Source organism: Pedobacter sp. ASV12, from assembly GCF_016429155.1.
Classification (GTDB): Bacteria; Bacteroidota; Bacteroidia; order Sphingobacteriales; family Sphingobacteriaceae; genus Pedobacter.
Map to the genome: position 1 here is coordinate 1 of NZ_JAELUC010000006.1, position 57,671 is coordinate 57,671.

Consider the following 57,671-nt stretch of genomic DNA (forward strand, 5'->3'; position numbering starts at 1 on the left):
TGAATAAGGACGGTCAGGTAAAACAATACAAGAAATCTTAATGGACATACAATTTATTGGAGAGAATCTCCTGCCTGGCAAAATCGGCCAATTTTTTATTGTGCTGGCGTTTGCCTCTTCGTTGCTCTCTGCAATTGCATATTTCTTTGCGGTTAAAAACAAGGACCTTCAGGACAAATCTTGGGCCAAAATAGGCCGTATTGCTTTCTTAACCAACTTGGTGAGCATAATCGGCATCGGTTCGATTTTATTCTACCTGATTTTAAATCATTACTACGAGTATAATTACGTTTATCAGCACTCTTCTAAAACCCTGCCGGTTTATTACATCATCTCGGCATTCTGGGAAGGACAGGAGGGCAGTTTCTGGCTTTGGGCTTTTTGGCAGTCTATTTTGGGTGCCATCCTGATTTGGAAGGCCAGAACCTGGGAAAATGGCGTAATGACCGTGGTGGCTTTTTCGCAGGCCTTATTAACATCTATGCTGTTGGGCGTAGAGGTTTTTGGACAACGCTTTGGCAGTTCGCCTTTTATCTTGCTGAGAGAGGCCAAAAACCTGAAGGAATTTGCGCCAATGGTTTTCAACGATCCAGAAAACTATAAAAACTATTTGAAGTTTATCACCGACGGCAACGGCTTAAATCCGTTGTTGCAGAACTATTGGATGGTGATCCACCCGCCAACCTTGTTCTTAGGCTTTGCCAGTATGGTGGTTCCTTTCGCCTATGGCATTGCTGCCCTTTGGCAAAGACGCTATAAAGAATGGGTTAAACCCGTATTGCCATGGACTTTGTTTGCCGTTATGATTTTGGGAACAGGTATCATTATGGGGTCATTCTGGGCTTATGAGGCACTCAATTTTGGTGGTTTTTGGGCTTGGGATCCGGTAGAAAATGCTTCTATCATTCCTTGGCTAACCTTGATTGCAGGCGTGCACGTACTCATTGCCTATAAAAATACCGGACATGCCTTTTTTACGGCCATGGTATTGATTTTGGTGAGTTTCTTGCTGGTGCTCTACGCCTCGTTCTTAACCCGTAGTGGCATTTTGGGCGATACTTCGGTACACTCGTTTACCGATCTGGGCATGTTTGGCCACCTGATTGCCTACAATGTCATTTTCTTGGTTATCGCAGTTTATTTTGTGGTTACCCGCTGGAAAGAATTGCCAATTACGCATAAAGACGAAGAAACCTATTCTCGCGAGTTTTGGATGTTCATCGGTGCATTGGTGCTTACCGTTGCCTGTTTGCAGATTATTTTTACCACCTCAGTACCTGTATTTAACAGGGCTTTCGGAACCAATTTTGCACCGCCTAAAGTTGGAGCTATCCAATATTATAATCAATGGCAGGCACCTTTTGCCGTATTGATTACCCTGATTTCGGGCTTTTCGCAGTTCTTAAAATACAAACGTACCGATCCCCGCAAATTTTACAGTAGTTTAATTTCATCATTTGTATTTTCTTTGGTCATTACCGGAGGCTTTGTGTGGCTAACCCATGTTTATACCAACTTGATGTATGTGTTGCTTACCTTTAGCTGTGTTTTTGCCGTGCTTTCCAATGCCAGGATTTTATCCGGCGCATTTGTAGGCAAAGGCAGCAAGCTTATCGGTTCGGCCATTGCGCATATTGGCTTTGCCATTTTGCTATTGGGTGCGTTGGTGGCCGCGGCTACCAGTAAGCCGATTTCGGTTAATGAAGCTAAGTTTATTCCGGTTAGGGATTTTGAAAAAAACCAGAAGCCAGGTGAAAACATCATGCTGTATAAGAACGAGCCTAAGAAAATGGGCGAATACACCGTTACTTACATCAGCGATACGACCATAGCGCCTAATACCTATTATAGAATTAACTTCAAAAAAATCGACGAAAAAACCGGAAAGGTTAAAGAAGATTTCGATTTGAACCCGAATATCCAAGAGAATGGCAAGATGGGAATGGTTGCTTCGCCAGATACCAAGCATTACCTGACCACCGACATTTATACGCACATTACCAGTGCCGCCGAGAAGAAATCAGAGCATGGCGAACACGAAGGCCATTCTGAAGACGAAAACTACAAGGCGCCCCGCATTGTAACCTTGGGCGTTAACGATACGCTACATATCAATGGTGCTATACTTACCGTAAAACCAATCAACAGTAATCCGGTAGTCAAAGACCTGACCATTGCCCCTGGCGATTTGGCTATTGGCCTGCCTTTAGAAATTAATGTAAGTGGCAAAGTGTATAAAACCGAGCCGTTGTTTATGGTGAAAGGCAACAATACGTTCGATTTTGCCAGAAAAGTAGACGAATTGGGCTTGAGGTTCAGGTTTACCAAAGTATTGCCAGACCAAGGCAAGTTCGAACTGATGGTTTACGAAAAACCGCAACAGGCCAAAGATTGGCTGGTATTCAAATCAATCGAATTCCCTTACATCAATTTGTACTGGGTAGGTACCATCGTCATGGTCATCGGCTTCCTGATTTCTATCTTTAGGAGAAAGAAGGAGCTGAAAGCCAACTAACAACCACCATCATGGGTTTGCAATTGTAGTCATCATGCAGCTCATGATACTTTTTAAAACGAGCTGCATGAAAATTGTAATTATAGGTTCCGGAAATGTTGCTACGCACCTGGCCATCGCTTTAAAAGAGGTCGGCCTGCATGTGGCTCAGGTTTGGTCTTATCATTACACCAATGCCGTTCAATTGGCCCATCTAGTAAATGCGCAACCCATTGCCAAGCTCGACGAAGTTGATCCACAAGCTGCGCTTTGCTTAATCGCTGTTAAAGACGATGCCGTAGCAGGCATTGCCGAGCAGCTGGCCGGTTTTAAGGGACTGGTTGCCCATACCTGCGGAGCGGTGCCGATGGACGTATTCGCCGGCAAATTTTCAAGCTACGGCGTATTTTATCCTTTACAGACCTTCTCAAAAAGCAAGACTTTAAATTTTGCCGATATTCCGTTATGTCTCGAAGCCAATAGCGAAGCTTCGATGCAACTGTTGAAGCAGGTAGCCGTTAAACTGAGCAAGCGTGTATTGGAGGTAGGCAGCGATAAGCGAAAAATCCTGCATTTGGCTGCCGTTTTTGCCTGCAATTTTACCAACCATCTTTATGCCTTGGGCGAACAGCTTTTGGAAGCCAACGGATTGGAGTTTGATATCCTGCGTCCGTTAATTAATGAAACAGCCGCCAAGGTGCAGCATGCTTCGCCTTTGGCCGTACAAACCGGGCCTGCCATCAGAAACGACGAACAGACCTTAAAAGCGCATCAGGAGCTCCTGGTGCAACATCCACATTTGTTAGCAATCTATAGAACATTAAGTGAGAGCATTAAAAAAACAAAATCATAGCGCGATTGCGGTTTCAGCTCCTTACTTTTGCAATTAAATTATGAGTATTTTTAAATTAAAGATAAATTTTGAAGAAGAAGGCAAAGAACCAGTTGAATTGCCTATCGCAACCGGAGAAGACGTTTTAGATGTTGTGCTCGACAATGGAATAGAGCTGCAGCATAACTGCGGCGGCGTTTGTGGCTGCAGCACCTGCCATATCTACGTAAACAAGGGCATGGACAACATCCAGGAAATTTCAGACAAGGAGGAAGACTTTATTGATAGGGCAGTTAGGCCAAAAATTACATCGAGATTGGCTTGCCAATGCGTGGTGATTGACGGCGATCTAGAAATTACCATCCCCGACCAATCAGGATTTTTGGGACACTAAGCGACTAATAATTACAGACTAACGATTGAAGATTTAAGCTTCCAACATTAATATTTACGACTATAACTATGAACAGCGATAAATTTGCATTGCCCATATACTGGAAAGACCACGAAGACATAGCCCAAGAGCTTTATGAGAAATTTGGCGATGAATTTGGCGAAGCCAGGATTTACCGTATCCGTTTTACCGAATTGATCGAATGGGTATTGGAATTGCCCAACTTTAAAGGAACCCGCGAAGAATGCAACGAAGGACATTTGGAGCAGATCCAGTCGGCCTGGGTTTACGAGTGGAGAGATAACCAGTAATTAAATGCTCAGTTACGAGTTTTCAGTTGCAGGTACTTTAAGATATGATGGCCCTTACAACTTATGACCCAAAACTCATAACCTATAACTCACAACCTACAACTCAAATGTTTCTAGAGAACCTTAAAAATATCACCACCTTTGTTTTTGATGTTGATGGCGTTTTGACCGATGGAACCGTAATTGCCACCGAATCGGGTGAGCTTTTGCGTTCTTTTAACATCAAAGATGGCTATGCGCTGCAATTGGCAGCTAAAAAAGGCTATAAGATCTGCATCATCTCTGGAGGCAAAGGTCTGGCTATGCAGCAACGTTTTGAAGGCTTGGGCGTAGCCGAAGTGTTTTTGGGGGTGGGCGACAAGGTAGAAGTATTCCAGAATTACTTAAAGCAGCATTGCATTAAACCCGAACAAGTGCTGTACATGGGCGATGACATGCCCGATCATGAAGTGATGCAGCTGGTGGGCATTGCTACCTGCCCCATAGATGCCGTAGACGAAATCAAACAAATCTCGCATTACATCTCTCCCAAAAAGGGAGGCGAAGCTGCCGTAAGGGATGTTATTGAAAAAGTGCTGAAAGTACAGCACAATTGGCATGGCCCCAAACCTTCGGCTTCCGATTCGAGCAAATAAAATTTTATTTCTTTGTGTTTTAAGGAGTTGAATTTGCAACAATTAAGTTACTGCATTGCGATTAAACTTTGTAATAGATTTATGTTCTAACAAAGCATAAACAACATATGGGCTGATCAATAGCCCCAAAACAATTAAAACAAAAACAAAAACATGAAAAAATTAGTAATGATTTGCGGGTTATTATTCAGTGTAGTAACTTTTGCTCAGGCACAACAAGGCGGAGGACAGGGTGGTCAAAGACGTATGATGGCTACCCCAGAAGACAGGGTAAAACAATTGGACGAGAAAGTTAAATTAACCGACGACCAAAAAACAAAAGCTACTGCTGTTTATACCGAAGCTTTAGAGGCTCAGAAAAAAATGCGCGAAGAAATGCAAGGTGGCGGCGACAGACAAGCCATGATGGAAAAAATGCAAAAAATGACTGCCGAAACCGATACCAAAATCAATGCATTCTTAACCGAAGATCAGAAAAAAGCTTACAAAGCTTGGCAAGACGAAGTTAAAGCAGCCAGAGAGAAAATGATGAAAGAAAGACAGCAAGGTGGTGGCGGTAAATAATTGAACCACAGTATTTACAACAACAAAAGCGGCATAATGGCCGCTTTTGTTGTTTAATGGCCATGTATTTTGCTATTTTAGCGCAAATTTACCGCAGATGTACAAACAGCAGCAAAAGATCATTCTGGCTTCCAAATCGCCACGCAGGCAAGAGCTGATGCACTTGATGGGCCTCGATTTTACCGTAGAACTTAAGGAGGTTGACGAAAGCTATCCAGCCGAGCTAAGTCCGGCCGAAATTGCTGTTTACATTGCTACACAAAAAGCCAATGCCTTTGGTGCGGTGCCCGGCCAGATCGTCGTAACAGCAGATACCATCGTAGCCATTAACGGCGAGATTTTGGGCAAGCCCAAGGATCGTGCACAGGCTCAGGAAATGTTGCAAAAACTGTCTGGTTCAAGACACGAGGTGTATACCGGTGTCAGCATCATCAGCGAAAAGGGCCTGCAGTCTTTTTACGACCTTACCGAAGTTTATTGCCGGCAAAGCACCAGCGAAGAAATCGATTTCTATATCGATAATTTTAAACCCTTCGACAAGGCCGGGAGCTATGGCATCCAAGATTGGTATGGCGTGGCTGTGGTACAACGAATTGAAGGATCATACACTAATGTAATGGGGTTGCCTACAGAGAAACTCTACCGGGAGTTAGCCAAATTGGGAGTTTAGGCAGTAGAGAAACCAGTATTGATCATAGGCAAAAAGCAATGCGATTAAAAAGCACGAGCCTATTAAGGCTATTGATTCGATAAGGAAGCTAAAACGCCCATTTTTAAATCATAGGTTGATAGCTTCAGATTCGCAATGCCTAGCTCGTCTATCACATAATTGGTCAATATACAGGCCATCACGATCATATCTACCCGCAAAGGGATCAGCCCTGGCATATCGGCTCTTTCTTGGTGCGTTGCTCCAATAAGCTGATTCGCAAGCTTACGGTAGGCTTCCAAAGAAATGGTTGCCGTTGCCGTTTGATCGATGTCAATTGCCGGATCGATCATGCCTGCGAAGGTTTCGAAGGCACCTGCCGAACCAATCAGGGTTTGGGGGTTGTGCGCTTGGCAAATGGCTTTCAGCTCCCCAAGTTTATCGGCTAAATGGACTAAAATAAGCTGCTTGTCGTGTTCGTTAATGGGATCTGATTTAAAGAAACGTTGCATGAGGCGGGCGGCGCCAATATTGTAGCTCTTTTTCCAGATGACCTCTTCATTATTGCAGAGGATGAATTCGGTACTGCCACCGCCAATATCCATAACCAACGATTTGCCTGCGATGGCTCCGCTCCACTTTACCCCTTCATAAATGTAGGCGGCTTCCTGTTCACCGTCAATGATTTCGATGTGGATGCCTGCCTTTATTCTGGCTTCGTTTACAAATTCGGCTCCGTTTTGGGCACTGCGGACGCCAGAAGTAGCCACGGCCTTGATCTGGCTTACCTCAAACTGATCGGCTATAGCCTTGAACTCTTTTAAACAGGCAATGCCCCTTTCAAAAGCGGCCGGAATAATCAGGTTGGCTTTGGTAATGTCTTCGCCTAATTTAACAGGCTTATTGGTTTTGAAAACAACTTCCGGTCGGTTGCCGTTGTTCTCGGCAATGATCAAATGGAAGGTGTTTGTACCCAGGTCGATAACGGCTATTTTCATCTACACAGCAATATTGGGCTAATTTAACAATATGTGCCGGCAATTTCGATGGCTAAAGGCATAAAAACAAAGAGCGCCGATTCTTTGAACCGGCGCTCTCTGCAAACCAAACGAATGGGCTTAGTTTCTATAGGTAAACCACTTGAACATTTCCTTAAAGGTGGTTTTTTTGCCATACATTAAAATACCTACGCGATAAATCCGGCTGGCTATCCAAACGGTGCCTATAAATCCTACCACCAAAATAGCCATCGACAGGATAAGCTCCCAATTCGATACGCCATAAGGCATGCGTACTACCATGGCAATAGGCGAGGTAAATGGAATCATCGAAAGCCAGAAAGCCACGTTGCCGTAGGGATCGTTGGTAACTACGCTCAGTGAAAGGGCGTAGCCCAAGAGCAGGGGCAGCATGACGGGCATCATAAACTGCTGGGTTTCGGTTTCGCTGTCTACAGCCGAGCCAATAGCGGCGTAGAGCGCGCTGTAAAACAGGTAGCCTCCCAAAAAGAAGAAAATGAATACCGATACAATCTTGCCAAAATCAAGTCCTGCCAGGCTTTTCTGTACGTCGGCCATTGGCCCTTGTGCGGCCGCCACGCTGGCGGCTTGCGTACCTGTAGAAATCTGGCTATTGCTTTGTGCAGAGGCTGCGATTTTTTTTACATCTTCCTTGTTTACAAAAACGCTTACGGCAATGGTACTGATGGTAAAAGTAAGTACGATCCATAAAACAAACTGCGTAAGGCCTACCAAGGCAATGCCGACAATCTTGCCCATCATGAGCTGAAAAGGCTTAACCGACGAAATCATGACTTCGATAATTCTGCTGGTTTTTTCTTCAATTACGCCACGCATTACCTGCACGCCATAAAGCATAATGAACATGAACATGAGCACGCCGGCAATAAAGGCAATAACCGTGCTCGCGCCGGCGCTTGATTCTTCTTCTTGGCCGGTTTCGGCGATTTTTTTGGTCGAAATATCAACAGAAGTTTTCAGCTGGTCTAAATCGCTTTGCGCAATGCCCGATTCTTTCAGTTTCTGGTTGCGTATCAATTCTTCGATATCGCCCGAAATGCGGTTGCTTAACGATAAACCCGCTTGCTTGGCGCCAAACAGTTCGATGTTCTTTGGCTCTTTTAAGCTAAATTCGGGCAGGTAGAGGATATAGTCGTAGTCTGAGTTTTTGAGCGATTTCTTCATCTGTTCCAGCGACTTGTTCTCGTACACATAGCTAATGTTTTTGTCGCTCGCCAGTTTCTCGGTCAGTGTTTTGTTTTGGCTGATAACGGCAACTTTATCATGTGTATCGCTGATGCCTTTATACGTAAAATAACCGATGAGGCCATAAATGCCTGCAATAAGCAGGGGAGTGAGAAAGGTCATGAGGATGAACGACTTTTTCTTTACCCTCGACAAATATTCTCTGCGTATGATGAGTAGAACCTTATTCATGTGCTTTTCCTTTCACTTTTTCAATAAAAATATCATTCATGGTTGGGATAACCTCATCCAGTCGACTAATGGAAACATGAGGCAACAGGGTAGCCAAAACCTCGTTGGCAGTCCTGTCTTTTTGCAACTGTACCTTGATCAGGGTTTTGTTTTTTACGGTTTCGGTTTGCAGTACCTCGAATATATTCTTGGCATTTGAGGCATCGTAATCGCCTTCGTATTCAACCCAATAAGTATTGTTGCGGTAGCTGCTCTTGATTTCGTCAACCGCGCCGTCCAATATTTTTTGCGAGCGGTGGATCAGTGCAATGTTGTCGCACAGTTCTTCTACGCTTTCCATGCGGTGCGTAGAGAAGATAAAGGTAGCGCCTTGTTTGTTCAGTTCGAGGATTTCGTTTTTGATGATGTCGGCATTTACCGGGTCGAAACCAGAGAAGGGCTCGTCGAGGATAATCAACTCGGGCTGGTGCAATACCGTTGCCACAAATTGCACCTTTTGTTGCATGCCCTTGCTCAAATCTTCCACTTTTTTGTTCCACCAGCTGGCCATATCCAGTTTTTCGAACCAAAATTTGATCCGCTTGGTGGCCTCGGCGGTGCTCAGGCCCTTTAATTTCGAGAGGTACAATACCTGCTCGCCAATCTCCATTTTTTTATAGAGGCCACGTTCTTCGGGCAAATAGCCGATCTGTGCAATATGGTCGGCATTTAAACGCTGGCCATTAAAAAGCACTTCGCCACTGTCTGGCGCGGTTATTTGGGTAATAATCCTGATGAGTGATGTTTTTCCTGCACCATTAGGGCCTAGCAGACCAAATATTTTGCCCCGTTCTATTTCAAGGCTTACATGGTCTAGGGCGCGGTGCGTGGCATATTGTTTAACAATATTTTTTACGCTTAGCATTTTCGATGTTTAGTTTTTAGTAAATATAAGATGAAGAATGCCAAGAAATGTTACGAGCTGAAGAAAATCAGCTAAGAAATAGCTAAAGTTGGCAATGAATGGGTTAGCTTTTGCAATTGCTTGGCATTGGTTAAGGCCCCGTTGCCCCAGGTATTGTTAAAATAGATAAATGCCCGTTCGGTTGTTGGCGGCATTTGTTCAACCAGCTTTTCGATTGCCGTTAGGGGATAGGTTGATTTGTATAATATGGGCTTGCCATGAAAACGGTAGTAAAGGATCGCATTGTTTTTGACCAGCTCTTCGGGAAGTTGGCTGGGGTAGCTCTGTCCGCTAAAAATAATCGATCTGCTGGCCAATTGCTCATACACGGTGGCTTGCCACCAAGAGGCATGCCTAAATTCGACTACGTTGGTAAAAGCGGGGTGCAGCAGCTCGAGCAAAAGCAACAAACGCTGTTCGGTAAAATCGAATTTTGGAGGAAATTGAAAAAGCACGCAACCCAGTTTTTCTTTTAGGCCTTGATGTACGGCTTCGTAAAAATCGTTTAATAGCGATTGGCAGTCGTTTAATTGTTTATAGTGCGTAATTAAGCGAGGCGCTTTAATGGTAAACAGGAAATCGGGTGGACTTTCAACATACCATTTGGCAAAGGCATGGGCGGTAGGCATTCTGTAAAAAGTAGAATTGATTTCTATGGTGTTGAAATGCCTACCATAAAAAGGAAACCAATTTTTTTGCGCCAAGCCTTTGGTGTAGAAAATTTCTTTCCACTCCTTGTAGTAAAAACCCGAACAGCCAATGCGCCAATCCATACCATTTAAACAGCTCACGGCGCAGAAAGTTCGGTTGGTGGCTTAGCTACTTTTTAGAATTTTGGTTTTTTCTTCGTCAAACTCGGCCTGCGACAAGATGCCGGCATCTAATAATTCCTTCAAATTAAGCAAAGCTTGTTTCTTTGCCCCCATCGTGGCCAGATCGGCAAGAGGCACTGGTGGCGTAAAACTGTTGCTTATGTTGTTGCTTGCATGGGCTGGCCCGAATTTGATGAGCAATTCGGTAATCTCGTTCAGGCCTTTGATGTTCGAATAATCAATGGCTTTTTGCTCTTTCACGTTAATGAGCGAAGCATCGGCATTGTTCTCGAGCAGGTATTTTACAATATCTTTTTTGCCATTCGCCGCGGCATAGTGCAAAGCGGTGTTGCCGCTTTCGTCTTGTGCATTGATATCGGCCTGTTGGTTTAGCAATAGCTTAACCATACTGAGGTGTCCGTTTTTTGAAGCCACGTGCAATAGTCTTTCGCCGCCATAGCTGTAATCGAACACAAAATTGTTGGCGGCCGAAAGGTTGCTGGCCGTTTCTACCCAACTGAGATAAGTACCCATGCCACTGTCGGCTCCGGTTAATGGTTTGGCATAATTGACGTCTATGCCATGGTTCAAGAACAGCTCTACCACATCCTTTTGGTTATGGGCACAGGCGTACCAAATAGGCGAGAGGCCATCTTTTGCAGCAGTAAATACATCGGCACCATGGTCTACCAGTAGTTTGGTCAGCATGCGGTTCATGTCGTAGCAGGCAATGAGCAGGGCCGATACACCCGCATGGTTTACCTGGTTTACCTCGGCTCCATTGTTGAGCAACAACTCCACCAACGGCATGTTTTTCGCTTTAACGGCGTATAGCAAAGGCGAATTGCCCTGTTGGTTGGTTGCGTTTACATTGGCACCGTTGTGCAGCAACAGTTCTACAATTGGCTTGTTGCGCCAATTGGTGGCAATCATTAAAGGCGTTTCGGCGTCGTTGTTTTCGGCATTGCCATCTAAACCAGCTTCTAAAAGCTTTTCGAAGATTTCTATTTGTCCGGTTTGGGCGGTAAGATGCAACAGGCTATTGCCGTTGTAATCTTTAATATCGGTTTTGGCGCCTTGGGCCAACAAATGCAGGGCGGTTTGTTTTTGCTTTTGCAGACAGGCAAAATAAAATGGTGTTTCGCCGGCATGGTCTTCATAATCGAGGTCGGCACCAGCGGCAATCAATGCTTTAACGAGGTCTAAAAAACCGTGATGGGCGGCATAATGCAAGCCGGTTCTGCCTTTTTCATCGGTATAGGCAACCTCTACTTCGTTGTTAGCCAATAAAAGCTCGGCTATTTTTCTTTTTCCTCCCTCGCAAGCGAGAATAAATGACATTGACATGGGGTCAAAAATTAAATGGTTAACTTCATGAGTAACTCAACAGTCTTTATTTTAAGGTTATCGTCGGTAGCCAGCATGAGCGCCGTTTGGTCTTTGTTGTTGGTCAAACTTGCATCTGCACCATGCTCGAGCAATAGTTTAGCTTTTCTGTAGGTGTCTTTTGCCTTTTCCGTTTCATAATTAACGTTATAGGCGCAGACCTTGTGCAGCAAAGTATTGCCGTTTTCGTCTTGCCGGTTTACCTGCAGGGCGCCACTGTTGAGCACGGTTTGCAGCAGTTCTGTGCTTTTTGCGGCAAGCAGGTCTGCTGGGCTGGTTTCCGAACCATAATAAATACTGTTTTGGTATAAGTCTGCTCCATCGGCAATGAGTTGGGCCAATAGTTCAGTCTCTTTTGTGGAGGGATGATTAAGCATATTGATGTACTCGAACAAAAGCGATACCCCTTTTTTATTCAGGATGTCGAATTGCGGCATCCCGTAGTTGCGCAGCTTTTGGTAAAGCTCGAGGTTAAACTGTTGCGCTACGGCATAATAAAAAGAGCTGTTGCCGTCTTTGTCGAGCTGGTTTACATCGGCACCGTTTGCTAGCAACAAATCGATGTACTGCGGTCGGTTAAACTCGATAGCAGTAATAAGCGGTGTTTTTTGTACGATGTTCGGCGCATCTACATCTACGCCCTCGGCTATTAAAAGCTCGAGGTAGGCCAAAGAAAGCGCTGGATTTGTGGCGTACGTTTTTACGACCTGATGAATGAAGTTTTCTGTGGCGTTATTCTTGAAATTGATATCAGCTCCAGTGGCCAAAAGCACCTTTATTTTGGCAATGGAAGCCCTGTTTTCGAAGAAATAGCCCAACAGGGTTTGAGCTTCTATCTCGTCGTTAAGGTTATCGAGTTGCGTGCAAAACACTTCAAAAAATGCCATCGAAGCTTCATCATCAGGCAGGTAGCGTACCATGCTTTCAAAAATACTCCGGTTAAAGCTGCTGTACTCGTAAATGTCTTTTTCCAGGGTATTGTCTTTAACCAGGCAAAGCAAAATGTCAAACTGCCTGTCGCTCAGCAACTGATCGATGAGTTGTTGTTTCTGGAAATCCTGTAACGTGTTGGACAGTTTTTCGCCATTGGCCAAAGCCGCTAATGCTTCGCTATAGTTTGCCGATTGGAGTTGTTCCTGTAACATAGGTAGTATTGATCTGGTTAGCCTAATTCAATATCTATACCAAGATTTTAAGCTATTAGCGATTTTCGGTCGTTTTCCAGTGGCACAAAGCAAAAAATCCCCTTTATGGTTAAATAAAGAGGATTGAGGGAGTTATATATAATCGATTAGTTACCTACGCGTCCTTCTTCTTCGCTGGTTCCGGTTTTACGGCTGCGGGCTGTTTTGATCTTCATATTGCCAAATTTGTAGCTGAAATTCAATGATAATTTGCGGTTTTCCCATTCGTTTTGCCAATAGGTGTTTACATTGTTGTACTGTAGCAAAGCCCTGAATTTTCCGGTGGCGAAAACATCGTTTAGCTTGAGCGAAAGTGTAGCGTTTTTTCGCCAAAAAGTTTTCTTTACCCCCACGTTAATCGCATAAGCTTCGAGGTTGCGGAAAAGACCAGACACCGATGGCGATTGGTAATAGGCATAAATGCCGATCACATAGTCTTTGGGCAGGGTAAAGTTGTTGTCTGAACTTACCGCCCAGCTCCATTTCGCAGCGTCAAAGCCCGTACCTTGTACCTGCGAGGTCGTTTTGTCAAACGAAGCCGAAATTTCGGTATTGTTGTTCCACCACTTCACCACATCAAAAGGCGAGCCGGTTGCAAAGTACCAACTGGTTTGGTTGTTCAGGTTTTCGCCACGGGTAATGCTTTCTTTTGTAGTGCTGTTCTGATAGATCACTTCAGAAACCGCACCTTTGGTAGTGGCATAGCTCACGGTGAGCAGGCGCATGTTTTTAAAGCTGTAATTGAATTCGAAATTGTTCGAATAAGAAGGCTGCAGCAACGGATTGCCTTGCAAGGCCGTGTAAGGATCAGAATAAAAGGTAAAAGGATTAAGGCTGTTGTATGACGGGCGATTGATGCTTTTGCGATACGACAGTACAAGCTGGTTGTTTTCGGTGGCTTTGATCGAAGCCGCTACGTTGGGGAATAATTTCCAATATTTGCGATCGATGAGGACATTTGTGCCCGTAGAAACTCCATCACCCAAAGTCTGTTCTACCCTAAACCCTACTTTAAGGTCTATTTTACTGAACGATTGGTTGAGCGAAACATAGGCCGCATTGATATTTTCTTTGTATTGGAAAAGATTGGTGCGCTTTGGGTCGTTGATCCACCCGGCTGTTTTAAGCGAATCGAAGCGCACATTGCTGCTGGCATCAACCCAGCTGCTTTTCCATCCAGCCTCCATTTTCAGGGTTTTGTTAAATGGATGAACATAATCCATTTTTAAGGCATAGATCGAGATGTCGCCATCGCTGGCGTTGCGCAAATTGATGGGTACGCCTATGAGCTGGTCGGTGGCGTTGTAGTAACTGTTTTGAAAACTTTGGGCCTGGTTGCTGTTGTAATGCACGTAGTCGGCATCAAAACCCAATTCCTTTCCCACGGTGTCTATTTTAAAACGGTAATTGAAATTGAGGGCATAATTGCCGGTTTTGTTCTTTTGCGGACTGTGCATGGCCACCGAACCTAACTTAACACCTTGGGCATTGTAGTTGGGCGAATTGCTGGTAACGTCGGTTTCGTCTGGCGAGCTGAAGCCTTTAAACATGACACCAACCGTATGCTTATCGTTAATAAAGTAATCGGTACCGGCCGCGTAGTTTCTGCTGTCGGTTATCGGGTGCCAGTAATTTACCTGGTTATATTGCTCGTTGCCAATGGTACGGTTAAGGGTCAGGCGGTTAAACGAGTTGTATCGACCTGCGTTAAAGCGGGCATAGCTGCTTATTTTTCCGATGTTGTAGTTGAGGTTGAGGCCTCCGTTTATTTTTTCGTATTTGCCGTAGCCACCACCCAACGACAAGCTTCCGTTCATGCCCTGCATCCTGTTTCTTTTCAGTTTAATGTTGATGAAACCACCTGTGCCGGCCGCATCAAAAGAAGCTGGAGGATTAGAAATAAGCTCTATCTTGCTGATGACTTCGCCGGGCAGCGATTTGAGGTAGGTATTCAGTTCGCTGCCGCTCATATAGCTTAGCTTGCCATCAATCATAACAGTTACGTTTTGTTTGCCCTTTAAAATGAGGTTTTCATCTTTGTCGAGCTTAATGCCTGGGGCACGGCTCAGTACTTCGAGGGCATTGTCGCCAGCGGTATTCATCTTTTCGACGTTTACAATGGTTCGGTCGGCTTTTTGGTCGATAACCGGCATTTTCGATACGATGTTAATTTCCTTAAGGTTTTGTGTACGGTGGGCCAGTAGGATGTTGGGCAGTTTGACATCGGCATCTTTTACTTCAAAAACAGCCGAAGAAGTTTTGTCAAAGCCCATCATCAAAGCTTTCACCACATAACTTCCCGGTTTAACCGATTTAAACTCATATGCACCTTGCGGGTTGGTGGCCTGAAGCAGGGCAACCGAATCGGGCAGGTGGATCAGCGTAACCGAAGCATAATCCAAAGCCTGCTTTTTGCTTTGGTCTAACACGGTGCCGCTTACTTTAAAGGTTTGTGCCTTGGCCTGGTTAAAGGCGAAGAATATGGATAATGCGAGGATTGATTTAAGAAATGTACTCATGATGTTGAAATTGCGTGTCTTTTTTGTTGTCCAAAGGTTGATAAAACTGCCTTTATGCTCAATTAAATGATACGAACCCCTTAAAATATTATCCCAACCCGATTTTTCGCCATTCAGCGGGTTTGTCCTTAAAAAGCAGGTGTTGGGATAATTTATAGCCAGATTGGCATAAGAAACTATGGCGTTGGCAAAGCTTTTTATAGTTTTATTGCATGAAAAGAACCCAAATGATCCTGATCCATATCGGTTGTTGGCTATTGGTACTGATTTACCGCTATGGAGCTTATCTTTTAAAAATCAACAGTTTTTACGATGCGGCCTTCGATGTTTCGATGACGATTTTACAGCTCGTAGAATTTTACATCTGTTTTCTGTGGGTTTACCCGCGTTTTTTAAAGCAAGGAAAAACAGTGCAGCTTATTGGTGGCATTCTGTTGTCGATGGGCGTATTTATAGGAGGCAGGTATTTGATAGAAGAAATCATCTACCTGCATTTTTTTGGCTTCCATAACTATGCCGATGGCGTTACCTTTTCTTATTACATCCTTGATAATATCTACTATAGCATTTCCTATGTTTTTATTGCCCTCGGCATTTATTCGGTACAGGAAAATTACAAAGGACAACTTACCCAGCGTAAGCTGAAAGACGAAGTGGTCAAAGCCGAATTGGCCTTTCTCAAATCGCAGATCAATCCGCATTTTCTGTATAATTCGCTCAATTATGTTTACTCGTTGGCCATTCCAGTTTCAGAAAAGCTGGCCGATGCCATTTTACGCCTTTCTGATTTGATGCGCTATACTTTGAACGATAGTGCCGACGGAAAAGTAAAGCTGGGCAAGGAGGTTGAGTATCTCGAAAGCTATATCGCCTTGTTCAAGATGCGTTTTGAACCCCGGTTTTATGTCGATTTTAAAACCGAAGGGCTCGACGACGAGCAGCAGATTGCTTCGCTTGTGCTGATTCCTTTTGTCGAAAATGCCTTTAAGCATGGCGTGGTCAACGATGAAAAGCATCCGGTGCGCATTGTTTTGAAAGTACAGCCAAACAGAAGGCTTGTTTTTGAAGTGAGCAACAAGATTAACCATAGCCAAAAAGACCACTCGAGCGGCGTGGGCTTGGTTAACGTGTATCGCAGGCTAGACCTCATCTACCCAGACCGGCACGAACTGTTGGTTTCTAATAATGGCAATACCTATAAAAGTACACTGATTATTAATTTATAAATCTGATGAAATTCCCTATTCCACGACAGACCCATTGGATTGGTTTAGCCGCTTTAATCCTCTGTGTTTGGTATGGCTGTGCGCCCATGCGGGCTGCGCGTTGGCGCGAACCCGATCTTAACGACAGTTCAAAATTTAAGTACGCCAGGCTGCAAGCGAACCAAACGCCGTTCAGGTTTGTGCCGGCCGTTGGACAGCCTCGTTATGCCAAAATGAAGAAGTACCTGGACAGCGCCTTGCAGCAAACCAATACCCATGCTTTTTTGGTCATCAAAAACGACAGCATCATTTATGAGAACTTTGCCCAAAACGTTAACTACGGTACTTTGCATCCCAGTTTTTCGGTTGCCAAATCCTATATCGGCACGCTAATCGGCATGGCTATCGACAATGGGATAATCGCATCGACTAATGATTTGGTGATCAAATACATGCCCGAACTCGAAAAGAACGATAGGCGTTTCCGCAAACTCACCATTCAGCACGTGTTAGACATGCAAAGTGGTTTTGATTTCGACGAAGACAGTACAAGCCCTTTTGGCAGCATCGCGAAGCTCTACTATGGCAATTCGCTCAAAAACCAGGTGGCCCAACTCAAAATGAAAAAAGAACCGGGACAATCTTTCGAATACCAAAGCATCAATACCCAGCTATTGGCTGCTTTGTTAGAACGTGCCAGTGGCGAAAAGATAGAAAGTTTAATGGCCAAATACCTGTGGCAGCCTTTGGGGGCAGAGTCTGATGCCATTTGGAGCCTCGATGGTCGTAAAACCGTTAAAGCATTCTGCTGCCTCAATGCTACCGCTACCGATTTTGCAAAATTGGGCAGGCTTTACCTCAAAAAAGGAAATTGGGAAGGAACACAAATCGTTTCGAACCGTTGGATAAATGGTACGGTTAATCCGGATTCTTTGGGCAAAAGAGGCTACAAAAATCAATGGTGGGCCTGTAGCAACATCAGCTATTTCAAGGATTCGCTCAGCGCCAGTCAAAAGTTGGCCAAGCTGAATTTGAAAGTACCGATCAAGAAAATGAAAAATGGCACCTATTATTTTCAGACCAAGTCTAACGATTATAGAGCCGAAGGAATTTTAGGCCAGATTGTGTACGTAAATCCTGATAATAATGTTATTATTGTCAGGCTGGGAAATTACCCTAACAAGAACCTCTATTTTAATGGTTTCATTCCTGCTGTGGGCAGGGAAATTAACTAAAGACAATTGCCATGATCCGTTGCCTCGCTGTTGACGACGAAGCTTATGCTTCAGAAATTATTGCTGCCTACATTAAAAAGACACCTTTTTTAGCGCTTTTGGGTACTACGACCAATGCCTTTGAAGCATTGAACTTGGTTCAGGAAGGCAAGGTTGACCTTATTTTTTTGGATATCCAGATGCCCGAGCTCACCGGTATTCAGTTTTTGAAGATCTGTGGAGGCAAATGCAAAGTGATTTTGACCACTGCCTATCCAGAATATGCCTTGGAAGGTTTTGAATTGGATGTGGTGGATTATTTGTTAAAACCAGTCTCTTACGAGCGTTTTTACAAAGCGGCTTTAAAGGTACAGCAATTGCTGAGTCCTCCTGCGGCAGCGCCAGTTCAGCCAGAGGTACCTGCACCGGCCAATACCACAGATTTCATCTTTATTAAGGGCGATACCAAAAACAAGTTCATCAAAATCAAATACAGCGATATTCTCTACATCGAAGGACTGAAAAATTATGTGTCTATTTTTACGGGAGAGCAACGCCTCATTACCTACCAAACCCTGCGCGAACTCGAAAACATATTGCCCAAACAGTCTTTTTACCGCATCCATAAATCTTATATCGTAGGGGCTGGTCATATTAAAATGATAGATGGGAATACGGTTTTTATCAAAGACCAGGCTTTGCCCATAGGCGAAACCTATCGCGACGACTTTTTTAAGATGATCAGAGAAAACAACTGATTTGATCAGATTGCCACAGTTTTTTTACAAGATTTGAGCACACAAACGTTTGTGTGAAATGGATTTTCGAATTTCGCTTTAAAATAGGGTTATTTGTTATAGACAACCATTTAACCTCATGAAACCGAAAAAGATCTTATTGTGTCTGGCCATTTTGGCTTGTAACATTGCACTTGCCCAACAGCCTGTTGCCCAATTGTTTAAAATACCAGCTAACAAAGGCTATGTAGAGCCTTTTAGCCCAGGCAGGCCAGGCGTTTCTGTACCTGTTGGCTACCCCGAAAGCAAAGGCATCGTGGCTAACTGGCGCGATAAAAACAAAAGCGTGGTATGGTACCTGTATCAAAAACCGGGAAGCTATGAGCTTTCTTTCAACCACACGGTTGAACAGGGCAAAAACCTGCAATTCGAATTGAAGGTAAGCGCCACCTATGCCAATAGCGGCTTTAAGGGCTTTACCAAAAAAATAACCTTTAAAGGTACAGGCCAGGCCGATAGTTTGTTTGCCACGAAAGTTGATGTGCCGCAAACAGGCTATTTCAGGTATGAACTGAAACCGATTTCAGATCCAGAATCGGCCATTAAAATAGCAACATTGACTTTCAAGTCGTTAAAACCGAGCGGACAAGTGAACCAAACCGACTATCAATCGTCGCCTTCGGTGCACCTATCGTTTAGTACAACCGACCAGACAACCAAGGCCTATAACTGGATTTACGAAGAGATCTTGGTGCCTGAGGGCGGCGATCCTTTGGCTACCTATTACATGAGCCTCGGGTTTTTTAGAGGTTATATGGGCATTCAAACCAATAGCGAAACCGAACGCAGGGTGCTGTTTTCGGTTTGGGATAGCAAGGATGCAGAGCATGATAAAACCATTACCCAACACGATTATGTTTCGTTGGTTGACAAGGGCGAGGCCACTACCGTAAACAGTTTTGGGGGCGAGGGTACCGGTGGCCAATCGTACGTGAAAACCGCCAATTGGCAAACCGGGAAGCCGGTTAAGTTCTTGATGAACATCAGCAGGCAGGCCAATAATTCGGTGGTGCTTTCGGCTTGGTACAAACTGGAGGGGCAAGACTGGCAATATGTAGCTTCGTGGCGTGCTCCCAAAGAGCAACGCTTGTTCGATGGCTTTTATTCGTTTATCGAAAACTATGGTTATACCAATGGACAGGTGCGTAGGGAAGCTTACTATTACAACGCCTGGGGCAAGGAAGAGGCAACCGGCAAATGGGTAAACTTTAACAAAGTGAGGTTTTCGAATACCGATGGCAAGGAAGGGCAGCGGGTAGATTTTGAACAAGGCGTTTCGCCAAAATATCCAGATCGTTTTTACATGGCATCTGGCGGCTATACGCCTACGCTAAAAACTGCCAATCAAATTCCGCTGTCAGTAAGTAAGATGAACCTTGATTTAAAGCCTTTTGAAGACAGGATTGCTTTGGCCTTAAAAAACGAAGACCAAAATAAAGACAAGCTGAAAAAAAGCAAATAGCGTATTTAACCTCTGATTTGCAGAAATATATTTAAGGCGGCTTCGCTAAAAATCTGTTAATGTGCGCCCAGTGCTTTCAGTGGCCCATAGGCGCTATTTCGTTGTTTTTGCCAGTTCGATCCCAAAAGTTTTGCTTGTATCCACGTCAGTTAATTTTGCATTTTAAAGATATACCACTGCTCAAATTAATTATATTTGGGTTAACCGGATATTCAAAATCAAGATGAAAAAATTTTTAATCGTTTGTTTTCTCCTTTTTACGGTAAGCGTTGCCTGTAAAAAAGAAAATGTTGGAGGCGATAAGCTTTGTGCCTGCTCATTATTAGCTGCTCCAACTTTGCAATTGGCTGTCAAAGGCGCAGAAGGAAAGGATTTGCTCAATACCACGGTAAGTGGTTCTTATAGCGAAGGCCAAATCCAGCTGTATCAAAAAGACAATGTTGGAAACATGAAGCAGATCCAGTTTAGGATTAGAGAGCCTTTTAATGCTGGCAACGAAAAGTTTGGCTATTATCAGATCGAATCTGCTCAGGTCATTTCTTTGGCAAGCCAAAATGCCAATCAGGTCTTTTACCTGAAACTGGGAAACAGAGCACCGTTAGAAATCAGCATGACCATACAGCAAGACAAAAGAATGATTGGCAAATTGTTGATTGACAAGCAAGAAGTGCCTGTAGTTAGCGATTATATTGCCAAGTTTGCCAACGTATATGCCATCAGTTTGTAGACCAACGCAAAAAGCATAAAAAAAGCACCGAATTTTCGGCGCTTTTTTGTTATTCGAAATACTCTTTCATTTTATCGAAAAAGCTTTTATCGTTTTTGCCGGGCTGTGGCTTAAAGTTTGGAGATTCGCGCAGTTTTTCTAGCAGGGCTCTTTCTTCGCTGCTTAGCGCTTTTGGAGTCCAGATGTTCACATGGATAATCTCATCGCCACGGTGGTAAGAATTCACTTCAGGAATACCCTTGCCCTTTAAACGCAACAGTTTGCCGCTTTGGGTTCCAGGATCAATCTTAATTTTGGCTTTGCCATCAATGGTTGGCACTTCCACGCTGGCACCTATGGCCGCATCGATAATGCTGACATGCAAATCATAAACAATGTTGTTGCCTTCGCGTTTAAGCGTTTCGTGTGGCAGTTCTTCGATCAGGATGATTAAATCGCCCGGAATGCCGCCGTTTGGCGCAGCGTTTCCTTTGCCAGCCATGCTCAGTTGCATACCTTCGCTTACGCCAGCCGGAATGTTGATGGTAATGGTTTCTTCGCCACGTACAGTACCTTCGCCATGGCAGGCATTACATTTGGCCGTAATTTGTTGGCCGCTGCCATGACAGGTAGGGCAGGTTGCTGTGGTTTGCATCTGGCCCAAAATGGTATTGGTTACCCTGCGCACTGCACCGCTGCCGCCACAGGTTTTACAAGTGCTTACCGACGATTTGTCTTTAGCCCCCGTGCCATCACAGGTTTTACAGGTAATCTGTTTGTTAACCTTGATCTTTTTCTCTGCACCGTTGGCAATTTCTTCTAAGGTTAATTTAACCTTGATGCGCAGGTTGCTTCCTTTAGCTACCCTGCGACCCCCACGCGATTGGCCACCGCCACCGCCAAAAAAGCTATCGAAAGGGCTGCCGCCACCACCGAAAATATCGCCAAACTGGCTAAAAATATCTTCCATGTTCATGCCGCCTCCGCCAAAGCCACCCGCCGCGCCACCAACGCCTGCATGGCCATATTGGTCGTAACGCTGCTTTTTCTCTGGACTGCTTAATACTTCGTAAGCTTCTGCTGCTTCCTTGAATTTTTCTTCTGCCGATTTGTCGTCGGGGTTTTTATCAGGGTGATACTTGATAGCCAATTTGCGGTAGGCTTTTTTAATTTCCTCCGCCGAAGCGCCTTTGGCTACGCCAAGTATGTCGTAATAATCTCTCTTGCTCATTGCTTTAATGATGGAATTTTGGATGATTGTACTTTGAATGGTTATTTAATCCATGCACATACTCATGCTAAAATTCACTAATTTATATTATGCTCCTACTACTACTTTGGCGAAGCGGATTACTTTATCGTTTAGGGTATAACCTTTTTCCAGTTCGTCAACCACCTTGCCTTTTAAATCGTCGCTAGGGGCAGGAATATTGGTAATGGCTTCGTGTTTGTCTGTATCGAAAACGGTGTGAATGCTTTCTATTTCCTTTAAGCCTTTTTGACTCAAAATACTTTTAAGCTTGGCTTGTACCAACAAAATGCCTTCGCGAATGGCGCTTACTTCTGTAGCGTTTTCGGTGGCTTTGATAGCACGCTCAAAGTCGTCTAATACAGGGAGCAAGGAAACTACTACGTCTTTTCCTGCAGTTTGCAACAACTCTATGCGTTCTTTTTGGGTACGGCGCTTATAATTGTCGAATTCGGCAAACAGACGAAGGTATTTATCGTTAAGGGCAGCATTTTCCTGTTGCAGTTTTTCTTCTGCAGAAAGTGCTGCAACCGGTTCTGTCACTTTATCCTCGGTTTGTGTTTCACCCGCCTGCGTATCTTGAACTTCTTGTTCCGCCTGATTTTCAGTAATCGGTTCTTCTTCCTTTTTCTTCTTATTAAACATGTTGTCTACTCGTGTTTTTGTGTTCGAACTCAAAAGTTTTGCCAATCATAAAAAAACAGCCATGCTGTCAGTTTTAATTGCTTGCTACCGAACAGAATGGCTGAAATCTAATTTTTTGTCAGCATTGCACTAGGCAATCTGGGCATCTTCGTGTACAATTCCGTTTTCGCACTTGATGATGCGCGAAGGAAAGGTACGGATGATATGATAGTCGTGGGTGGCCATTAAAACCGCGGTGCCGCTTTGGCTGATCTGTTTCAATAGCAATACGATTTCTTCTGAAGTATCGGGGTCTAAGTTGCCCGTTGGCTCGTCAGCCAATATAATTTCCGGATTGTTGAGCAAGGCACGTGCAATAACCACGCGCTGCTGTTCGCCACCCGAAAGCTCGTGAGGCATTTTCTTGATTTTAGAACGCAGGCCTACTTTTTCCAATACATCTTTAATGCGCTCGTTGATAAGGTTTTTGTCGTTCCAGCCGGTAGCTTTCAATACAAAATCCAAATTTTGTTCGATGGTTCTATCGCTCAATAGCTGAAAATCCTGAAAAACAATGCCCAGTTTCCTGCGTAAAAAAGGCACTTCCTTATCGGTCAGGTTTTTAAGGTTGAAGCCGGCTACGCTGCCGTTGCCATTGCCGATATGCAAGTCGCCGTAAATGATTTTTAGCAAGCTGCTTTTTCCAGAACCGGTTTGGCCAATCAGGAAAACAAATTCGCCTTTGGCTATATCGAGGTTAACATTGGATAAAACCAGGTGCTTTTGCTGAAAAACGTCTACGTTCTGTAAGTTGATTACTGCGCTTTGTGTCATGTTCAGATATCTAATTTGGTAACCTGTCCGAAGGGAAGGTCGTTAATAACGTTCATAATTTCGTCGAGCTTATCGCCAAACCCCAGTTTCTCTAAAGATTTATCGGGCCTGTCTACCCTGAAGTAGGCCAAGAGCGTAAATTTTTCGTCCCTTAGCTGCACGTAATCAGGTATTTTGGCGATGCCTTTTACTTTAATGATATACATTTGCCCAAAAATAACATTTCTAGCCGAAAAACGAGGCACGAAAGCAACATGATTTCATTCTTCCTACCTCACCAGCATTACCCAGCCGCTAATGGCTTTTAACTCGGGTTCTAACTGAATGAGGTAATAATAAACGCCCACCGGAACGGCTTTGCCCTTGTATTTGCCATCCCAAGGCTGACTGGTGTTGCCGGTAGCTTGATAAACGGTTTCGCCCGAGCGGTTCATAACCTTGATGATGACATTGGGATAGGGGCCAAGGGGAGCAATTTTCCATACATCGTTTTGTCCATCGCCATTCGTACTAAAAGTATTCGGTACGTTAAGGTTTTCATAAACCTTTACCAAAACTTCGTCTTCGCTGCTGGCACAACCACCGCTATTTTCTACGTGCAGGGTGTAGGTCATGTCTTGTGGTGGCGTAGCTATCGGGTTGAGCTTGTTGGGGTCGTCCAGGTAATCGCTTGGTGTCCAGTAATATTTGGTGTAAGGGCCTGTGGCTTTGCCGTCGAGCTGTATGGGGTTGTCTTTGAGCACCCTCTTGTCTTCGCCGGCTGAGGCGGTTACTTTTTTGATTACGTTGATGGTAATAGGCAAAGTGGCCTCACAAGCGCCGTTGGCTACAGTTACCTGATAAGTTGTGGTTTCGGTTGGCGAAGCCGTAGGGTTGGGAATATCGGTCGCAGAAAGCCCATCAGCTGGCAACCAGGTATAAGTGGTGCCACCAGCTGCGGTTAAAACCGTTTGGTCGCCTTCGCAAATGGTATTCGAGCTTGCTGTTACGCTTGCTACCGGAGGATCGTTAACTGTAACCACCGTGGTAGCCGTACTTTTGCAGCCACCTTCGTTACTAACCACTACGGTATAGGTGCCTTCCATGTTGTGCGAGGCGTTGTTAATGACAGGGTTTTGCTGGGTAGAAGTAAAATTATTGGGGCCAGTCCACAAATAACTGGTGCCTGCCTCAACTTTTAGCACAATAGGTTGGCCCAGGCATACCTTGTTGCTGGGGTAACTGGTTACTGTAGTGGGCGAAACTACGCTCAGGGTAATAGGCGCAGAGACGACCCTGCAATTTATACTGCTGATGTTATTGCCGTCGGCAACTGCCAACCGGTACTGATAATTGTTTTTAGTAGCATTATTGAAGTTAACTTGGTACTGGCTGCCTGTTGCTCCGGCAATGTCGGTCCAGGTACCGTTAATCAGCTGCTGCCATTGGTAGTTCAGCTGATTAAATCCCGTACCAATATTGGCCGAAAGCAAAAAACTCTTGGTATCGCCCTCGCAGGCGTAGGTAAGCTGACTGGTAACGCCATTGATGGTAGGGTTTACCGTTGGGCCACAAGGCCTAAAAGTAATGTCGTCCAATGCAATATCGTTTCCAACCCCGCCAGGTCCGTTATTGATCATTTTAAGTACAATGGCCGCATTGCTGGTGGTGGTAAAGGTCATGGCATACTGCTTCCAGGTGGGCTGGGCCGTTTCCAGGATATCGCCGGTATTGTAGCTTTTAAGTATGATGCCAGTGGTAGTTTCGATGGTAAAGGTGACATTGGGCTTGTTGCCAGAATAATTCAGGATGTTGATGATCCAGGCAGCAAATTCGTAGGTAGTGCCGGGGCAAAGTCCCGAAATGGTCGACTGGTAAAAGATACCTGGCGTAGTTGAGGCATTAACCACCATCATATAACCATTGGGGTCATTAGGGGTATGGTTATTAATTTGAAACCAACCGTTGCCCGGGCTATTGTGCATGCCGTTGGTGCTTTGTGCAATGGTGTATTGTCCATCGTTGGGGGTGCCAGCCATATAGGTGTAATTGGTAAGCGTACCGCTTAATTGTGGTCCGAAGGCATCTGTACCTCTTCCAAAATCAATATTGATAACCGGATCGCCCAATGAGCCCGTACAAACCTGGGCCTTTAATCCGGCAATGGAAAAAAGCAACGCAAACAAAGACCAAAGCAAACTTCTAATCGCTTTCAAATGAGCATTTGGGGATAAAGTGCCTACAAAATAGCGATAAATTTATAGGCTACAAAGCCTGCAGGAAATCAATTGTATTTACATTGTCGGCATAGTCCCAAAGCTTTGGGTTTTGGCTTTGGCCAAAGGCTACGGGCGCATAATTTAAAGGCATATCTACATGCGATACTACGCATTGAATCTGTTCTTCCTTTTGCTTCAGCTGCTCAGCCAGTTTGGCCGCGTCTTCATAGCTTTCGTAAAAAAGAACGGCCAAAGGCGAGGTCAATGCTTCATCTTCCTTTACCAACAAAAAACCATTGTCGAGGTGCTTCACCAAATTTACGAGGTAAACTGATTTGTTGTAATCGTAGTTGTTGTTGTATTTAAAATGGTTGATAATGTCGCTGTAGGACTCGATGGCCTCAAACAAATGATCCATCTTGTAATGTTTAGGGACGTAAATTTTAGAAACATTTCTGCATCCCATGCCGAAATAGTCGAAAATATCGTGGCCCAGGCTTTGCAGTTCGGCTTCGCTTTCTTTGCCGCTCAGTACAGCCACGCTGTTTCTGTTTTTGCGGATGATATTGGGTACATTTCCGAAATAGAATTCAAAATAACGGGAGGTATTGTTGCTGCCCGTGGCAATAATGGCGTCGAAATCCTGCAACCTTTCTGCAAAAATAATCCGGTCGTTCAGCGCAGGCACTAGTTCGGTCAGTTTTTGAAGTAGGGCAGGCAATAATTTATCGTCAGACGACGACATTTTAATCAAGGCGATATTTCCGGTTGCCAACACGCAAAGCACATCATGAAAGCCTACCAAAGGGATGTTTCCGGCTAAAATCAGTCCCACTTTTTTAGGGTTGGTGCTGAGGCTGATCGGTTCCATCCATATTTGCAAATCTTTGGTATTGAGCATCTTGCTTAGAGATGAAAGTGCTTTTTTTACCTCTTGTTCGGTAAACCAGGCATTATGCCTGCTTGCCGCTTGGATAGCCGCTTCGAACGTTTGGCCGGGATTGGCCATCCATTCGCCGAGTTTTTCAAAGGCACGAATAAGGCTTTCTTTGCTAAGTGATGACATATTTAGAATTATTATAAATGATTATGTGTTATATTTGCACTGCAAAGTTAAGCTTAGCAATAGATATAGACGAAGACATGGCAATTAAAATAACAGACGAGTGTATTAATTGTGGCGCATGTGAGCCAGAATGCCCAAATAATGCAATTTACGATGCAGGCACGGCCTGGAGATTTTCGGATGGTACCAATTTAGATGGCATCATCGATTTTGGTGACCAGCAGATTGATGCTGGCGCTTCGCAGGAAGCTCTTTCTGACGAGGTTTATTATATTGTTTCTGACAAATGTACAGAGTGTAAAGGTTTTCACGATGAGCCACAATGTGCAGCGGTTTGTCCGGTAGATTGTTGTGTTGACGATGAAGATGTCCGCGAAACTGAAGAAGAATTATTGGCCAAAAAAGCCTGGTTGCACCAAGAAGGCTAAATCAAGCTTAAAAATAAATAGAGGCACGCGGTAATCGGGTCCCTTTTTTTATGGCTAATGGTTTGGTTTTCAATGAGTTATACCTCGCTACGATTAGGTACCACCAGTACCGGGCAAGGTGCCTTTCTGGCCACATGTTCGGCCACGCTGCCCATAAAAAAATGATAGAGGCCGGTTCGGCCATGCGTACCGATTACAATCAGGTCGGCACCCCATTCTTCAGCCTGTTTTAAAATCCCGTGGCTGGCCGTGTCTAAACTGGTGAGATAAGTGGTTTTAACGTTATTGCTGAATTTTTTTTCGATTTCCTTGAGCAGCTCTTGGCTGTTTTCTTCGCTGTTGTCGTACATTTCCATAAAAACCGGGGCCAAGGTAAAGTCGGGGTTAGCTGTAGCCGGAGCTGGTTCGATAATGTTGAGCAATGCAATTTCGGCATCGAATTTACTGGCCATCTCATAGCCCGTTTTGGCTGCTTTTTCAGAACAAGTACTGTTGTCAACAGCAATGAGGATTTTTTTGTAGTTCATGATTTCAGCATTTGGGTTTTGTTTGTTAAAAATAACAATTTTTGGCCATAAAAGTTTGACAATGCAGTTTTTAACTTATTTTAGGGCTCGCATTTAAAGCATGGAAAATTACCAAATTTGCAGGGTTGCCATCGCGCCACTCAGAAAAGAACCGTCAGACCGTAGTGAAATCGTATCGCAGTTGTTATTTGGCGATCGGGTCAAAGTAATTGAACAGACCGAAAAATGGTGGTTGGTCCAGAATTTTGACGACGATTACCAAGGCTGGATGGATTTTAAGCAGCTGACCAGACTTGGCGAGGCGCAATATTTAGATAAGCGTTCCTATACCTACTTGGCACCAGCGGCGGTAAACAATACCCTGATTGCGGCCAATGGAAGTGCTTATTACGTGCCAGCAGGCTGTACATTGCCATTTTATGCAGACGGTTTTTGCTTTTTGGGTGAAGAAAAATTCGAATTAAAGTTCGATGCCTGGATGCCAAGTCGTCAAACCATTGCCAGCGAACTCGAAGCAACGGCAAAATTCTTCGAAAATGCGCCTTATTTATGGGGCGGCAGAACCTTGTTTGGCATCGATTGTTCGGGTTTTGTGCAAACTGTTTTCAGGCTTCATGGCCTACAGCTAAAACGAGATGCTTCGCAGCAGGCAGAGCAGGGCGAGCTGGTCGATTTCCTATCAGGTGCAACCGTTGGCGATTTGGCTTTTTTTGATAATGAAGCAGGCCAAATTACCCATGTGGGCATGATGCTGGGCAACGACAAAATTATCCATGCGGCAGGTAAGGTGCGTATCGATCCGATAGACGACCAAGGTATTTTTAACCCCGAGCAGGGGCGTTATACGCACAAACTGCGAATCGTCAAAAGATTTTTTTAGCGTTTAATTTGCGAAATTTACCGATTAAAAAATCTTAGGTCGTCTTAGCTTCTTGTTGCAGGCGCATGTGTTTTTTTTTAGGTTCAACCCGCTAATCAGCTAAACACCCAGTTCCTTCATCAGTTCCTCTAGTTTGGTTTTAAGCTCGGCAAGTTCGGTTTCTACTTTGGCTAAACGTTCTTCCAATTCGCTATTCGATCTGCCTGAAGGTTCTTCTGCATTGATGTATTCTTCTTCAAAAGTTTCAATGTCGCCGGCAAACAAATGCATGTAGCGTTGCTCTTTTTGTCCGGGTCGGCGTGGCAACTGCTTGATGTAGGGCGGTTCTTCGTTGGCCAGTTTTTCTAAAACGCTTTGTACCTCTTCCAAAGTTTCGAATTCGTATAGCCTGCCCGAATTGGTGTTGATTTCGCCGGGGGGTTGCGGGCCGCGTAAAAATAGGAGACACATAACCGCCACTTCGGCTGGAACCAAAGGATAAACAATGGCAAAATTATGCTTGTATTTGATGTTTCTGATTGATCCTCCGGTAGCCGTGGCAATCAGTCCGGCGATTTTTAGAGAATTGAGTGCTGTTACAATGGTCGACTCATCATATTGCACCACCGGCTTTCGCGAGGTTTTTTGGTTGCAGGCAGCGGCCAAACCGTTTAGGGTCATCGGGTAATAATCTGGCGTTGTTTTGCATTTTTCCATCAAGGCGCCAAGCACCCTGATCTGTTCGGCATTGAGTATAGGTAGCGATTTTGGTGTGTACATGGCTAAATATAGGGCAATTCGGCAAAATATTTAAGAAACTGCATAAAATTTGATCGTCCGATATGGAATCGCAGTGCAAAAAGTATCTTGTAATAAACCCCCATTTATGAAGATACGCTTACTTTTTTTGTTTCTTTTCTTTCTTTCCAGCTTCGTTGCGGCACAGTCTAGGCTAAATAATAGTCGCCAGATAGGACTTTACACCTACATCTATAAATTAACCGATAAGGAAATGTTCAGTTTGGCAGGAGAAGGTAAATCGGTTATCAACGATGGTTTTTTGCATACGCTGATCGATAGCTTCAAAATCGATAAAAAATACGAAGACAAGCTTTCTTATGGTAATTATCTTTATGTAAGCCCCATAAAAAATAAGCTGAATTATAGTCTGGTCGACAAGCGCAATGCAAACCTGGTCATTGTCAATAATCAATATAACCTGCAGTTTTATATAACAGACCTCAAAGGTAATCTAGTATCTGATGCCAAGGTAGAGCTGGCCAATGGGCAAAAGGTAGTCTATAATCGGCAGACGCATCTTTATCAGTGTAGCTATAGCAAAAAAAGTCAGGTGGTTAAGGTAAGCTATCAGGGCGTGAGTAATTTTTTTAGCTTCGAAATCAATAACCCACGCGAAGATTGGCCCTTTTTTAGGAAAATTGCCTATTCTTTTCCAATCAGATACATTTGGCAACCCTTTAAAAACTTGTTCAAAAAGAAATACAGATACCGGAAAGAAGAACTGCACTATCAGGGCTATATGGTTTTTAGCAAACCTAAATACAAACCCTTAGATACGGTTAAGTTTAAGGCCTATGTAGTGGATGCCAAAGGCGGAGCCATCAAAAACATAGCGGCTGATGTGCTCCTTTATGGCCAAGGCCGAGAAAGAAAGATGGGTACGATTAACCCTTATCGTGAAGGGGGCTATGATTTTAGCTTTGTACTGACCGATAGCCTGCAGTTGGTGTTGGATAGGGATTACATCATCGATTTGGTAGCCAACAACGGCAAAAAAAGCAAACTTGTGCGCTCGAACTTTAGGTATGAAGACTACGAGCTCAAATCATTGGATTTTAAGGTAAGAACCGACAAAACCGTACATCAAATAGGCTCGCCGCTTGCTGTTTTTATGAAGGCAACCGACGAAAACGAATTGGCTGTGCCTGATGGTCGCGTAGAAATAGTGGCCGTTACCAGCAGGGTTAGCGGTTATTTCGATCAGAAAGTATTTGTTCCAGATACGCTTTGGAAGAAGGAAATGAGGCTTGATCCGGTTGGCGAAACCAAATTGATATTACCCGACAGTATTTTTCCAAAGGCAACTATCGATTTTAGGTTAGCAATTGTTTTGCGAAACAGCAACAACGAAGTGCGAAGACAGGAGCAATCGCTTTCCTATAGATACCAAAAAGAACAAAAACTGCAAGAAATTAAAGGAACTCTGCAAAAAGACAGCCTGCTGATTGCCTACAGGGAAAACGATCAGCAGCTGCCACAACAGGCCAGCATAGTTGCTTATGCGGCATCGGGTGTACAGCTCGATTCGATGCAGCTAGCCTTGCCTGCTGCCTTAAAAGCCAATTACCATGCCGAATACTATAAAGTGAAGCTGTTGAACGGCTTTAGCGATTCGATTTATCTTCGCAATTTTTCGCCTACGCTGAACATTGGTGCGCTGCAGACCAAAGACTCGTTAAAAGTGCTGGTCAATAATGAAAACAAAGTGCCTTTTTGGTACACCATCTTTTCTGGCGACCGTATTTTGTTGCAAGGCTATGCCAACCGGCTGGATACTGCCTTGAAGCATGGCACCAGCAAGGCTGCGCATATCCGCATCAATTACTTTTGGAACGAGCAAGAAAAAAGCCAAGAAGTAAGTGCCGCTTATAGTCCAAATTACCTTAACGTCAAATTTATGGCGCCACCTGTAGTTTATCCGGGACAAAATGTAAAAATGCTGGTTAAAGTTACCGACATTGACAATAAGCCAGTGGCTGGTGCCGATGTTACTGCACAGGCTTTTACTGCTAAGTTTGGAAATGTTTCCTCTCCCTCGTTGCCCAATTTCTCAAAGCGTTATTTTGCCCGAAAAAGGAAAAGTTTATTGGAAATAGAAGAAGTAAGCGCCAATGGTGCGCTTCAGATGGATTGGCCAAAATGGGGCAGGGCTTTGGGCTTGGATACCATTGAATATTACAAATTCATCCACCCTAGAGAAATCTACACCTATGTGGAGCAAATCAAAGGCGAATTGGCGCAGTTAGCTCCTTTTGTAATCGAAAAAGGCAACATTGATCCGGTAAGCATTGTGTATATAGACGAAGTACCTGTGTATTTTAGTCAGGCAGAACAATTGCAACGCTACGCTTTTGTAGTAAAGCCAGGCGTACACTCCATCAGGATGCGTACAGCTACCAAAATGATTTACCTGCGCGAGGTAGAAGTAGCCAAGGGAAGCAAAAAAGTGATTAGCGTGGAAGCCAATGTAGCCAATACCAAGGCGGAGGTAACGCTGCAGAAAAATGTATTGACACCAGACGAGGCTTCGTATTTGGAGCGGTTCATGATCAAAATCACCGATAATTTCCAGTCGGAGAAAACGCAGCTCCGGGCAGATACCACATGGGTTTTGTTAAATCCTCCACCCATGGTTTCGCGTTCGAAAGAGCTATTGGTTGGGCCGTTTAAAGAAAATATCCTCGGCTTTGAAACCAAAGATTTTTCACACAATTTTATTAAGGAACCAGGCTATACCTATACTTTTTTGCCAGGATTGATCAAGCAAAAATCCTACGAAAGCCTACAGGTACCCAATTATGTAAAACGCGTATACAATCAACCGAAAAAACCGGCAGTACCTGTATCTTCTTCAGCCGTGGCTTTAGCCAATGTAGCCCAAAATGGTAACGATAATTTTAGCCAATATGCCTTAAAAAAAGGCGAAATCGATAGCATTTGGAACGAATACCTGAATTTGAGAAGCTATACAACTTTATTGTTCAGTAATGAAAGAACCACGAACAAGATGAAGGGAAGTTTGGTCATCGCCATAGATACAGCCTTTAAAAATAGATTGCCGTATATCAAAAACATCGTGGTCTATAAAAATAACCAACCCGATTTTATTCATATTTACCCTGGTAATACCACTGTTTTTCCCTATTTCGACGAAGGAAGCTACCGGATGCTGTTCTTGCTCAAAGATAATCGCTATTTCATGGCCGACGATGTTAATATTAAGGCTAATGGACAGAACTACCATGAGTGGAAAACTTTTAAGATTATGGCAGCCGATCGGTTGAGCAAAGAGCTTGATGCTTATATCAAAGCGGCCAAAAGCGGTGCTTACAATGCCATCGACGATAAAGTGCTTTACAATTACAACAGTATCAATATTGGCAAAAGCCTGCTCGTTAACCAGATGTATGGAAAAGTGATTGCCGCAAGCGACCAGTTGGCTTTGCCTGGAGCCTCGGTTAGGGTAGTTGGATTTGAACAAGGTACCGTAACAGGTGCCGATGGGCAGTTCAGCATCGCTGTTCCGGCAAACGGAAAGATCATTATTGCAGCCTTAGGTTTCGCAAGCAAGGAAATACCTATAACCAATGGAAACATCGGAACTATTGCACTTGAGGATAGTAAAAACCAGTTGAATGAGGTTGTGGTAACGGGCTATGGCTACTCGGCCAAGCGCAGTTTAGCGATGGCATCAACTACGCTTGCTGCCAATGAGCTATCAGGACGTGTGGCAGGACTTAGCTTAAACAGTGATCAGGTGCGTTTGGTATTGAGGGGAAACAGAAGCTTGCCCGATAATAACAAAGCCATGGTGGTGCTCGATGGGGTGGTAGTGCCTTATGAAATGATCAGCAAGCTGAGCCCCGAAGAAATAGACAACCTGAGCATGCTTAGCGGTAACGATGCAACTGCCATTTATGGAGCTATGGCGGCCAATGGCGTCATTTTGATTAAAACCAAAAAAGGAAATACAGCACTTGCCGAAACGGGAGAGCTGGTGGCGCAGCAACAGACCATGCGTCACAATTTCTCAGATGTTGGCTTTTGGCAGCCCCAATTGTTTACCGACGAAAATGGAAATGCCAGCTTTAGCGTTAAGTTTCCAGACGATATTACCAATTGGAAAACCAGGGTAATTGCCATGAACGGCAATAAACAGAGTGGTTATGTCGAAACAGCTATCAAATCATTTAAAACATTAAGCGCCAATTTTGTTTCGCCTTTGTTTGCCGTTAATGGCGATAGCATTAGGGTGCTGGGCAAACTGATGAATTATACGCCCTTGGAAGAAAAAATGAACCGCAGGTTTGTCTATAACGGAAAAGAGCTGCTCAATGGAGAAGTAGGTTTTAAAAATGCCCACATTGATACGATGGCTATTGCGGTATATGGAAAAGACAGCTTGAGCTTTGAATACACATTGAAACAAAGCAATGGTTATTTTGATGGAGAAACCAGGAAAGTGCCTGTGGTTGAGGCAGGTGTAAAAGAAACCAAAGGTTATTTTGCTGCTTTCTTGCGCGATACAACCGTTAATTATGAATTTGATAAGAAACTGGGCAATATTACCCTAAAGGCTGAAGCTTCAGTTTTTCCGTCGTTGCTCGATGAAATGACCAAGCTGCGCAACTATGAATACCTCTGCAATGAGCAGTTGGCCTCCAAACTCAAAGCCCTGCTCCTCGAAAAGAAAGTAAGAAAATACCTCGATGAGCCTTTTACGCACGAAAAAGACATTGCATTTATTCTTAAAAAGCTTAGGCAGAACAGAAGACCCGAAGGCACTTGGGGCTGGTGGACAAACAGCAGCGAAGAAATGTGGATCAGTCTGCACGTTGTAGAAGCCCTATTAATGGCCGAAAAGGACGGCTATCCAATTGTGCTCGACAAAAAAGTGCTTTACGCCTATTTGGTTAATAAACTGGCTGTAAATGCAGACCTGAGCCAATTGCCAACAGTGAAACTGCTTTATCTGCTGGATAATAAGAACTATATTAAAGATTGGGTATTGGCCATTGCAAAAGCCAAAACAACCGAAAAGCCATCGCTGTACAGCAACCTGCAGCTGATGCACCTCAAGCAAATGGCCGGTTTGCAGGCAAATGTCGATTCGTTGCTGTTGCTGAAGAAACAAACCATGTTTGGCAATTTTTATTGGGGCGAAGAAAATCATCGTTTCTGGAACAACAGCATCCAGAATACCTTGTTGGCCTACCAGATTTTGAAGGCCGATGGTGGCCATACCAACGAACTCGAGAAAATACAGCTTTACTTTTTAGAGCAACGTAAAAACGGACAATGGCGCAACACCTACGAATCGTCACTAATTTTAGAAACCATATTGCCCGAAATGCTTGCCACAAATCCAAAAGGAACACCGGCTAGCATAACCATCGGCCAAGAAACCGTTAGCACTTTTCCTTTTAGCAAAACGCTTGGCAATGCAAGCGGGTTTAGCTTGACAAAAAAAGGAGGAACGCCTATATATTTTACGGCTTATCAACAATTCCAAAATCCTAAACCCGAAAAATTGGGCAAGGATTTTACAGTGAGTTCAACTTTTATGCAAAAAGGAGCCAAGGTAAAACAGCTCAAAGCCGGAACTTTGGCTACGCTCAGCGTAGAAGTAGAGGTAAGGGCCGATGCGGATTATGTGATGATTGAAATCCCTATTCCTGCAGGCTGTTCTTACGAAAACAAATTACAGTCGTTTTGGGGCGTTGAAACACACCGCGAATATTTTAGGGAAAAAACGGCAATCTTCTGTACTAAGCTCAAACAGGGCAAGTATACTTTTAACATCGACCTGATGCCACGCTATTCGGGTAGTTATGTGCTTAATCCGGCAAAGGCCGAAATGATGTATTTTCCAGTATTCTTTGGTAGGGAAGGGATGAAAAAGGTTGGAATAAATTAATTGAGCTTATGGAAACTATACTAAATGCATCCTATTAAGAATTAATGCTTATGTCGCCACTTAAAATTTCTATACCCGAGCCCTGCACCCAAAACTGGGCAAGTATGAGCCCAGCCGAAAAGGGGCGCTATTGCAACTCATGTGAGAAAGAGGTCGTCGATTTTAGAAATTGGACAAGCGAAGAACTGAAAGATTGGTTCTTCAATGATAAAGGAACAACATGTGGCTTGTTTTTTCAGGAACAAATCACTGTGGGTAGTCCGCCTGTCAAAAAATCGCGCTGGAGCTTGGTCAAAGGTGTATTTGTAGCCTCTTGTCTTACCTTATTTGCTAGCTCAAAAGCGTATTCAAAACAAGCATTAGCAACCGTATATGAAGAAAACAAAGCATCCAAATCTAATTTTACAGTTAAAGATTCAGAAACAGATACTTTAGTGACGATTAGTGGGCGAGTGAAAGATTTTAATGATAAAATAGATTTGCTAAATGTAAAAGTGTGGACATTAAGCGGGCAAAAAACAGTGACCGATGCTTATGGAAGATTCTGCTTAGAGGCCAAAGTTAAAAAAGAAGGCAAAGTTGTGTTGTTTTTCGATTATGTAGGATATCGAACCAAAGAACTTGTTTTAAATCCTGGAGAAACTGAAAACCTGAAAATAGAGTTGGGTATGCCCGAAGAGCAAAAAAGACTGGTTTTAGGCGGAGCTGTATTGATCCAGGTGAAAAAACCTTCTTTTCCCAAACGCGTCTGGAACTTTATCAAAAGGCCGTTTGTTAAACATCATTGAAGTCCCAAACCATAATTTTTTTATCATCGCCGGTAGAGATCAGGTGTTCACCGGTTTTTGACCAGATGATCTTATTGATGGAGTGCGTATGGCCAATGCCCACTTTGTCGATATTGAGGATTTTATAGAGCTTAAAGTTTTCGGCATCCCAAAGCTTGATGCTCTTGTCTTGGCTTCCTGTGGCAAAATAAGGAAGCTTAGGGTGGAAAATGATATCGTAAATGGCAAACAGATGGGCTGGAATGGTTTGTTTCAGTTCGTAATCGGGTAGGCTCCAAATGCGCAGCTGGGCATCGCGGCCACCGGTAATCAGGTATTTTCCCTCAGGGTGATAAGCCAATGAAGTAGCTGGTAGGGTATGGCCATCCAATTCGTGCTTCGGACTGTAATCGGCCAAATTATAAATGCGGATGAAGCCGTCTTTGCAGGCAAAAGCCACTTCGGTTTCGTTGGGCGAAATGGCGATGGCCCGGACGGTTTCTTTAGCCACCTGAACGCGGTAAATTTCCTTCAAATCGGCCAGCGACCATACGGCAACCGTGCCATCTTCGCCGGCTGTAAGCAATTCGTTTTTGCTTTTTACGGTTTGGATGTTGAAAATAGGCTTGGTATGGGCATTGATTCGCGCCACAACTTCCTGCTTTACAAAATCGAATACACTAAAAGCACCACTCCGTTCGCCAATAAACAGCTGGTCGTTGTAATAGTGTAGGCAGTAAACCGAACTCTGAACCGGCAATTTAACCATGATGAAAGCCAATTTTTCAAGCGACCATTCTACCACGCCTTTATCATTGCCTGCGCTAAAAAATAGGCCTTCCTTGCCCGAATTGGCTAAAGCATATACCGGATTTTGGTGGCCTGAAAGCGTGCGGAGGTGTTTGAGCATATAGGGTATTGCGATTATAGATTAGTTGCTATATATCTTTGGGAATCCTTTTTCGACGCTGAATTCGTCAAGCTGGATTTCGCTTAATAAATTATATACCGAGAGCCATTCACTGGCTTTAATGGCGATTGTACTTTGAAACACAGTTTCTCGGAGCTTGGTTTCTTTTTGATAAGAGCCAAACCATAGTTTCACATCCTCTTCGGTTTGGGTTTCGTCAACGGGCCATGCTTCTATCAAGCTGTACTTTTCCGTTTTAAGTTTGGTTTTCCAAAGGCCATATGAATGCTGATAGGATACGTGGGTAACATTAACTATGATGATCTCCTCTCCAAAAATATTCCAGATCAGGTATTTTCCTAGGCTAAAAAAATAAATAAGCGGCAATAAAAAAATAAGTGGAGCGGGACCGTCTTTTTGCATCGAAATGGCCAACCACAGTAGCGTCACAAATGCGCCTAAATTGAAAAGTGTAAACAATACCTTCACATAGCGATTCGTAGAGACCGAGCTCCTGATGTATACGTTAAAAATATCAGCGTTGATTACAGTCATTTGAGTTTTGATGGAATAAAGTATAAGGCGAAAGTATAGGGGCTGAGGCCTTTCGCGTTTTGCTTTAGTCTTTACGCGCTACTTATGTCTCTTTTCCAGGTTAAGCCCGATGTCTGCGAGTGTTTTTCCTTTGGCTTTTAGTAAAACCAGGAGATGAAATACCAGGTCGGAGGCCTCGTTTATGAAATCTTCGTCGGTTTCGTTTAAGGCGGCGATAACCGTTTCTACACCCTCTTCGCCAACTTTTTGGGCAATTTTGTTAAGGCCTTTTTGGCGAAGCTTGTTTACATAAGATTCGGCGCTTGGGTTTTCAAAACGGTCTTTGATGATGTTTTCCAGCTCGAAAATAAAGTTCTGGTTGTAGGCGGTATTGAAACAGCTGCGGGTTCCGGTGTGGCAGGTTGGCCCAACCGGACTTGCCTTAATCAGCAAGGTGTCTTGATCGCAATCGGAAGCAATGGATTTGACGAAAAGAAAATTGCCACTCTCTTCGCCCTTGGTCCACAAACGGTTTTTGCTGCGCGAAAAGAAAGTAACCTTGCCTTCGGCCTGTGTTTTGGCTAAAGCTTCGGCATTCATGTAGCCCAGCATCAGCACTTCTAAAGTTTGCTCATCCTGGATCACTACAGGGATTAATCCATTTGTTTTTCCCCAGTCGAGGGAAGTTATGTTGTCTGTCATTTTGTTTGTCGTTTCGAGGTATGAGGCCATCTTCACAATCTAGGCTTATAACCTTACCGGAATATCGTGTTTTTTTAATTCTTGTTTAAGATCTGGGATCAAAATCTCTCCGTAATGAAAAACCGAAGCCGCCAAGGCTGCATCTACGCCCGCTTGTTGAAAAACCGTTGTAAAGTGCTCGATTTTTCCGGCGCCACCCGAGGCAATGATGGGGATGTTGATCATTTTGTTGATTTTGTCCAACAAATCGCAGTCGAAGCCTTGCTTGGTGCCATCGTGGTCCATCGAAGTTAGTAGGATTTCGCCAGCGCCCAAATTCTCCGCTCTTTTAATCCAGTCTTCGGTTTCGAGTTCGGTCATTAACCGGCCTCCATTTAAGTGCACGCGGTTTTTGCCGTCGATGTGTTTGGTGTCTACCGCCAAAACTACAAACTGAACGCCAAAGGCCTTGGCCAAATCTTCAATCAGCTGGGGGTTGCGCACGGCGGCCGAATTGATGCTGATTTTATCGGCGCCAGCATTGAGCAAGGCCTCCGCATCGGCAATTTCGCTGATGCCACCACCAATGGTAAAGGGGATGTTCAGTTGCCTAGCCACGGCTTTTACCATTTCGATCATGGTTTTGCGCCTTTCGTGGGTTGCGGTAATGTCTAGGAAAACCAGTTCATCAGCACCTTGCTGGGCATATTGCGCGGCCAGTTCAACGGGGTCGCCCGCATCGCGCAGGTCTACGAAGTTGACTCCCTTTACGGTACGTCCATCCTTTACATCAAGACAGGGGATTATTCTTTTGGATAAGCCGCCACTTGTTAGAGGGAGTTTTGTTGATTGCTTAATCAAAATATTGTTGTTTAATGGAAGGTTTTATCCTTTTTCCGATACCAAGGCCTGTTAAAATTAGTCCAATTAGGATAGTAGGAAGCCATAAAAAGAAAGCATATTGACCTGTAACAGACATCAGCTGGGTACAATTTCCTTGATAAGTAAACATATAGGCTCCCCAAAAGAACATTGCAATACCCAAAAGCGCGATAAATATTCCTATTGTTAGCAGATTGATGAACTTCATAAAGGCGTAAAATTAGATTGCTTCTTTTCTTTCGATGACATTTAGATAGAACTAAGTGCTTTTAGGTTCCACTCCTTGATTTCTTCGATGCTGATATGGCCTTCGTAAATGGCTTTGCCCACCACCACGCTCCTGATGTCGAGCTGGGCCAGTTCCTTAATGTCGTCCATCGAACTTACGCCACCCGAAGCAATCAACTTAATGAAAGGGGAGTGGTCGAGCAGTTTTCTGTATAAATCGATGGCCGTGCCGCCTAGCTTGCCATCTTTGTTGATGTCGGTGCACAAAAACCTGAAAAAGCCCAATTGCAGACACTTGTCTACGTAATCCATCAATTTGATTGGCGAGCTTTCCATCCAGCCAGAATATTTGATGATTTCGTCCAGTACGTCGATAGCAATGACAATGCGGTTGGCATAATCGTCTTTTTTGGCAAAAGCAGCGCTTAGATTTGGCAGGAAATCGGGATTGCTTACGGCTTGCGTGCCCACAATGACCCGGTGTATGCCTGCATCCAACAAATTGGTAACCTGTTCAATGGTTCTGATGCCGCCGCCATATTGTACGCGCATTTCGGTTTTTTTGATGATGCTGAACAGGGTTTGCTGGTTGCTGAAATCGCCTTTTGCACCATTTAGATCGATGATGTGGATGAAATCTGTACCGTTTGAACGGTAACGTTCGATCATTTCTTCGATAGAGACATCGTATTCTGTTTTCTGATTATAGTCGCCTTCGCGCAAGCGGACAACTTTTCCGTCTAAAATATCGATTGCTGGGATAATGTACATGCTAGGATCTTAAATTTGAGAAATTTTTTAATAGGCGTTCTCCGGCTTCGCCCGATTTTTCGGGGTGAAACTGAACACCAAAGAAATTGTCTTTTTGTATAGCTGCCGAAAATTTGTTTCCATAATTTACAGAGGCGATATCAAAAATAGGGTTATATTCAATAAAATAAGAATGTACAAAGTAAAACTGTGTTCCACTAGGAACATTCTCAAATAATAAATTGTTTTTAAAATCTACCGTATTCCAACCCATGTGCGGAATTTTGATACCCAAGTTTTTGTCGAAAAGCTTGGTTTCCAAAGGCACGATGTCGAGTAGTTTGGCATCCCCTTCTTCAGAATGTGCGGTAAGTAGTTGCATGCCTACGCAAATGCCAAGCACGGGTTTTCGTAATGCTTTAATCGCTTTGACCATGCCGGTTTGCTCGAGTTTGTGCATGGCCGTGCCCGCATGGCCTACTCCCGGGATGATGATATGCGTGTACTGGGCTAAATCTGCTTCGCTATTAACCATGCCGTAGGCAATTTGTTGCCGTTCTAAGGCTGCGGTAAGCGAGAAGATGTTGCCTGCTCCATAGTTGATTATTCCGATCATTGTTTCAGTTGTCAGTTATTAGTTATCTGTTTTCCAGTTGGGGATCATGAATTCAAACCCCACAACTGTCAACTCATAACTACAATACGCCTTTAGTGCTTGGTAAGACCATTTTTTCGGCATCGCGTTTAATGGCCATTTTAATTGCCTTGGCAAAAGCCTTAAAAATAGCCTCTATTTTATGGTGCTCGTTATCGCCTTCGGCCTTAATGTTCAAATTGCATTTGGCGGCATCGCTGAAAGATTTGAAAAAATGGAAGAACATTTCCGTTGGCATGTCGCCCACTTTTTCGCGTTTAAAATCAGCTTCCCAAACCATCCAGCTGCGCCCGCCAAAATCAATGGCCACCTGGGCCAGGCAATCGTCCATCGGCAAACAGAATCCATAACGTTCAATTCCCAATTTATTGCCAATGGCCTTTGCAAAAGCCTCACCCAGTGCAATTCCGGTGTCTTCAATGGTGTGGTGCTCGTCAATATGCAGGTCGCCTTTGGCACTAATTTCGAGGTCCATGCCTCCGTGGCGGGCAATTTGATCTAACATGTGGTCGAAAAAGTGCAACCCGGTATGGATGTTTGCCTTTCCGGTGCCATCTAAATCAAGCTCAATGTTGATGTCGGTTTCGTTGGTTTTGCGTTGGTGGCTTACTTTTCTTGCCCCAGCCCTTAAAAAGGTATAGATGTCTTCCCAGTTTTTGGTTTCCAGGGCAATCACATCAGCCAAGCTTTCCAGTTTGTCCATTCCTTCGTTGGCACCCAAGGCATCGTTTTGGCGCAAGTAAATAGCTTTAGCGCCCAGGTTTTTGGCCAACAATACATCATTGAGCCTATCGCCGATGACGTAAGAGTTTGCGAGGTCGTAATCGCCAGTCAGGTATTTGCCCAACAAAGCCGTGCCTGGCTTACGGGTAGGGGCGTTGTCTCTGGCAAAGGTGCGGTCGATGACCACGTCGCTAAACACTACGCCTTCGCCTGCAAAAGTGTTGATCAGGAAATTATGCACCGGCCAGAAATTCTCTTCCGGATGGGACGAAGTGCCCAAACCGTCCTGGTTGGTAACCATTACCAGTTCGAAATCGAGTTCATGGGCAATTTTAGCCAGGTAATACAGCGATTTTGGGTAAAACTGCAACTTGGCAAAGCTGTCTACCTGTTCATCTTCAGGCTCCAGGGCCAAAGTGCCGTCGCGGTCTATAAATAATACGTTTTTCATAGTTCAATTTAATTTTGAATGATGGCGTGATAGAATGATTGAATGACTGAATGACTGAATGACTGAATGATTGAACGACTGAATGGTGGTCGAATGTATACATGCAATTATTCATGCATTCAAAATTCACTCACTCTTTCATTCATTCATTTTTCTCAATAAATCTATTAATTGATCGTTTTCCGAGGCGGTGCCGATGGTGATCCTTAAGCAGCCTTCGCAAAGCGTAACCTTGGAACGGTCGCGCACAATAACCCCTTGATCTACCAACTTGTTGTAAACATCAACGGCATTCGCTATTTCGGCCAGTATAAAATTGGCATCCGATGGGTAGACTTTTTTCACCATCGGTATTTTAGCCAGTTCGGCACTCAGTCTTTCCCTTTCGGCAACGGTAATTTTAATCCATTCGTTCACCTGCTGGATATTTTCCAAAGCGGCCAAAGCCAAATCCTGGGTAGCCTGGTTGATGTTGTAGGGCGGTTTTACCTTGTTCAGGATGTCGATAACCGGACGCGACGAAAAGGCCATGCCCAAACGCAAGGCGGCCAGGCCCCAAGCTTTAGAAAAAGTTTGCAAGACCACCAGGTTTACGTATTCGGTCAGTTCCTGGATAAATGTTTTTTGCTTGGCAAAGTTGATGTAGGCCTCGTCAATCACCACCAAGCCTTTAAAGTTGGCTAAAATGGTTTCGATATCGGTTCTATTAAGCGAATTGCCGGTAGGGTTGTTAGGCGAGCAGATGAAGATCATTTTGGTATTGGCATCGATGGTTTCTGCAATCTTCTCCAAATCGAGCTGGAAGTTAGGGAGCAAGTTTACCTTTCTTACCTCTACATCGTTAATGTTGGCCGATACTTCGTACATGCCATAGGTTGGAGGCAGGATAATGACATTGTCCTTGCCAGGATTGCAAAAAGCCCTGAACAACAAGTCGATGGCCTCGTCGCTGCCATTGCCCAAAAAAGTGTTTTCTATCGGAACGCCTTTGATTTTGCTGATGGCTTCCTTCAGATCCAGTTGCAAAGGGTCGGGGTAACGGTTGTAGTTGGCCGGTAGGGGCGAACCAAAACTGTTTTCGTTGGCATCTAAAAATACGCTGGCCTGGCCCTTAAATTCGTCCCTGGCTGTAGAGTAGGGGCGAAGTGTTTTTATGTTTTCTCGTTGTAAGTCTTTAATGTCCATTTTTTGTTGGAGTTAACTGCGAAGCAAAGGTTTCGCAAGCACAAAAGTTGATGTTTATGGATTCTTAATTTTTTCTAACCTGATGGTAACGGCGTTTTTATGGGCCTGCAGGCCTTCGGCTTCGGCCAGGCTTTCTACCGTTTGGCCGATGTTAGCCAAGCCTTGTTGGCTCAGGTGCTGGAAAGTGATTTTTTTGAGGAAAGTATCGACCGAAACACCGGAAAAAGCTTTGGCAAAACCGCTTGTTGGCAAGGTGTGATTAGTGCCTGAGGCATAATCGCCTGCACTTTCGGGTGTTAGGTTGCCCAAAAATACCGAACCTGCATTAACGATTAATGGAATCAGCGCTTCGAAGTTTTCTGTGGCCAAAATCAGGTGCTCCGGTGCGTAGGCATTGCTAAAAGCCATGGCTTCCTCCAAGGTCTCTGCAAGAACTGCATAGGAATTGGCGATGGCTTGTGTGGCAATATCCCGACGAGGCAAATCGGCCAGCTGCTGTTCGATGGCGATTAACGTTGCATTGATCAGGTCTTTCGAGGTGCTCACCAATATCGCCTGGCTATCGGGGCCATGCTCGGCCTGTGCCAGCAGATCGGCCGCCACAAAGCTGGAGTTGGCCGTTTCATCGGCAATCACCAAAACCTCCGATGGTCCGGCAGGCATGTCGATAGCCACTAGGTTTTGCAGTTGCTTTTTGGCTTCGGTTACATAGCGATTTCCAGGTCCGAAGATCTTGCTCACTTTGGGTATGCTCGCCGTGCCATAAGCCATGGCGGCCACGGCTTGCGCGCCTCCGGCCAAGTAGATTTTTTCAATGCCCAAGCGCATGGCCACATAGGCCAGATAGGTATTTACCTTGCCGTCGTTTTGTGGTGGCGAGCATACAATAATTTCGTGGCATCCGGCAATTTTTGCAGGGATGCCCAGCATTAAAAAAGTACTCGGCAATACTGCTGTTCCACCCGGAATATACAGACCAACACGCTCAATAGGGCGGGCTTCTCGCCAGCAGTTTACGCCAGGCATGGTTTCTATTTTGGCTTCGGTTTTGAGTTGGGCCTGGTGAAATTTGTAGATGTTTTGGTAAGCGACGTCAATGGCATTTTTTACCGGTTGGGGAATGGCTTTTGCCAAGGTATCGAGTTCCTCCTTACCGATGTAAAGTTGTTCCAGCTTTACTTTGTCGAATTGCGAAGCAAAGGCCTTCAGGGCATTATCACCTTCGTTTTTTACCGTAGCTATAATGTCTTTTACGCGTGTTTCGACCAACTGATCGTCGGCAATCTGCCTGGAACAAATTTCTTCTATTTTTTGTTGAGATAAATCTCTATAACTATAGATTTTCAATTTATTATGTTTTTGATTTAACTATTAGTTAATATGTTTTTTAAGTAATTTTCAACGGAGAACGTCGAATTTACGTTATGATTTTCTCGATGGGCATTACCACGATGCCTTGTGCACCTGCCGCTTTGAGGCTGTTGATCTTTTCCCAAAAATCCTGCTCGGCAATAACCGAATGAACAGCTACCCAGCCTTCTTCAAACAAGGGAACAACGGTAGGACTTTTTACGCCTGGCAATAAATCTACAACGGCTTGCAGGTTTTCTTTGCTCACGTTGAGCACCACATATTTGGTGGCTTTGGCGCGCAGCACCGATTGGATCCGCTGCACCAATTCTTTCACTTCGGCATTGAATTCGATCTCTTTGTTGCCAATCAAAACAGCCTCCGAATTCATCACGTCCTTGAAGGGTTTCAGGCCGTTGCTCTTTAAAGTTCCACCAGTAGAAACGATGTCGAAAATGGCATCGCTCAAGCCCAAGCCCGGACCAATTTCTACCGAGCCCGAAATGTTTCTGATCTGCGCATCAACGTTGTTGGCCTTCAGGTATTTTTCGAGAATTACCGGATAAGAAGTGGCGATTGCCTTGCCGTTTAATTGGGCCAGTTCGGTGATGTCGCTCGTGCTCTGCACGGCGATTTTTAGGGTGCATTTGCCAAAGCCGAGCTTCTGCAGGTAACAAACGTCGGCACCTGCTTCTACAATTACATTTTCACCCACAATGCCCAAATCGGCAATGCCGTCCTGCACATATTCTGGAATATCGTCGTCTCTCAGGAAAAGGATTTCCAAAGGAAAATTAGTGACTGTTGAGATGAGGGAACTTTTGTAGTTTTCGAAAGATAAACCACAATTTTTAAGGATTTCTACTGATTTTTCGTTGAGCCTACCCGATTTTTGGATAGCGATTTTAAGTGTTTTCACTTGTTATAAAATTAGGAATAAGAAATATGGAGTCTATTGTTAAAAACCGTTTTGCGTACAAAACATTTATCTATCTATCGCCGTAATGGCGATGATGATGTAAATGTGCATAATGGTTTAAAACTTGGATCATATATTACTTTCTTTCCGTAATTTTGGCCAGAAGATGTTGCAAATATAACTTTGTAAATGTGAAATCAAAAAAATATGGCATTTTATTTGCCATGTAAGTGCCAGGCCCGCAGGCCAAATGATACTTAAACCTCACAGAAAATTGAAAAAAACGCTCCTATTTGTAGCCGTATGTTTGTTTTTGAGCTCTTGCAGCTGGTTTCGCACCAAGCCTGAGATTGCCGTTGTTTTGTCTAAACATTTCGACAATAAACTATACAATGATTTTGATACGGTTGCTTATGATTCGGTATTCGTCAAAAAAATGGACGAACTGAGCAGTAAATTGTCCAACCCCAAAGTAATCAAGGCATATTACGCGCATCACCAAGACCGGCCGTTGCTGGTTACGCGTTTTTATGTAAACGGTGCACTGGATACCTTGAAAAGTTACATCCAGCGAAGCAAAGCCGATGGGTTTAATCCCGAAATATTCAGGGTAAATGAACTGGAAACCCTTTTGCAAACCCTTGATGCGAACAAATTCAAAAAGATAAGCGAGGTTTATCCTTTAATAGCCGATCTGGAAATCAAGGCTGCCGATGCCCTTTTAAAGTACAGCACCTTCATCAAATACGGCAGCGTAAATCCCAGGAAGCTGTTTAACCGCTATTACATTGCCAGTAAACGACCAGATAGCCTGAAGCTCGATTCGATGTTGAATACCACGGATCTGGTTGCTATATTGAAAGATGCGCAGCAGACTTCAAAAAATTACCTCGACCTGAAAAGGGCCTTGGCGCTTTACCGCGACAGCTTGGGTACCGACGAAAATCCGGCCATCAAAGCCATCAAGCTCAACATGGAGCGCATGCGTTGGCAACTGCCGGTCAAAACCGAGGAAACCGTGTTGGTCAATATCCCCGATTTCTCGCTAACCTGGTTTAAGGGCCAAGATACCTTAACGCACATGAACGTATGTGTTGGCGGTAAGCGCGAAGAAGGCTATGCCGATAAAATGAAGGCTTACTTAAAGTCTAAAAATTTAGACGACAAGCCCAAAAACCACGAAACGCCACAACTGGTGAGCGTATTTAATGCCATACAGGTAAATCCGGTTTGGAATATTCCGGTAAGCATTGCGCAGAGCGAAATTTATTGGCAGGCGGTTAGAGACCCTTATTACCTGTCTAACAACAACATTAAGGTATACCTGAAAGGCAAACTGGTAAATGATCCGGATACCATCCAATGGAATAAATACTCGCGCGAGAAATTGCCTTTTCAATTTAAGCAAGGCTCAGGCGAAGGCAATGCCTTGGGCAAGTTCAAATTCATTTTCGACAACAGTTCAAGCATTTACCTTCACGATACCAACAACAAAAATGGTTTTAGGCTGGCCAACAGGGCAATCAGCCATGGTTGTGTGCGTATTGAAAAGCCGCTCGAGTTTGCACAGCTGATGGTGAGAGACAAATACCAGTACGACCAGTTGCGCATGGAGGTGAACCTGCCGCCGGTTGATACCACCAGGATGAAGCAGTATCAGAAAAAACTGGCTAAAAGAACCGATACGCTCAATACCTTCCAATTGAAGCCAAGCTGGTTCGCTACTCGGAAAAACGTGGCCGTGGTAATTGGCTATTTTACCGCTTGGGCCGAAAACGGCAAGGTTCAGTTCAGACCCGATGTTTACGATTACGACGAAACTTTGTGGGAAGCCATTAAAAAATACATGTAGACGCGCTTGTGCCCAAATCTCCTCATTTCCATTATTGCAACAACTTGTGTTCAATAGCTCAAAAGCTTAACTTGCGCTAACAATGAACCTTATGGATTTTAAAAACAGTTTGTTTGTATGTGCGTTGTCTGCCAGCTTTTTGGCTGCCTGTCAGTCGGCAAATGATAAGACGCCGCAAGCCGCTGTGGCAAAGAAAACCGATTCGGTAGCTAAACAGGCGCCTGTCGCTAGCGTTGCAAAATCGGAGCTGATTGCGGTTAAAGCGCCTTTAGATTTTAATGGATTTTGGAACTACTACACCAGTAACATAAAGCTTTACGAAAACTTTGTAGCCCATGATGTAAACGGTAAGGTAATGGATAAGGAGGCTTTCCTGAAACAAATGAAAACGGAACATTACCTGCCGATGTTGCTCGCTTCGGCAGAACCTGATCCGCATTACCAGTTGTTCCGCATACCCCAAGGCGCAGACCCGAACATAGGTACCTACATGAGGCAGTTTGCCGCCGACGAGCTGAAGTATGGTCAGATGAAGGGCAAGCCCATTCCGGCTTTCAGTTTTAAGGATGTGGACGGCAAACTGTATACCTCGGCCAATACCAAAGGCAAAATCGTACTCTTTAAATGTTGGTTTATCGGCTGTGTAGCCTGTGTACAGGAAATGCCCGCCCTGAATGAGCTGGTTCAACAATATAAAGACCGTAACGATATCCTGTTTGTAAGCCTGGCTATAGATGCCAAGCCCGAATTGCAGGCGTTTTTAGCTAAAACCAAGTTCGATTATGCCACGGTTCCCAATCAGGAGCATTACATGGCCGAAAAACTGCTGGTCAATGCTTATCCGACCCATTTTTTAATCGATAAAAAAGGCCTATTGGTTAATGTGGTCAGCGAAGAAGACGCAATTGCCAGTTTGTTGGAGCGTGAAGTAGCCAAGAACTAATCCTGCTGGGTAAGGGCAGGTTCCAGTTTTGGCTGTTGGGCGGCTTTCTTGTTGTTTCGGTATTTGCTCAGGTTAATGAGCAATACACTTCCTAAAATAACCACCAGCCCAGCTATTTGCAGCAGACTGATCTTTTCATTGGTAAAACAGAGGCTTAACAGTACGGCCACTACCGGATTTACGTAGGCGTAGGTGCTTACCTGTGTTGCCGGACGTACCTTTAACAGCCAAACATAGGCGCTAAAGGCTGCGATAGAGCCAAATATGATCAAATAACCTACCGAAAGCCAGGCGTCAAGCGGAATGGTCGTCCAGTTAAAAGTCTTAAACTCGCCAGTAAACAAACCACCTGGGATAAATGCCATACCGGCGGCCAGCATTTGCCAGGCCGTACCAACAGCAACCGAATCGTCGGGATTGGATTGGTGTTTGGCATAAAGCGAACCTGCTGCCCAGGCCACAGGGCCCAGCACCAAAAGGATCATGCCGGCAATTTGGGTTGGACTTTGGCTGGTGCCCAAAATTTGGATCAGTTGTTCGCCAAACAGCAGAATTACACCGATAAAGCCAACAATTAGTCCCGCAACGGTTGAGGTGCTGCCGAAATTCTCCTTCCATTTGGGCTTGTCTAAAATAACGAACCAGATGGCGGCCGAGGCAACCATAATGGCTACCAACCCGCTTGGAATAAACTGTTCGACCCAAATAACAATGCCATTGCCTATGCCCAGCATTAAGATGCCGGCAATGGCGGCGTGTTTGATGAGGCGTTTGTTGAAGATGGGCTGTCCGGTAAATGCGCACCAGGTAATGAGGAGCAAACCGGCCAGGATAAACCTAAAGGAACCGAGGATAAAGGGCGGAAAGCCCGCCAGGGCCTTTTGGATGAAAAAATAAGTGGAGCCCCACACAATGTAAACAATGGCAAAAGCGAGGTAGACGAAAAGGAGGGGCGCTGTTTTTTTTACATTTGCCATCATGATATTATTTAGTGTTGATGTCTGGGATGATTAATTGTTGGTTTTCTTTTACGGTTTCGAGCACAATGGTGGTGCGCACCGAAAGAATGTTTGATATTTTGCTGAATTCATCGCGCATCAAAGCCATGAGCGAGGCCGAGTCGCGGGTTCTTACCTTCACCAGGTAGCAGTCTTCGCCGGCAATAATGTGTACTTCCTGTACTTCTTTGATCTTCGAAAGCTCATCGGCAGTAGTGGTGCAGCCCACAGTATTCGACGTTTTCATCGAAATGAAGGCCAGCAGGCTCATGTCAATGGCGGCGGGATCTATTTTGGTGGTGTACTGCGTAATTACCTTTCGCTGTTCCAGTTTCTTTACCCGCTCTAGCACTGCCGATGGGGCCATTTCCAGTTCCTTGGCCATGTCAACGTTCGAGATCCGCGCATTTTCCTGCATGAGCCTCAAAATGGACAGGTCTATTTTATCTAAGTTCATATGCTGATTTTAGTTCAGTAAATCTAGTTATTAAAAGAATAATATTCATAATTTATTTATTAAAAATGATTTTTATTCTATAAAAGCAGGGTTGTGTCGTTGTTTATACGACAACATCAGCCAAAGGGAAAAGCTGAATTAACCCAAAAGAAGCAGGACAAGAAATAAAGAAATGTTCGGGAATGAACCGAATTGCCAGTAATAGCACAAGAAATGCCAATTCTTTATTGATAAACCTTAACCCAGTCTATTTCCATTTGTACAGGCAGGTTGTCGGGATTGATCTTTCCTACCCAACTGCCACCTAGCTGCTGATCGATAAGAACGTAAAAAGGCTGGTCGTAAGGCCATTGGCTCGGGTCTACGCCGTTTATGCGGGGATAGCGAAAGGTTTCTTTCCCGTTTAGGGTAAATATCAATTTGTCGGGATACCACTGCAAGCCAAAAATATTGAACTGATTAGGATCTAGCTTGGCGGTTCCAGAATGTGGGGGTTTGTCTTTTTGCTTAAGTTCCAAAGTGTAGTATGAATGGGTGGTTTGATAGATGATCTTGTCGAAATTAAGATGCTCCATGATGTCTATCTCTCCATTTCTGGGGTATTTTCCGTACTTGTTGTGTTCGGCCAACATCCACATGGCCGGCCAGGCGCCCTGTGCGCAGCCCAATTTGGCGCGGATTTCTATTTTGCCATATTGAAAGGCGAATTTCCCCTTGCTGTAAATGCCACCGGTTAAAAAGGGACGCTTATCTGAGGCGGTATCCGGATTTTTGATGCCTTTCAAAAACAACTGGCCATCCTGGAGTTTGTAGCACAAGGGGTTGCTGCTCATGTGTTTGCCCCAATCGGCAGTATTGGCAGGTATTTTTGTCCATTTGGTGGTGTCGAGCGAAGTTGCATTAAAATCGTCGAACCAAACCAGTTTCCAGTCTTTGCCGGCTCTTCCATCTTTCTGGATGTAGGAATAACCATTCTCGACTCTTGCAGGCACGTTGCAACTTAGGCAACAGGCCGCTGTCAGTAGGAAGATCAGGAGAGAAGGCAGTAATTTGTTCATGGCAATTACAAATAAGCATGGCTATGGAGGTTGAAGATAAGGTTAATGCTGGTTTTCTTGCTCAACCGATACCTAATGATAGCACAAATTCCTTACATCTGGCTTTGGTGTCTGAACGCAAACGTTTGTGCCTGGAGCTTGAGTTTGTCGTCGAAATAAGTTCTTTTTTTGACTGTTAGTAATCTCCATATTTTTTCTATCTTTGGTTTTTAATGAATTTCCTTTATCCGGGCTTTCTTTTTGCACTTTTAACGGTCGCTATTCCGGTCATTATCCATTTATTCAATTTCAGGAAATTTAAAAGAGTCTATTTTAGCAATGTCGCCTTTTTAAAGGAGATCAAAGCGCAGCAATCATCGAGAGAAAGGCTAAAAAACCTGCTCATCCTCTGTTGCCGTATCTTGGCCATCGTGTTTTTGGTGTTCGCCTTTGCACGTCCGTTTTTGCCCTCAACCAGCAAGATAGACCAAAGCAAGGGAAATATCGTCAGCATTTACATTGATAATTCGTACAGCATGGAAGCTGTAAACAAGGAGGGAAGCCTCTTAGACGAAGCCAAGCGCAAAGCCAAGGAAATTGTAAAGGCCTTCCAGCTCAACGACCGCTTTCAGCTGCTGACCAACGATTTTGAAGGCAGGCATCAGCGTTTGCTCAATGCCGACGAGCTGATCCAGGCGGTTGACGAGGTGAAAATCTCTGCGGCCAGCCGACAGCTGCAGCAGGTTATCAATCGGCAACAAAGCATTTTTACCGGCGCCAGCAACCGTTTTGCCTACATCATCTCCGATTTTCAGCAGGGTTTTGCCGGAAACCAGCCGATCAAAACCAACCCCAATACCAACGTCTCGCTCATTAAGCTCAATTCGAATGCCTTGCCTAATGTAGCGGTCGACAGTGCTTGGTTGCTGTCGCCAACGCACCAGGCCGGAACTACCGAAAAACTGGTGGTGCAGCTGCATAATTATGGCGACGAAGATGCGAAGAACATTCCGATCAAACTCACCATCAATCAACAACAAAAGGCCATCAGTAGCTTGAATATCGCAGCCGGTAAAACCCAAACCGATACTTTGGCCTACAGTGGCTTGGGCTTGGGCTGGCAGAGGGGAACCCTCAGCATCAAGGATTTTCCCTTGACTTTTGACGACCAGCTCAATTTCAGTTTCAGGGTAAACGCCAACCAAAAGGTATTGAGCATTAATGGACAAACCGCCGAGAAATACATCAAGGCGCTGTTTGGTGCCGACCCGTATTTTCAGCTTACCGAGATGCCCGAGCGCAATATCAATTACTCGGCCTTGGCCAGCTATAGCCTGATTGTGCTGAACAGCCTCGATAATCCCGCTAGCGGATTGGCTCAGGAGCTCAAAACCTATATCGCCAATGGCGGTTCGGTTGTTGTTTTTCCAAATGTAAAAGCCGATAAAAATGTTTATTCCTCGTTTTTAACGTCACTGGGCCTTCCGGCAATTGCCGATGTAAATGCTAGCGCCACCAAGGTGAGCCATATTGAACTGAAGCATCCTTTGTTCAAGGAAGTGTTCGAAACCTTGCCGCAAAACATAGACCTGCCTCAGGTAAACCATTATTTTAACTTTGTAGAAAACAACCAGCGCAGCAAGGAAGACCTGTTGTCGTTGCCTGCCGGCAAATTGTTTTTTGCACGTTATCCGATGGGCAACGGACAGGCGTATTTGGCGGCAACCGATTTGAACAACGAAGATAGCAACTTGGCCAAGCATCCAGTTTTTGTGCCTTTAATGTACAAAATAGCCTTTGCCAGCGCCAAAGAACAGCCCATTTACTATACCGCAGGTCGGAACAACGTGCTTGAGAGCCAAAAAATAGTATTGGGCGCCAATCAAACGCTGAAGCTGGTGGCCGACAATTTCGAGGTGATACCCGAATTGCGCCAAACCAATGGCAAAACCTTGCTTTACGTGGCAGACCAAGTGAAAAAAGCAGGTTATTACGAGCTTAAAAAAGCAGATTCAACCTTGGCCGTTATTGCCTTTAATGATAACCGCACTGAATCGGACATGCATTACAGTTCGGCCGATCAGATCAAAGAACTATTTGGAAAACAGCCCTTAACGTTTTTGGACCCGAAATCCGATAGCATTGCTTCGGCCGTTTCTTCCAAAAATAATGGAACCGAATTATGGAAACTTTGCCTAATTTTGAGCTTGGTTTTCTTGGCTATTGAAATTTTACTGGTACGATTTTATCATACCCAAAAACCGGGCTTACCAGCTCATTGATACAGAAACATTATAAGCTAATCCATAACATATACATTCATGAACCTCTTAGTAAAGGGAATTACTATTGCAGATCCTAACAGCGAGTTTAACCAGCAAAAAGCTGATGTACGCGTTGAAGGCGGAAAAATTGTTGCTGTCGAAAAACAATTATCGCCTTTAAAGAACGAAACTGTTGTAGAAGCCAGTGGCGCTATACTTTCGCCAGGTTTTTTCGACCTGAATTGTATGATTGGCGATCCTGGGCTCGAAACTAAGGAAGACCTGCAAAGCGGAACGGCCGCGGCCAAAGCTGGTGGATTTACCGGTATTGCCGTTTTGCCTACCACCAAGCCGGTGGTGCAAACAAAAGGAGCTGTCGAATATATCCTGAACAGGGCCAAAAACAACTTGGTTGATGTGCACCCCATTGGCGCCATCAGCAACGATTTGGAAGGCAAGGAGCTGGCCGAGCTTTTTGACATGAAAAATGCCGGGGCTGTTGCCTTTTCTGAGGGCAGCAAGGCTATTGCCGACGATGGCTTTATGAGCCGCGCCCTGCAATATGCTTTAGGTTTTGAGGGGCTGTTGATGGTTTATCCAGAAAATAAATCCATTGCTGGCAAGGCCCAGGTAAACGAAAGCAAAAACAACGTGCTTTTAGGCATGAAAGGCATTCCGGCGTTGGCCGAAGAAATGCAGCTAGCCCGCGATATTTATTTAGCAACCTACCACAATGCACCCATCCACATCAGCCAGATTTCTACGGCAGGTTCGGTAGCATTGATTAAAAAGGCCAAAAAAGACGGCCTGAAAATTACCTGCGACGTGGCGGCACACCAGTTGGTATTTACCGAAGACCTGTTGAACGATTTTGACAGTAACTACAAGGTAAAGCCACCATTGCGAAGCAAAGCCGATAATAAAGCCCTAATTGCTGGATTGAAAGACGGCACCATTGATGCCGTGACCTCGCAGCACCGTCCGCACGAGATTGAGTTTAAGGATGTAGAGTTTGAAATCGCCTCTTATGGTATCATTGCCCTGCAAACGGTTTTGCCTTTATTGCTGCAGGCTGGATTAGATGCAGGCCTCATTGCCGAGAAGCTGGCTATCAACCCGCGTAAATTGCTAAAGCTCGAAGTTCCGGTAATCGGCATAGGAGCCACCGCCAATTTTGTGGTCTACCACCCGCAACAGGAATGGGAGTATAACGTAAACAATAACCGTTCAAAAGCGGCCAACTCTCCTTTGCTGGGCAAAACCCTGAAAGGAAAGGTGCAGCTGGTTTATAACAACAAACAATTCGAAACGTATGAATAACAAAATAGAAAAAGCATTGGCTGCTTCTCTGGCTGCTTTTGCAAAGGCTAAAGGAATCGATGCCAAAGAAGTAGAAAAAAGACTGGCCGATGTTTTTGCATTAGACATCAATTTTTTGGACAAGGTTGCGAAATTCGATGAGGTTTTTGACGATTATCCGGCTTTCGACGAGTTGCGCGAAGTGTATTTCGATACCCTGATGATCAATTTCTTTACCAGCGACGTGAACAAGCTGGAAGAAAACTATCTCGAATCCAAAGAATGGGAAGCCATTGAAGAAGAAACGATCGATAGGGGCACCGAGTTGCTCAACCTGCTGTTGTACATCAACGAGTGCCACGATGAGCAGATCAACCCTGAATTAGACGATTTCCTGAAAGAGTTTCTGTTGGTTGACGAAGATGAGTTTCAAGACGAGTTCCATATCTACGAAGACCTGATCAGCAACCAGCAGTTGGCCGAAAGCAGCGTAGAGGACATCTGCAAAAATGGTCAGACCCTTGATTTGAAGGAAGAAATGGAAGAACTGTTTGTGCCTTTTATGACGTTTTTCCTTCACCCCAACGGTGGCGAAGCAGTAGAAGCCGATTTGTTGAAGTATAGCAGTAACAAAGGTTACGATGTTGCAGTCTATAGCTTAATTGCTAACTTTAATAAAAAATAAACTAAACTAACATGGAAATTAAATTTAACGATAAGGACTTAAAGGTCGAAGCAATCAAGAACGGCTTGGGCTTAGGTCTGATTATGGTGGTATTAGGTCTTGTTTCGGCTTACCTGATTATGAACTCGACTTCCATTTGGGCCATCTTCCTTTATCCCGTTTGCCTAAATATTATTCTTCCTATTGTTATTGCGGTTTTCTTCAGCAAAGACCTTCGTAAAAAAATAGGGGGCTACTGGAATTTTAGAAGGGCTACCTCAGGAATATTCATCATGTTCCTAACCAGCTACCTGATTTCTTCGGTAGTAAACGTAGCGTACGTTAAGTTGGTTGAGCCTGACATGCAGGCCAAGATCCAAACGTCCATTACGGATGCTACAACAAAAATGATGGAAAAACAAGGCGTAGACAAGGCCAAAATCGATGAAGTAATCAAGCAAAAAGACGAAGAGTTTAAAAAGAAAAACAGCGGTACGGTTATGCAGTCTGTACAAGGCTACCTGATCGGTGTACTTTTTGTGTTTGTGTTTGCGTTAATATTCGGAGCCATCTTTAAAAAAGAGCCTCCCTTGTTTGTAAGTGATACCAACGAAAATTAAGTATAATTAGTAATCGAATACGTGCAGGTTTTGTCATTTAATTTGATGAAATTTGCACGTTTTAATTTATACAAACCGTACGTTGTTGCAAACAAAAGAACAGATAGGAACCGGGCTGGCAGCAATCCGGTTGCAGAGTACCCTTTTTGAAACAATGACGACAACTCTAAATTAATGGATATATCAATAGTAATTCCACTCTATAACGAAGAGGAATCGTTGCCTGAGCTGATCGCTTGGATAGATAAGGTGATGACCGAAAACAACTTCTCGTACGAAGCCATTTTTATTGATGATGGCAGCAAGGATACTTCATGGTCGGTCATTACGCAGCTCAAAGAAAGTTATGGCAGCGTAAAAGGCATCAAGTTCAGGAGGAATTACGGCAAATCTGCGGCCCTGAATGTGGGTTTTGAAGTGGCGCAAGGCGATGTGATCATTACCATGGACGCCGACTTGCAGGATAGTCCGGATGAAGTGCCGGAACTTTACAGAAGGATCAAAGAAGAAAACTTCGATATCGTGTCGGGCTGGAAAAAAAAGCGCTACGACCCGATTACCAAAACTATACCCACCAAGCTGTTTAACGCGGCTACCCGCAAAATGAGTGGCATACAGCTCAACGATTTCAACTGTGGCCTAAAAGCCTACCGCAAAGATGTAGTCAAAACCATCGAAGTATACGGCGAAATGCACCGCTACATTCCGGTAATTGCCAAATGGGCGGGTTTCAGCAAAATTGGCGAACAGGTAGTAGAGCACCGGGCCAGGAAATATGGGGTAACCAAATTTGGCCTGAGTCGTTTTATCAATGGCTTTTTAGACCTGCTTTCTATCTTTTTTGTGGGCAAGTTTGGCAAAAGGCCCATGCATTTTTTCGGCTCGCTGGGCGTATTGAGCTTTTTTGTGGGCATGATCATGACCTTGTGGATGATAGGCGTAAAACTTTATCATATTGCCGCACATATTCCTTACAAAAGAGAAATTACAGACCAACCCTTGTTTTATATAGCTTTGGTAGCCATTATCGTCGGTTCACAAATGTTCCTTACCGGATTTGTGGCCGAACTGGTCACGCGCAACGCTCCAGAAAGAAACCAGTACTTAATTGAGAAGGAACTTTAAGGCATAGGGCGTAAGGTATATTCACGCCGTAAACCTTCAACCTTTTACCTTTTACCTTAACACATGTTTTTCTCTATCATCATACCACTTTACAACCGTCCGCAAGAAATAGACGAACTGCTGGAAACCCTAACCAGGCAAACCTATACGCAGTTTGAGGTGCTGGTTATTGAAGATGGTTCGGTAAACGATGCCAAGGATATTGTGGCTTCTTATGCCAACCGCTTAGACGTAAAATATTTTTTTAAGCCCAACGAGGGGCAAGGCTTTTCGCGCAATTTTGGTTTCGAACGCGCCAAAGGCGACTATTTTGTCATCTTCGATTCGGATTGCCTCATCCCGGCCGATTATCTCGAAATCGTAAAAGACTATTTATTCGAGCATCAGCTGGATGCCTATGGCGGTCCTGATGCCGCGCACGATACCTTTACGCCTGTACAAAAAGCCATCAGCTACGCCATGACGTCGCCGTTTACTACCGGTGGTATCCGCGGCAATAAACAGCATATTGGCCAGTTCCATCCGCGTAGCTTTAACATGGGCGTATCAAGAGAAGTTTGGGAAAAGGTAGGAGGCTTTATCCTCACCCGTTTGGGCGAAGACATCGAGTACAGCATCCGTATCCACGAAAGCGGCTTTAAAATCGGCCTGATTCCGGCCGCCAAGGTTTTTCACAAGAGAAGAACCAGCTTTAAGCAATTTTATAAGCAGCTCCACTTTTTTGGGCGGGCAAGGATCAATATTTACAAACATTTCCCAGCAGAACTGAAATTGGTGCATTTCTTTCCGGCGTTTTTTGTTGTCGGATTGGGCATTACCCTATTGTGCAACTTTATTTATTGGCCATTGGCCTGGGTATGCAATTTCTTTTTGCTGCTCTTTTTTGTGTTGATATTTTTTCATGCCTGGCAGGTCAACAAATCAATAAAAATTGCATTTTTGAGTGTAGTTGCATCTTTTATACAACTTACGGCCTATGGTTTAGGCTTTATACAGGATTTTTTTAAGCGAATTATATTTAAACAATCATGATAGATTATCTAAAGGAAAGCACATTTGCGGTTAAGGATGTCGTGTTGCAGGCCTGGAAGGTAACCAAAGAAAATTATTTTTCTATTGCTACGCTTTGCTTCCTGATCTTCATCACCGCATCTACCTCAACCTTTATGGCCTTCTTTATGGAAGAGCTGCATATTGGCATCAAGATCGTGATGCTGCTCATTTTCATCATGTGCTATTGCGTGATAGAGCTTTGCATGATCAAGTATATTTTTCATTTGCTCGACGATGAAAATGCCGATATCAAGATTA

54 protein-coding genes (1 of these 54 running past the window's edge) are annotated in these 57,671 nt (G+C 44.3%); 25 read left to right on the top strand and 29 right to left on the bottom strand.

The annotated features are described in order from the left end of the window. Positions 1 to 40 precede the first annotated feature (40 nt). The 7 genes from JHD69_RS03215 to JHD69_RS03245 all read left to right on the top strand — a co-directional run bounded on the left by JHD69_RS03215 (position 41) and on the right by JHD69_RS03245 (position 5,900). Positions 41 to 2,515 carry a heme lyase CcmF/NrfE family subunit gene (locus JHD69_RS03215; protein ID WP_199137364.1) on the top strand — a complete coding sequence of 825 codons (2,475 nt, stop codon included), beginning with the start codon at positions 41 to 43 and terminating at the stop codon, positions 2,513 to 2,515. A gap of 67 nt (positions 2,516 to 2,582) precedes the next feature. Then, positions 2,583 to 3,347, top strand: coding sequence for a Rossmann-like and DUF2520 domain-containing protein (locus JHD69_RS03220; RefSeq protein WP_199137366.1), 765 nt, complete (start codon positions 2,583 to 2,585; stop codon positions 3,345 to 3,347). A 40-nt stretch (positions 3,348 to 3,387) separates the two neighbouring features. Continuing rightward, on the top strand, positions 3,388 to 3,720 hold the full coding sequence (locus JHD69_RS03225; RefSeq protein WP_199137368.1) for a 2Fe-2S iron-sulfur cluster-binding protein: 333 nt from the start codon (positions 3,388 to 3,390) through the stop codon (positions 3,718 to 3,720). Positions 3,721 to 3,788: 68 nt separating this feature from the next. Continuing rightward, on the top strand, positions 3,789 to 4,031 hold the full coding sequence (gene iscX / locus JHD69_RS03230) for a Fe-S cluster assembly protein IscX (RefSeq protein ID WP_199137370.1): 243 nt from the start codon (positions 3,789 to 3,791) through the stop codon (positions 4,029 to 4,031). Between the two features lie 107 nt (positions 4,032 to 4,138). After that, positions 4,139 to 4,666 (top strand): KdsC family phosphatase, encoded by a 528-nt coding sequence (locus tag JHD69_RS03235; RefSeq protein ID WP_199137372.1) that lies wholly within the window; start codon positions 4,139 to 4,141, stop codon positions 4,664 to 4,666. Positions 4,667 to 4,819: 153 nt separating this feature from the next. Continuing rightward, on the top strand, positions 4,820 to 5,230 hold the full coding sequence (locus JHD69_RS03240; protein ID WP_199137374.1) for a hypothetical protein: 411 nt from the start codon (positions 4,820 to 4,822) through the stop codon (positions 5,228 to 5,230). Positions 5,231 to 5,327: 97 nt separating this feature from the next. Continuing rightward, positions 5,328 to 5,900, top strand: a complete 573-nt coding sequence (locus JHD69_RS03245) for a Maf family protein (RefSeq protein ID WP_199137376.1) — start codon at positions 5,328 to 5,330, stop codon at positions 5,898 to 5,900. 68 nt (positions 5,901 to 5,968) lie between these two features. Here the strand turns inward: JHD69_RS03245 and JHD69_RS03250 are convergent, their stop codons facing one another. The 7 genes from JHD69_RS03250 to JHD69_RS03280 form a co-directional block, all read right to left on the bottom strand. Continuing rightward, a complete protein-coding gene (locus tag JHD69_RS03250) occupies positions 5,969 to 6,877 on the bottom strand; it encodes a Ppx/GppA phosphatase family protein (RefSeq protein WP_199137378.1) in 909 nt (302 codons plus the stop codon). 120 nt (positions 6,878 to 6,997) lie between these two features. After that, positions 6,998 to 8,335: an ABC transporter permease gene (locus JHD69_RS03255; RefSeq protein ID WP_199137380.1), complete on the bottom strand. Its 1,338-nt coding sequence runs from the start codon at positions 8,333 to 8,335 to the stop codon at positions 6,998 to 7,000. Then, entirely contained in the window at positions 8,328 to 9,239 is a 912-nt protein-coding gene (locus JHD69_RS03260; protein ID WP_199137382.1) for an ABC transporter ATP-binding protein, read from the bottom strand. Before JHD69_RS03260 ends, JHD69_RS03255 begins: the two co-directional genes overlap by 8 nt. Positions 9,240 to 9,310: 71 nt before the next feature. Beyond that, complete coding sequence (locus JHD69_RS03265) at positions 9,311 to 10,069, bottom strand: DUF72 domain-containing protein (protein WP_199137384.1); 759 nt, start codon at positions 10,067 to 10,069, stop codon at positions 9,311 to 9,313. A 24-nt stretch (positions 10,070 to 10,093) separates the two neighbouring features. Further along, positions 10,094 to 11,431 (bottom strand): ankyrin repeat domain-containing protein, encoded by a 1,338-nt coding sequence (locus tag JHD69_RS03270; protein WP_233165662.1) that lies wholly within the window; start codon positions 11,429 to 11,431, stop codon positions 10,094 to 10,096. Positions 11,432 to 11,448: 17 nt separating this feature from the next. After that, a complete protein-coding gene (locus tag JHD69_RS03275; protein WP_199137388.1) occupies positions 11,449 to 12,621 on the bottom strand; it encodes an ankyrin repeat domain-containing protein in 1,173 nt (390 codons plus the stop codon). A 146-nt stretch (positions 12,622 to 12,767) separates the two neighbouring features. Further along, on the bottom strand, positions 12,768 to 15,179 hold the full coding sequence (locus JHD69_RS03280; RefSeq protein ID WP_199137390.1) for an outer membrane beta-barrel family protein: 2,412 nt from the start codon (positions 15,177 to 15,179) through the stop codon (positions 12,768 to 12,770). 212 nt (positions 15,180 to 15,391) lie between these two features. Here JHD69_RS03280 and JHD69_RS03285 point away from each other — a divergent pair, with 212 nt between their 5' ends. The 5 genes from JHD69_RS03285 to JHD69_RS03305 all read left to right on the top strand — a co-directional run bounded on the left by JHD69_RS03285 (position 15,392) and on the right by JHD69_RS03305 (position 20,584). Further along, the gene (locus tag JHD69_RS03285) at positions 15,392 to 16,405 is read left to right on the top strand and encodes a sensor histidine kinase (protein WP_199137392.1); all 1,014 of its coding nucleotides are present in this window, start codon (positions 15,392 to 15,394) and stop codon (positions 16,403 to 16,405) included. A 5-nt stretch (positions 16,406 to 16,410) separates the two neighbouring features. Further along, positions 16,411 to 17,619 carry a serine hydrolase domain-containing protein gene (locus JHD69_RS03290; RefSeq protein ID WP_199137394.1) on the top strand — a complete coding sequence of 403 codons (1,209 nt, stop codon included), beginning with the start codon at positions 16,411 to 16,413 and terminating at the stop codon, positions 17,617 to 17,619. Between the two features lie 11 nt (positions 17,620 to 17,630). Then, positions 17,631 to 18,356 (top strand): LytR/AlgR family response regulator transcription factor, encoded by a 726-nt coding sequence (locus tag JHD69_RS03295; RefSeq protein WP_199137396.1) that lies wholly within the window; start codon positions 17,631 to 17,633, stop codon positions 18,354 to 18,356. A gap of 118 nt (positions 18,357 to 18,474) precedes the next feature. Next, a complete protein-coding gene (locus JHD69_RS03300) occupies positions 18,475 to 19,857 on the top strand; it encodes a DUF3472 domain-containing protein (RefSeq protein WP_199137398.1) in 1,383 nt (460 codons plus the stop codon). A 223-nt stretch (positions 19,858 to 20,080) separates the two neighbouring features. After that, entirely contained in the window at positions 20,081 to 20,584 is a 504-nt protein-coding gene (locus JHD69_RS03305; protein WP_199137400.1) for a hypothetical protein, read from the top strand. Positions 20,585 to 20,633: 49 nt separating this feature from the next. Here the strand turns inward: JHD69_RS03305 and dnaJ are convergent, their stop codons facing one another. From dnaJ to JHD69_RS03335, 6 genes are all read right to left on the bottom strand, one after another. Further along, complete coding sequence (gene dnaJ, locus JHD69_RS03310; RefSeq protein ID WP_199137402.1) at positions 20,634 to 21,794, bottom strand: molecular chaperone DnaJ; 1,161 nt, start codon at positions 21,792 to 21,794, stop codon at positions 20,634 to 20,636. A gap of 87 nt (positions 21,795 to 21,881) precedes the next feature. Beyond that, on the bottom strand, positions 21,882 to 22,457 hold the full coding sequence (locus JHD69_RS03315) for a nucleotide exchange factor GrpE (RefSeq protein ID WP_199137404.1): 576 nt from the start codon (positions 22,455 to 22,457) through the stop codon (positions 21,882 to 21,884). A 129-nt stretch (positions 22,458 to 22,586) separates the two neighbouring features. After that, positions 22,587 to 23,270, bottom strand: a complete 684-nt coding sequence (locus JHD69_RS03320; protein ID WP_199137406.1) for a cell division ATP-binding protein FtsE — start codon at positions 23,268 to 23,270, stop codon at positions 22,587 to 22,589. Between the two features lie 2 nt (positions 23,271 to 23,272). Continuing rightward, positions 23,273 to 23,476 carry a fructose-6-phosphate aldolase gene (locus JHD69_RS03325; RefSeq protein WP_199137408.1) on the bottom strand — a complete coding sequence of 68 codons (204 nt, stop codon included), beginning with the start codon at positions 23,474 to 23,476 and terminating at the stop codon, positions 23,273 to 23,275. A 63-nt stretch (positions 23,477 to 23,539) separates the two neighbouring features. Next, positions 23,540 to 25,465: a gliding motility-associated C-terminal domain-containing protein gene (locus JHD69_RS03330; protein WP_199137410.1), complete on the bottom strand. Its 1,926-nt coding sequence runs from the start codon at positions 25,463 to 25,465 to the stop codon at positions 23,540 to 23,542. Between the two features lie 49 nt (positions 25,466 to 25,514). Continuing rightward, positions 25,515 to 26,534, bottom strand: a complete 1,020-nt coding sequence (locus tag JHD69_RS03335) for an acyl-CoA reductase (protein WP_199137412.1) — start codon at positions 26,532 to 26,534, stop codon at positions 25,515 to 25,517. 77 nt (positions 26,535 to 26,611) lie between these two features. Between JHD69_RS03335 and JHD69_RS03340 the strand changes: the two genes are divergently transcribed. Further along, a complete protein-coding gene (locus tag JHD69_RS03340; protein WP_199137504.1) occupies positions 26,612 to 26,962 on the top strand; it encodes a 4Fe-4S dicluster domain-containing protein in 351 nt (116 codons plus the stop codon). A 77-nt stretch (positions 26,963 to 27,039) separates the two neighbouring features. Here JHD69_RS03340 and JHD69_RS03345 read toward each other — a convergent pair whose 3' ends face one another. Then, positions 27,040 to 27,489, bottom strand: coding sequence for a universal stress protein (locus tag JHD69_RS03345; RefSeq protein WP_199137415.1), 450 nt, complete (start codon positions 27,487 to 27,489; stop codon positions 27,040 to 27,042). 100 nt (positions 27,490 to 27,589) lie between these two features. On the opposite strand from JHD69_RS03345, the gene JHD69_RS03350 reads away from it, so the two are divergent. Beyond that, positions 27,590 to 28,369, top strand: a complete 780-nt coding sequence (locus tag JHD69_RS03350) for a C40 family peptidase (RefSeq protein WP_199137417.1) — start codon at positions 27,590 to 27,592, stop codon at positions 28,367 to 28,369. Between the two features lie 99 nt (positions 28,370 to 28,468). Here JHD69_RS03350 and JHD69_RS03355 read toward each other — a convergent pair whose 3' ends face one another. After that, positions 28,469 to 29,128, bottom strand: coding sequence for a YceH family protein (locus JHD69_RS03355; RefSeq protein WP_199137420.1), 660 nt, complete (start codon positions 29,126 to 29,128; stop codon positions 28,469 to 28,471). A gap of 106 nt (positions 29,129 to 29,234) precedes the next feature. On the opposite strand from JHD69_RS03355, the gene JHD69_RS03360 reads away from it, so the two are divergent. Together JHD69_RS03360 and JHD69_RS03365 are read left to right on the top strand one after the other, a co-directional pair. Next, entirely contained in the window at positions 29,235 to 35,066 is a 5,832-nt protein-coding gene (locus JHD69_RS03360) for a carboxypeptidase-like regulatory domain-containing protein (protein WP_199137422.1), read from the top strand. Positions 35,067 to 35,170: 104 nt separating this feature from the next. Then, positions 35,171 to 35,854, top strand: a complete 684-nt coding sequence (locus tag JHD69_RS03365; RefSeq protein ID WP_199137423.1) for a carboxypeptidase-like regulatory domain-containing protein — start codon at positions 35,171 to 35,173, stop codon at positions 35,852 to 35,854. On the opposite strand, the gene JHD69_RS03370 is transcribed toward JHD69_RS03365, so the two are convergent. From JHD69_RS03370 to hisG, 11 genes are all read right to left on the bottom strand, one after another. Beyond that, positions 35,841 to 36,743, bottom strand: a complete 903-nt coding sequence (locus JHD69_RS03370) for a WD40 repeat domain-containing protein (RefSeq protein ID WP_199137424.1) — start codon at positions 36,741 to 36,743, stop codon at positions 35,841 to 35,843. The genes JHD69_RS03365 and JHD69_RS03370 overlap by 14 nt on opposite strands. Positions 36,744 to 36,764: 21 nt before the next feature. After that, positions 36,765 to 37,298: a hypothetical protein gene (locus JHD69_RS03375; RefSeq protein ID WP_199137425.1), complete on the bottom strand. Its 534-nt coding sequence runs from the start codon at positions 37,296 to 37,298 to the stop codon at positions 36,765 to 36,767. Between the two features lie 78 nt (positions 37,299 to 37,376). Continuing rightward, positions 37,377 to 37,979, bottom strand: a complete 603-nt coding sequence (gene hisIE, locus JHD69_RS03380) for a bifunctional phosphoribosyl-AMP cyclohydrolase/phosphoribosyl-ATP diphosphatase HisIE (RefSeq protein ID WP_199137426.1) — start codon at positions 37,977 to 37,979, stop codon at positions 37,377 to 37,379. Positions 37,980 to 38,024: 45 nt separating this feature from the next. After that, positions 38,025 to 38,816 carry an imidazole glycerol phosphate synthase subunit HisF gene (gene hisF / locus JHD69_RS03385; RefSeq protein ID WP_199137506.1) on the bottom strand — a complete coding sequence of 264 codons (792 nt, stop codon included), beginning with the start codon at positions 38,814 to 38,816 and terminating at the stop codon, positions 38,025 to 38,027. Further along, entirely contained in the window at positions 38,812 to 39,048 is a 237-nt protein-coding gene (locus JHD69_RS03390) for a hypothetical protein (RefSeq protein WP_199137427.1), read from the bottom strand. The genes hisF and JHD69_RS03390 overlap by 5 nt, the downstream gene beginning before the upstream one ends. A 41-nt stretch (positions 39,049 to 39,089) precedes the next feature. Then, positions 39,090 to 39,839 carry a 1-(5-phosphoribosyl)-5-[(5-phosphoribosylamino)methylideneamino]imidazole-4-carboxamide isomerase gene (hisA, locus tag JHD69_RS03395; RefSeq protein ID WP_199137428.1) on the bottom strand — a complete coding sequence of 250 codons (750 nt, stop codon included), beginning with the start codon at positions 39,837 to 39,839 and terminating at the stop codon, positions 39,090 to 39,092. Position 39,840: 1 nt separating this feature from the next. Continuing rightward, a complete protein-coding gene (gene hisH, locus JHD69_RS03400) occupies positions 39,841 to 40,434 on the bottom strand; it encodes an imidazole glycerol phosphate synthase subunit HisH (RefSeq protein ID WP_199137429.1) in 594 nt (197 codons plus the stop codon). Positions 40,435 to 40,513: 79 nt separating this feature from the next. Next, on the bottom strand, positions 40,514 to 41,647 hold the full coding sequence (gene hisB, locus JHD69_RS03405; RefSeq protein WP_199137430.1) for a bifunctional histidinol-phosphatase/imidazoleglycerol-phosphate dehydratase HisB: 1,134 nt from the start codon (positions 41,645 to 41,647) through the stop codon (positions 40,514 to 40,516). Between the two features lie 138 nt (positions 41,648 to 41,785). Then, complete coding sequence (hisC, locus tag JHD69_RS03410; protein ID WP_199137431.1) at positions 41,786 to 42,832, bottom strand: histidinol-phosphate transaminase; 1,047 nt, start codon at positions 42,830 to 42,832, stop codon at positions 41,786 to 41,788. 54 nt (positions 42,833 to 42,886) lie between these two features. Beyond that, complete coding sequence (gene hisD / locus JHD69_RS03415) at positions 42,887 to 44,179, bottom strand: histidinol dehydrogenase (protein WP_199137432.1); 1,293 nt, start codon at positions 44,177 to 44,179, stop codon at positions 42,887 to 42,889. Positions 44,180 to 44,249: 70 nt separating this feature from the next. Next, a complete protein-coding gene (hisG, locus tag JHD69_RS03420) occupies positions 44,250 to 45,101 on the bottom strand; it encodes an ATP phosphoribosyltransferase (RefSeq protein ID WP_199137433.1) in 852 nt (283 codons plus the stop codon). A 274-nt stretch (positions 45,102 to 45,375) separates the two neighbouring features. Here hisG and JHD69_RS03425 point away from each other — a divergent pair, with 274 nt between their 5' ends. Beyond that, complete coding sequence (locus JHD69_RS03425) at positions 45,376 to 46,953, top strand: L,D-transpeptidase family protein (protein ID WP_233165666.1); 1,578 nt, start codon at positions 45,376 to 45,378, stop codon at positions 46,951 to 46,953. 91 nt (positions 46,954 to 47,044) lie between these two features. Continuing rightward, positions 47,045 to 47,896 carry a TlpA family protein disulfide reductase gene (locus JHD69_RS03430; RefSeq protein WP_199137435.1) on the top strand — a complete coding sequence of 284 codons (852 nt, stop codon included), beginning with the start codon at positions 47,045 to 47,047 and terminating at the stop codon, positions 47,894 to 47,896. Here the strand turns inward: JHD69_RS03430 and JHD69_RS03435 are convergent. The 3 genes from JHD69_RS03435 to JHD69_RS03445 form a co-directional block, all read right to left on the bottom strand. Continuing rightward, the gene (locus tag JHD69_RS03435) at positions 47,893 to 48,873 is read right to left on the bottom strand and encodes an EamA family transporter (protein ID WP_233165668.1); all 981 of its coding nucleotides are present in this window, start codon (positions 48,871 to 48,873) and stop codon (positions 47,893 to 47,895) included. The genes JHD69_RS03430 and JHD69_RS03435 overlap by 4 nt on opposite strands. Before the next feature lie 7 nt (positions 48,874 to 48,880). Then, a complete protein-coding gene (locus tag JHD69_RS03440; protein WP_199137437.1) occupies positions 48,881 to 49,351 on the bottom strand; it encodes an Lrp/AsnC family transcriptional regulator in 471 nt (156 codons plus the stop codon). Positions 49,352 to 49,575: 224 nt separating this feature from the next. Further along, positions 49,576 to 50,409 (bottom strand): glycoside hydrolase family 16 protein, encoded by an 834-nt coding sequence (locus tag JHD69_RS03445; protein WP_199137439.1) that lies wholly within the window; start codon positions 50,407 to 50,409, stop codon positions 49,576 to 49,578. Positions 50,410 to 50,621: 212 nt separating this feature from the next. Between JHD69_RS03445 and JHD69_RS03450 the strand changes: the two genes are divergently transcribed. From JHD69_RS03450 to JHD69_RS03480, 7 genes are all read left to right on the top strand, one after another. Continuing rightward, the gene (locus JHD69_RS03450; RefSeq protein WP_199137441.1) at positions 50,622 to 52,670 is read left to right on the top strand and encodes a vWA domain-containing protein; all 2,049 of its coding nucleotides are present in this window, start codon (positions 50,622 to 50,624) and stop codon (positions 52,668 to 52,670) included. 39 nt (positions 52,671 to 52,709) lie between these two features. Next, positions 52,710 to 53,972 carry a dihydroorotase gene (locus JHD69_RS03455; protein WP_199137443.1) on the top strand — a complete coding sequence of 421 codons (1,263 nt, stop codon included), beginning with the start codon at positions 52,710 to 52,712 and terminating at the stop codon, positions 53,970 to 53,972. Further along, positions 53,965 to 54,636, top strand: coding sequence for a hypothetical protein (locus JHD69_RS03460; RefSeq protein ID WP_199137444.1), 672 nt, complete (start codon positions 53,965 to 53,967; stop codon positions 54,634 to 54,636). Before JHD69_RS03455 ends, JHD69_RS03460 begins: the two co-directional genes overlap by 8 nt. A gap of 11 nt (positions 54,637 to 54,647) precedes the next feature. Next, positions 54,648 to 55,235, top strand: coding sequence for a DUF4199 domain-containing protein (locus JHD69_RS03465; protein WP_199137445.1), 588 nt, complete (start codon positions 54,648 to 54,650; stop codon positions 55,233 to 55,235). A gap of 174 nt (positions 55,236 to 55,409) precedes the next feature. Continuing rightward, entirely contained in the window at positions 55,410 to 56,360 is a 951-nt protein-coding gene (locus tag JHD69_RS03470; protein WP_199137446.1) for a glycosyltransferase family 2 protein, read from the top strand. Between the two features lie 63 nt (positions 56,361 to 56,423). Next, positions 56,424 to 57,392, top strand: coding sequence for a glycosyltransferase (locus JHD69_RS03475; protein ID WP_199137447.1), 969 nt, complete (start codon positions 56,424 to 56,426; stop codon positions 57,390 to 57,392). Further along, positions 57,389 to 57,671, top strand: partial view of a hypothetical protein gene (locus JHD69_RS03480; protein ID WP_199137448.1) — the start only. The gene runs 593 nt beyond the window's last position; 283 of the gene's 876 nt are visible here — the first part of the coding sequence; its start codon is at positions 57,389 to 57,391; its stop codon lies beyond the right edge, outside the window. The genes JHD69_RS03475 and JHD69_RS03480 overlap by 4 nt, the downstream gene beginning before the upstream one ends.

Coding starts and splice junctions, on each gene's coding strand:
- JHD69_RS03475 (WP_199137447.1), top strand. CDS start 56,424: ATGTTTTTCTCTATCATCATACCACTTTACAACCGTCCGCAAGAAATA.
- JHD69_RS03250 (WP_199137378.1), bottom strand. CDS start 6,877: ATGAAAATAGCCGTTATCGACCTGGGTACAAACACCTTCCATTTGATC.
- JHD69_RS03320 (WP_199137406.1), bottom strand. CDS start 23,270: ATGACACAAAGCGCAGTAATCAACTTACAGAACGTAGACGTTTTTCAG.
- JHD69_RS03440 (WP_199137437.1), bottom strand. CDS start 49,351: ATGAACTTAGATAAAATAGACCTGTCCATTTTGAGGCTCATGCAGGAA.
- JHD69_RS03460 (WP_199137444.1), top strand. CDS start 53,965: ATGAATAACAAAATAGAAAAAGCATTGGCTGCTTCTCTGGCTGCTTTT.
- JHD69_RS03215 (WP_199137364.1), top strand. CDS start 41: ATGGACATACAATTTATTGGAGAGAATCTCCTGCCTGGCAAAATCGGC.
- hisA (WP_199137428.1), bottom strand. CDS start 39,839: ATGTACATTATCCCAGCAATCGATATTTTAGACGGAAAAGTTGTCCGC.
- JHD69_RS03285 (WP_199137392.1), top strand. CDS start 15,392: ATGAAAAGAACCCAAATGATCCTGATCCATATCGGTTGTTGGCTATTG.
- JHD69_RS03300 (WP_199137398.1), top strand. CDS start 18,475: ATGAAACCGAAAAAGATCTTATTGTGTCTGGCCATTTTGGCTTGTAAC.
- JHD69_RS03345 (WP_199137415.1), bottom strand. CDS start 27,489: ATGAACTACAAAAAAATCCTCATTGCTGTTGACAACAGTACTTGTTCT.
- JHD69_RS03370 (WP_199137424.1), bottom strand. CDS start 36,743: ATGCTCAAACACCTCCGCACGCTTTCAGGCCACCAAAATCCGGTATAT.
- JHD69_RS03355 (WP_199137420.1), bottom strand. CDS start 29,128: ATGTACACACCAAAATCGCTACCTATACTCAATGCCGAACAGATCAGG.
- JHD69_RS03350 (WP_199137417.1), top strand. CDS start 27,590: ATGGAAAATTACCAAATTTGCAGGGTTGCCATCGCGCCACTCAGAAAA.
- hisH (WP_199137429.1), bottom strand. CDS start 40,434: ATGATCGGAATAATCAACTATGGAGCAGGCAACATCTTCTCGCTTACC.
- JHD69_RS03275 (WP_199137388.1), bottom strand. CDS start 12,621: ATGTTACAGGAACAACTCCAATCGGCAAACTATAGCGAAGCATTAGCG.
- JHD69_RS03335 (WP_199137412.1), bottom strand. CDS start 26,534: ATGTCATCACTTAGCAAAGAAAGCCTTATTCGTGCCTTTGAAAAACTC.
- JHD69_RS03445 (WP_199137439.1), bottom strand. CDS start 50,409: ATGAACAAATTACTGCCTTCTCTCCTGATCTTCCTACTGACAGCGGCC.
- JHD69_RS03340 (WP_199137504.1), top strand. CDS start 26,612: ATGGCAATTAAAATAACAGACGAGTGTATTAATTGTGGCGCATGTGAG.
- hisIE (WP_199137426.1), bottom strand. CDS start 37,979: ATGACAGACAACATAACTTCCCTCGACTGGGGAAAAACAAATGGATTA.
- JHD69_RS03450 (WP_199137441.1), top strand. CDS start 50,622: ATGAATTTCCTTTATCCGGGCTTTCTTTTTGCACTTTTAACGGTCGCT.
- dnaJ (WP_199137402.1), bottom strand. CDS start 21,794: ATGAGCAAGAGAGATTATTACGACATACTTGGCGTAGCCAAAGGCGCT.
- JHD69_RS03270 (WP_233165662.1), bottom strand. CDS start 11,431: ATGTCATTTATTCTCGCTTGCGAGGGAGGAAAAAGAAAAATAGCCGAG.
- JHD69_RS03240 (WP_199137374.1), top strand. CDS start 4,820: ATGAAAAAATTAGTAATGATTTGCGGGTTATTATTCAGTGTAGTAACT.
- JHD69_RS03295 (WP_199137396.1), top strand. CDS start 17,631: ATGATCCGTTGCCTCGCTGTTGACGACGAAGCTTATGCTTCAGAAATT.
- JHD69_RS03220 (WP_199137366.1), top strand. CDS start 2,583: ATGAAAATTGTAATTATAGGTTCCGGAAATGTTGCTACGCACCTGGCC.
- JHD69_RS03225 (WP_199137368.1), top strand. CDS start 3,388: ATGAGTATTTTTAAATTAAAGATAAATTTTGAAGAAGAAGGCAAAGAA.
- JHD69_RS03360 (WP_199137422.1), top strand. CDS start 29,235: ATGAAGATACGCTTACTTTTTTTGTTTCTTTTCTTTCTTTCCAGCTTC.
- JHD69_RS03470 (WP_199137446.1), top strand. CDS start 55,410: ATGGATATATCAATAGTAATTCCACTCTATAACGAAGAGGAATCGTTG.
- JHD69_RS03260 (WP_199137382.1), bottom strand. CDS start 9,239: ATGCTAAGCGTAAAAAATATTGTTAAACAATATGCCACGCACCGCGCC.
- JHD69_RS03255 (WP_199137380.1), bottom strand. CDS start 8,335: ATGAATAAGGTTCTACTCATCATACGCAGAGAATATTTGTCGAGGGTA.
- JHD69_RS03245 (WP_199137376.1), top strand. CDS start 5,328: ATGTACAAACAGCAGCAAAAGATCATTCTGGCTTCCAAATCGCCACGC.
- JHD69_RS03290 (WP_199137394.1), top strand. CDS start 16,411: ATGAAATTCCCTATTCCACGACAGACCCATTGGATTGGTTTAGCCGCT.
- JHD69_RS03235 (WP_199137372.1), top strand. CDS start 4,139: ATGTTTCTAGAGAACCTTAAAAATATCACCACCTTTGTTTTTGATGTT.
- JHD69_RS03280 (WP_199137390.1), bottom strand. CDS start 15,179: ATGAGTACATTTCTTAAATCAATCCTCGCATTATCCATATTCTTCGCC.
- JHD69_RS03365 (WP_199137423.1), top strand. CDS start 35,171: ATGAGCCCAGCCGAAAAGGGGCGCTATTGCAACTCATGTGAGAAAGAG.
- JHD69_RS03435 (WP_233165668.1), bottom strand. CDS start 48,873: ATGGCAAATGTAAAAAAAACAGCGCCCCTCCTTTTCGTCTACCTCGCT.
- JHD69_RS03315 (WP_199137404.1), bottom strand. CDS start 22,457: ATGTTTAATAAGAAGAAAAAGGAAGAAGAACCGATTACTGAAAATCAG.
- JHD69_RS03465 (WP_199137445.1), top strand. CDS start 54,648: ATGGAAATTAAATTTAACGATAAGGACTTAAAGGTCGAAGCAATCAAG.
- JHD69_RS03390 (WP_199137427.1), bottom strand. CDS start 39,048: ATGAAGTTCATCAATCTGCTAACAATAGGAATATTTATCGCGCTTTTG.
- JHD69_RS03375 (WP_199137425.1), bottom strand. CDS start 37,298: ATGACTGTAATCAACGCTGATATTTTTAACGTATACATCAGGAGCTCG.
- iscX (WP_199137370.1), top strand. CDS start 3,789: ATGAACAGCGATAAATTTGCATTGCCCATATACTGGAAAGACCACGAA.
- JHD69_RS03305 (WP_199137400.1), top strand. CDS start 20,081: ATGAAAAAATTTTTAATCGTTTGTTTTCTCCTTTTTACGGTAAGCGTT.
- hisB (WP_199137430.1), bottom strand. CDS start 41,647: ATGAAAAACGTATTATTTATAGACCGCGACGGCACTTTGGCCCTGGAG.
- JHD69_RS03325 (WP_199137408.1), bottom strand. CDS start 23,476: ATGTATATCATTAAAGTAAAAGGCATCGCCAAAATACCTGATTACGTG.
- JHD69_RS03430 (WP_199137435.1), top strand. CDS start 47,045: ATGGATTTTAAAAACAGTTTGTTTGTATGTGCGTTGTCTGCCAGCTTT.
- hisC (WP_199137431.1), bottom strand. CDS start 42,832: ATGGACATTAAAGACTTACAACGAGAAAACATAAAAACACTTCGCCCC.
- JHD69_RS03455 (WP_199137443.1), top strand. CDS start 52,710: ATGAACCTCTTAGTAAAGGGAATTACTATTGCAGATCCTAACAGCGAG.